Below are 50,406 nucleotides of genomic sequence, written 5' to 3' on the forward strand. Positions count from 1 at the left end.
CAATTACTATGGCTATTAATTCTATTACTGATGAAGATGCTCTTAATTGGTTTCATCATTGTGGTCTCTGCTTCGACCCTTTTAGTTAGCTTCTTTTGTGGCGGGTTTGATCGGTATTTGCTGTAAATTACTGATGCGATTGGCTCTTAGATCCAGATAAACTAGATTAGTCAGGCGCGAGATCGGCTTGATATCTGTGATTTTATTGCTGTCAAGATCCAGCCTTCTCAAGTTGCTTAAACCTGATAAAGCTTGAATATTAGTAACATTGCTGTGGGTTAATTCAAGGACAGTCAAGGATTTTAGGCTAGACAAAGAGCTAATATCAGAAATTTTAGTGTTGAAAAAACTTAACTCATTCAATTGAGTTAGATTCTTCAAACTCTCGATATTTTTGATTGAGCTATACCACAGTGTAAATTTCTTTAACTTGGTCAGACTAGAGAGCGATCGGATATCAGTTATGTTCTTCCCTAGAAGTCTCAGATCCGTTAGATTGTTTAGGCTAGCAAGGGGGCTAATATCGGTAAGACTATCGCTGTAAATAGCAAGGGCTTCAAGTTTTTTGAGATTCACTAGGGGGGTGAGATCGGTGATTTTGTGACTAAAGAAACTGAGCTGACGTAAATTTGTCAAACTGGCGATCGGTCGGAGGTCGCTAATATCAGATGGAGTAGGACTAGAGGTTAGTAGTTCGGTTCGTTCGTTAAGAGCAATATCTGCTAACCGACAATCTTGCGTCCTAGAACCCTCTAATAAATAATCAATAGTTTTCTTTGTTTCTGAAGGCAAAGAGTTCCTCTCTTTACACCAGTCTTCAAATCTCTTCACTTTAGGGAGCTCCGTCGCAAAGCTAGCGGACGAATGAAATAGAGTTAATAAAAAAACTGTAAGAAACAACGATTTCATAAGCAAAAAATTGGTAGAAGCAAAAAACAAAATATCACCTGCCGAAAATGTGGCAATACACCCAATAAGATGACAAGGTCATAATAGTTATGTCTTATATAGCTTTCTCCAAATGTATTAGAAGAGAATGGCAATATTTGATTTTGTGATATTGACGATCGCCCGACGCTCAAACATTGAATGCAATCGCTTAGAAAATGCCATACTCCCTTCTCCATCAAGAAATAGCGGTGCGGGGCATAGCCCCGCACCGCTATTTCTTGATTTTATATATCTATTTCTTTAGTGGGAACGGAGTAGTATATCCTAAGGAGTAGTTTTAGCCGAAAAAAATGAGTATCTTTCTGCAAACCCTTGCCCAAGCCAATGCAATTTATGTCAAACAAAAATTTGAACTAGCAGAAATATTTGGCTTTGAAACTCGCAACCGTTATCAAATCCAAACCGATGATGGTCAACAATTTGGGTATTGCTCTGAGCCAAAACTTGGCTTCTTAGATGCGATCATGCGACAGTTTCTAGGACATTGGCGAGTTTTTAATATCGTGGGAACTGATATGGCTAATCAGCAAGTTTTTCGCGCTCATCATCCTTTTCGCTGTTTTTTTCAGCGCCTTGATATTTTTGGGGCAGGCGATCGCCCTGTGGGAAGTTTGCAACAGAGATTTGCATGGTTTAACAAAAAATTTGAATTTTTGGATACTAGGGGGCGAGTGGTCATGAGTATGACTTCGCCATTATGGAAAATTTGGACATTCCCCATCAAAAAAGCTGAAAGGGAAGTATCGGTAATTGAAAAGAAATGGACAGGGCTATCTAAAGAACTATTCACTGATGCTGATAACTTTAGAGTCCGCTTCACCGATGCGAAATTAACAGCAGATGAAAAGTTGCTGTTACTCGCTGGTGCAGTGTTTGTTGATCTTTTATACTTTGAGACTAAAGCTTCTTAATAGTCAGGAATTACCTTGAGCTTTCAGATTATTCGTTACGAAGAAATTGATTCAACTAATAGTGAAGCTTGGCGACTAATTGATCGTCTCGAAGCGCTATCAAACACGGTGCTCATTGCCAAACGCCAAACTAAAGGCAGAGGTCAACGCGGTAATAGTTGGCAGTCAGACTTGGGGGGATTATTTATGTCAGTGATTTTGCAGCCAAATTTGACAGCAGCAAATGCTCATCAAATTACACTCTGGTCAGCTTGGGGCATAGCTAAGGTACTGAATGAAACAGGGGCAAATGTAAAGCTGAAATGGTTAAACGATCTATTAATCGATCGCCGTAAATTGGGAGGAATTCTCACTGAAACGCGAATCGAGGCTGGTAAAGTTCTTTACGCAGTAGTGGGGATCGGGATTAATTGGACAAACGAGGTTCCTGAAGGCGCGATCGCACTGGGCGAATTACCAACAACTTTATCAAGTATGGATGAACTGATCGAAGTGGTACTAAAAGGCATACAGCTAGGTCAGACTCGCAGCGAAAATGAAGGCATGATGAGCATTTTGGCGGAATATTTAGAGCTACTTAGCGACAAAAAAGTACGTCAAACAGTTAATGGGCGGGAACTTCAAGGCAAAATAATCGACATTAGACCAACGGGCGAACTGGTAGTAAGATGGGAGGGCAATTCCCAAGAAGCGATCTATCAGCCTCAAAACTTCTCTGTCGGCTATCAGTAGAATCAAATTATGCGAAAATCAACAATTTCAACGATTACGTTAGCAACCCTGCTCTGCCTCTCCACAAATAACTACTTTTTAGTTGGCTCAGCATATGCCGCAACGAAATCTGCTATTTCCCCTGAAGCAGTATCAAAACCTTCGACACCAGCTACGCAGGTTCAAACTCAACCTGCGATCGCACCTGCACCCACTGTAGAGATCAAAAGTGAAAGTAACTTTAACTCTGCTTCAGATGTTAAGCCTATAAATAATGCAGGGAATCGCGAATCTGTCTTAATCAATATTGAGACTGCATCGAATCCATCACCAAAAGCCTCTGCCAAGCGATCTCAGCCCGTTGGGCAACCTGTCGAAATTGTCCTAGAGAACCGATCTACTGGTTGTAAATTCAAGGCTAGTAGCCTCTTGGAACGCAATGGCGATCTTTGTAATCCTGAAGTAGCGATCGCCGCTAGAAATGCATCGAATAGATCACAAAACTATTACCAAAATGGCAATGTTCTCTATACCGCCGCATCGGGAGAAACTGCCGTCCAAGTGCGTCGCCTCACTTCTCAAGAAATTGCCGCGATGAGCTTGCCTAGCAATGGTGACAAGCAAATGCTGTTTCCATTAATTTCTCCATCGGTGATTAGTTCGCTATTTGGCGCTCGTGTCCATCCTGTCACAGGTCAAGTGCGCTTTCATCAAGGGACAGACTTAGCTGCCCCCGAAGGTACACCTGTGGTCGCCGCCTTTAGTGGTCGTGTAGAAATTGCGGGTTGGCTCGGTGGCTATGGCTTAATTGTCGTCATTTCTCACGGAGACACCCATGAGACTCGTTATGCGCACTTGTCTGAGGTCTTAGTCAAGCCAGGGCAAGAGGTCAAGCAGGGCAATGTGATTGGTTTGGTCGGTAGTACGGGTATGGCGACTGGACCACATCTACATTTCGAGATTTGGCAAAAAATGCGAGAGGGACTGGTAGCGATCGATCCCACACCGCAGTTAATGCTTGCCATGGAGCAATTGCAAAAATATCTCGCACAATCAACTAAATCAGCAAATAAAGCTTAAGTAGTAAAAGCCTCGCATTGCGAGGCTTTTACTGATTTTACTTATGAACTTTTCCATCGGGAAGCGTTGCACCTTTGAGAATTGCTCCGACAAGATTGGCACTACTTAACTCAGCACGGTTGAGAATTGCATCAGTCAAATCTGCCTTGGCTAGGTTAGTCCGAGCAAGATATGCTTCGATGAGATTAGCCCTGATCATAATTGCCCCACTGAGATTAGCTCGACTGAGATCAGCACGAGTCAATTTGACATCCGTGAGATCTGTACCTTGCATCTGCACCCGACTCGCCTTAACATCTGCCATAATCGCGTTTCGCAGTGAAACTCCATTAAGATCTGCATCGATTAAAATTGCTCTTTCCAATTTGGCATTATTTAAAATTGCTCCTGTGAGGATCGCACAACTGAGATTAGCTTCAGAGAGAAATACGCCTTGCATATTGGCATTATTTAACTTTGCCTCACTAAGGTTTGCACCACTAAGAGTTGCTTCTTGGAGATTTGCACCGCGTAGGTCGGCTTTATGGAGATCTGCACCAGATAGATTTGCCCCACGCAGGTCAGCACCAGATAGATTTGCGCCTGTTAGACTAGCTGTGCTGCGTTTCTTTTTGCCAGCATCAATTTCATGTTGATCGCCGATCGCTCTTTCTTGTCTGAGATTTGCTCCCTTCATGCAGGCTCCGACAAGGTTCGCGCCACTCAAGTTAACCGTTCGCATATCTGCGTCAATTAAGTTAGTATCCATCAAATTGGCAAGACTGAGATTTGCGCCAAAAAGTGTTGCTCCTTGCAGACTAGCTCCATGCAAATCAGCATTGGATAGATTGACATTACTCATGCTCGCTTGATTGAGATTCGCACCACAAAGATTTGCACCAACCATTAAGGCTCCGCGCATATTTGCCCTTGTCAAACAAGAAAAAGTCAAAACCGTACTATTGAGGTAGGCTTTTGAGAGATTAACATCCAGCCAATCCGTGCGACTAAGGTTCGCCCCACTGAGTTTGATGCCATTGAGATTAAGCCCACTAAAGTCGCGATCGCCTTTTGCATAGCGGCGCAAAATATCTTGAGAAGTAAGTGCTGCATCCATATTGAAGATCCTCAAAATAAAAAACTAAGAGGTAATTTCATTACTGAGAATAGCCTGAAGATATTCCCGTAAGACAAAATCCCTGTAGGAGCAGGTTTTGGAATAAATCTATGGCTAAACCATTGACTTGTAGCTAAACCTGCCCCTACGCCAGCAATTGAATTCAACCAAAAAATTGATTAAACAGAGGTCGCAGAAGCGAACTCTTGTTGTTGCTCATTAAGTTGTTCAAGAATTGCGGAACTCTCTAGCTCAGTCCCATTAGCAAGACGCTGTTGTTGTAAATCCAAGGCTGCCTTAATTAAACCTTGGAAAAGTGGATGTGGTCTACTAGGACGAGATTGGAACTCAGGATGGAATTGAGTGGCAATAAAATAAGGATGGCTCGGAAGTTCGATCGCTTCTACTAGTCGCCCATCGGGAGAAGTACCGCTAATCACATAGCCAGAGTCAATAAACTGCGATCGATAGGCATTATTAAATTCATAGCGATGACGATGGCGCTCGTAAATCACTGACTCATTATAAAGCTCATGAACTAGGCTATTTGGAGCAAGACGGCAAGCATATAGCCCCAAACGCATTGTGCCGCCAAGGTTAACGACATCCTGCTGTTCAGGCAAGAGGTGAATAACAGGATTTGTGGAGTCTGGCGCAAACTCGGCGCTATTTGCATCGCTAAGTTTACCAACATTTCTAGCCCAGTCAATAACTGCGCATTGCATTCCTAAACATAAACCTAAAAATGGAATTTGGCGATCGCGTGCATATTGTACGGCAGCAACTTTCCCATCGACACCACGGTGACCAAATCCACCAGGGACAACGATCGCATGGACATCTTTTAGGAATTTCTCTGCGCCGTATGCCTCAATGTCTTCAGAGTTGATCCAGCGCAAATTTACATTGCTATTAACGGCGATCGCACCATGTTTTAGGGCTTCGATCACCGAAAGATAGGCATCGGTCAGTCTTACATATTTACCAACGATTGCCACCTCTACTTGATGCTCTGAGCGATAGAGACGCTCTACAAGGGTTTGCCAGCTACGAAGATCAGGTTGACGTTGTTGCATACCTAGCAGGCGCAGCACTTGCTCAGCAAGCCCTTCACGCTCCATCGCTAATGGCACTTCATAGATGCTTTTCACATCTTGCCCTGTCATTACGCATTCGGGTAGCACGTTGCAAAATTCTGAGACTTTGTCTTTGATGTTTTGCGGTAAAGGGCGATCGCTACGACAGACTAAAATGTCTGGCTGAATCCCCACGGATTGTAATTCCTTAACCGAGTGCTGAGTGGGCTTAGTTTTCATCTCTCCAGCGGAGGCGATCCAAGGCATCAGGGTAACGTGCATATAGACAACATTTTGCCGTCCCACATCCTTACGAAACTGACGAATTGCTTCGATAAATGGGAGTGATTCGATATCGCCTACCGTCCCGCCAATTTCTACGATGACAACGTCAGGATTACCATTTTTTGCAACGCGATGAATTCGTTCTTTAATTTCATTAGTAATATGTGGGATCACCTGCACCGTGCCGCCTTGATAGTCGCCGCGCCGTTCTTTATTGATCACACCTTGATAAATTGCGCCTGTGGTGACATTACTTAGCTTTGACATCGAGGTATCAGTAAAGCGCTCATAATGCCCCAAGTCTAGATCTGTCTCTGCGCCATCTTCGGTGACAAAAACTTCTCCATGCTGAAACGGACTCATCGTTCCTGGGTCAACATTGATATAGGGATCGAGTTTTAGAATTGCGATCGAATAATCCCTAGATTTAAGTAATCGTCCCAAACTTGCGGCAACGATGCCCTTCCCGATACTAGAGACAACACCGCCAGTCACAAAGATATACTTAGCCATAAAAATTTCGTTATAGGGTGCATTGTTTTATTGTTTCGTAAACAATGCTTAACAAAGTGATTATATAGCAGGTGATTGCTCTGCAAGATCTGAGCATAGATATTACAGCCGTGCTTATGCTTTAAGCGCGTTATTTTTACTCAAAATATAGCCAATCAAGTCATGACATAAAACCCATTCATAAAATTGCGGCGCAAAGCGCCGCAATTTTATGAATGGGTTTTGGCTTTGTCTTAATATCGCTGATTAAAGCTACCGACAATTCATGCGATCTCTAAATTGCTGTAATCGATTTGTTCATAAATCCTAGCAATAATCGACAAGTCTCGATTTAAAAGATAGCTATTATTTCCTTGGAAAATCATATGGAGCCATTGGTTTTAGGCGTTTAGTGACAATTTCCCAGTCAATTTTTGATGGTGGATTGAGAAAATTTGAGTAGGCAAAAGCCATTTGTTTAGCAGCTTCTTCAAAAGACATTTTCCCTGTCGCTGTTCCTAACCCAGGACAAGCAACAACTTCTATTGGTGTAGAGTGGTGTCGATTATGCTTTCTTACTGCTAGCAACATTGCCCACATTGCTACATAGACATTGTCTGTATGAGATATTGGCATTGGTAGCCGCATGGTAGGGGTATGCGCGATAAATGGATGCTTTGGGTGTTGTGTCTCAACAATCAGCGAAGTTCCAACAGGTTGTTCTCCCAAGTATTCTTGAATAATGCAGTGCTGCACTTGCCCCATTAATTTTTGTCCAAAGAAATCAATGATGGCTAGATCTACTCCTCCATCCATCAATCCAAAAGAATTGGCTGCACTTACCATGCAATCAAATTCTGGTAGGTTTTGAAAATAACCTTGAACAATTTCTATGTTTGGTAAGTTTTGAAAATAAATTTCCCAGTTTTTACATAATTCTGCATTAGGAGCCACTAAGATTAGTTTTTTTAACGTATCTTTGCCAAACATATCAGTAGTCATAAAGTTCTACCTGAAATTATTTGTGAGGAATCGTTTCAGCAAGGGTTTTTGCGTTAACAGGCGATCGCACAGCTTTAAACATGCCAAAACGACAAAGTCCTGCCCCAAAAGCTAGACGCATTAATAAAATCGTGGGTATTTCCCTTACAGATTTAATAAATCCTGATACGCCAAAACTTATCAATCCTTTAGGACGCGCTACACCTTGCCAGATTGAATCTAGCCATGAAGGAAGAGTTTCTGCTGTCCAATCAGAAGTTGTTACCTTGCCATCGACGAAACCTGTCGCCTCCAAAAGCTCAGAGAAGCCTTCAATGCTTGAGAACTCAGGATGTGACCATTGATCGAGGAGTTGCTTCATTACAGGCTTCTCCCAAATATTTAGAGGCACTTGGCGATCGTCTCGCTGATTCCAATCTGCAAGTACTAGCAACCCATTGGGCTTGAGTACGCGCATCAACTCCTTTGCAAAAATAGCTTTGTCGGGCATATGTGGTCCCGCTTCAACTGACCAAACCACATCAAAGCTTGCATCAGGGAATGACATCGCCATCGCATCATCGACCTGAAATTGCAGATCAAGATCCTTTGGAGTTAGCTCTTGAGCACGTTTGACCTGCTCAGGGCTAATCGTAATTCCTGTAACGGAGAAGCCATAGTCCTTTGCCAAAATACGGCTACTGCCACCAATACCACAGCCGACATCCAGAACAGTCGTTCCAGCAGGCAGCTTATCTAAGCCACCCCAACGCACCATCTCATGAACAAAATCAGATTTAGCAGTCAAGAAGTCTTTAGAACGCGGCGGCGAACCATAATGACCTAGATGAATATGTTCGCCCCAGTAGAACTCTAAAATGCCATCTTCTGTCCATTGATCATAGGAATTAGCAACAGAATCAGCAGATTGATAGCGACGTGCTGTAGCTAGATAAATGCCGATTCCTGCGATCGCAACTACTGAGATAGCTTCCAACGTAGTAATAAATAAATTCATCAAGATTAAGTCTTACCATTTTTGACAAGTAATTCTTCCAGCTTATTTTGATTTAGATGACTTTGCTCTATATCCAGAGCTGTAGATTTTGCCTTGTGAAATTCAGCGATCGAGATGAGTTTACCTGCTTCAGAATCCCACAACACAAACTTGGCGCAACCAAGCATATCTCCAAGCCTTAGAGTTCTGACCTTGGAGAGAAGGTGAATATTTTCGTTATGACAAGCTTCGAGATTATAGTTAGGGATTCTCTCAGAAAGGTGATGGATATTATGAAAACCGATGTCTGCGGAAAACCACTTCAAAATTGTTGGCAATTCTAAATAACTGCTACCATCAAGTGCTCCAAGGAGATAGTCCCAACCTTCTGTTTTGTGAGCATAGGAGTCTTCAAAGTTGTGCTGCACAAAAAACACGCAGATAAAGATTGCTGCTGAAAAAGTCAAACTGATTGAGTAAATGCTGAAAAAGAATCCTGCTCCGAGCAAATGGCTAAGGAAAATCCAACTACCGATAACGCAAATATTATTGAGTAGCAAATCTATAAATTCCGCCCCCGTATACCAATTTCTAGATTTGTGAGAAGAGATAATCGCGGCTAAACCCATGCGAGGGTCTTTCCTTAAACTGGAAAATATATGACCAATAAAATCATAGCTTCCTGCAATTAGTGCATATCTTGGTCTGATGGCAAGGTAGAAAAAGCCTCCCAAAAAAGACATTAATGGATGTCTCATTACGGCATAAAGCTTTTGATCGGAATCATTAAGCTTAGAGAATTCTTCAGTAGAGAGAAATGCTGCGACACCACGGTATCGTTCCCAATCCCCATTGGTTTTGTGGTGATAAGCATGACCTCTTGACCATGGATATTGGGGTATAGCATTAATCACGCCCAAAAAGAAACCAACAACTCTATTCACTTTTTTGGAAGTAAAGAGTGAATAATGTCCACAATCATGCATTAACGAGAAGCATCGCAATGAAAAGAGAGTCATCAAAATGATGATTGGTGGCAGAAACCAAAAAGATACTGCTGCTGCTTTAACTGCTAAAAACCATAGAGCAATATAGGGAACAACGGTATTCAGGATTTGATAGGTTGCCCATAGATCATTGCTCTTCATGTAAGGAGCAAGAACAAAGTCTGATTTTTTAATTATATTTTCCACTCAATAAAATACTCTTGTAAATAACTCTAGCTGCATGGCTAGGACGGGCAGCACGTTGCGCCGCCCATTCTAGGTTCTAATAAACCGATGTGATGATTCGGGCGGTGACCCTGTTGGCATAAATTCATCCCAGCGATCGCATACTTGTTTGTAGCATTCTGAGGGAGAAATCTTCAGGTTTTGGAGACAGTAAATTTCGATATGTTGATCGATATTCATTGCCAGAATGATCTCTTGTTGAGCATCATAGTTGGCGATCGCCTGCATTAATGACGGAATCTGTCTTGAACTGATACCCATTTCCAGTAAATAGGGTGCAGCAAATTCTGCTGCTATAAACTGAGTTCTAAATTGCCAAAGGTGAAAACTCGGCTTAAAATCAGCAGCAGGTTGACCGACAATACAAACTGTAATCCCTTTCCCTGATGTTACAACACCCCTCAGGGCATGATATCCAATTAGTAAAAAATTATCTCGAATAAACTGAGGTTGCCAAGAATGGCAGATGTCCTGACGTTCTTTATGATCTCGCAGCATTGGACTTCCTATTTGTCTGCTTGATGCGATCGCCTTGGCACAGTTTTTGTGAAAGCTGGAGCAATTGTAAAACTTCTAAAAATTGCAAACTAAACATCATCTATACCTCGCAGATGAAAAAGTGTAGGTTTGTGAATCTTAAAAAGAGCCACTTTACGATCGGCGGGCATCCTGACTTAGAGATTGATGCATCTCATCACAGTTGCGGGACAGCGCTGGGTTTACACCAAACTTTCCCCGTTTCCTCCAACGGCTGTTACCCGTTGGAACCGAACGATAGTCTCTTCATTGTAGGACATAAACTCAAAAAAGAGAAAGGCAGCGCAAAGCGCCGCCTTTCTCTTTTTTTGGTTTACTGTACAACTAAAATTGTTTTGAGGCTGTCATCGCTTGCCCCATTAATAACACCGCCCGATCGCAAAATAGCTTGCAACATTTCCACGACCTCGAACGTGATTTCTTCACCAATACAAACTAGAGGAATCCCTGGAGGATAAGGACAAAGAGATTCAGCACTAACTCTCCCGATCGAATTATCAATAGAAATGCGATCGCATTTCCCCAAATACACCTCACGCGGAGTCAAACCAGATTGATAATTCGTAATTCGTAATTCATAATTCGTAATTAATTCTTCCTTTTTCCCTTTTCCTTTTTCCTTAACAAGCCGTTGGAATCCATTCACTAGCCGATCAATATCATCGTGGGTATTGCCAAAACTGAGACTAAATACTAATTGCGATCTGGTGGGCATTTCTGCCATTACATCTAATTGGGAATACAAATATTCATCAGCTTCAAAGCCTGTAATACTTATGCAATCAGTCATTACTGTAAGGCGAGTATCGTCAAGTGTGGGAACTTCTATTTGACTAAAGGTTCGTAAATTAGGAATTTGATTTAATTGCGATCGCGCTGATTTAGCTAAGCCCAATGTGTAAGCTAAGAGTTCTTTGCCATTTACTGCCAGTTGTCGCCGCGCCACATCCAGAGAAATCATAAGCAATAGACTAGGGCTGCTCGATCGCAATATTTGCAAAGCGCTATCTACCTGTTCGGCTGCGATGCGATCGCCTTGCAGATGCAAAATTGAAGACTGGGTGAGACTACCTGCGACTTTGTGTGTGGACTGTACAACTAGGTCGGCTCCTGCTTGCAATGCCGAATTTGGTAGATCAGGATGAAAACCTAAATGCGCTCCGTGAGCAGCATCAACTAATAAGGGAACATTAAAAGAATGGGCGATCGTTACCATTTTTTGCAATTCGCCACAAACTCCAAAATAATTGGGGCTAACTAGCATCACTGCTTTCGCATCAGAATGCAGGTTCAGGAATAATTCTAAGGTTGTAGGACTCACACCCAAGTCCAAATCAAATTCTGGCAGATAGTCAGTGGGCAAATATACAGGAGTAGCGCCATTAATAACTAGTCCTGCGATCGCCGCTTTGTGACAGTTTCGCCCAATTAAAATCTTGTCTCCCTGCTGACAAGTTGCCAATAGCATTGCTTGTACACCACAAGTAGAGCCATTGGTTAGGAACCATACGCGATCGCTACCATAAGCATCAGCAGCCAGTGCTTCGGCTTCTGCGATCGGTTTTGCGAGATCAGGCAATTCTGGCAAATCTAGGCGAAAAATATTTTCACCCATGATTGACATAAATTCGCGATCAATCCCTTGACCGCGTTTATGTCCTGGCATATAAAACGGCGCATGATCAATATCTAGATATCGCTGCGCCGCTTCTAATAATGGAACTGAATTTTGATTCAAGGTCTACTTAGGTGATTTAAAATTTACCCCACCCTAGCCCTCCCCTTGCAAAGGGGAGGGAACAAGATTTCTAGTTTTCCCCCTTTGCAAGGGGGAATTAAAGGGGGTAAGTCCGACTTATTTCTAGAAGAAGGGAGATTTTTTACAAGAAACCTTCTTATTCCAAATACTTTTCCAAAGCGGTTTCGACAAGATCCTTCATCGAAGCGCCCTTTTCTTCAACAGCCTTTTTGAGCATCTCATAGGACTTCGCCGAAAGAGTGACGCGATGACGGACATCTTTGCGCTTGCCTTTAGATTCGTTTTCGTCAAGTTCTGACACATAGGATTCTGCAAACTTTCGCAAATCTTCATTGCCCTTACGATCGCAAAAATCACCAAACCCTTCGCCATCTGTGCGTTCATTTTTGAAATAAACAAATAGCGGCTCTAAACCTTTCTCCAGATTATTAATATGCAAGCGTTGTACATAGGGCTGGGCTAAGCGTGTTGAGTCAAAGCTACCACCCAACCAAACTTGGTATTCATCAACAGCGCTACCAACAAAGGCAAGTTCAGCCATGTATGGGCGAGCACAACCATTGGGGCAACCTGTCATGCGGGTGACAAAGGTTTCTTGATCTAATCCCAAACGTACTAATAGCTTACGAATTCTCGCTAATACACTTGGCAAGGCACGTTCTGACTCAGCGATCGCTAGTCCGCAAGTGGGAAATGCGGGACAAGCCATGGAGTAACGCACTAGCGAATCAATTTTGTCAGGAGCCAGCACATGACAGCGATCGAGAATCTTTTGAATCTCCTCTTTTTCATCAGCGGCGATTTCGGTAATCAGCAAATTGTGGTTGGGAGTCAACACAAAATCATGGTGAAACTTTTCGCAGATCTCGCTTAGAGCCGTTTTTAGCTGCAAATCTTCGCGATCGCTTACCCGACCATTTTCAATTGAGACTCCTACAAAATACTTACCATCACCTTGCTCATGCCAGCCAAGATAATCCTGATATTTAAAATCTGGTAAAGATCGCGCAGGTGCTAGTTCCGTGGGGTAATATTCTCGCAAAACATGCTTGAATTTTTCCACTCCCCACTCATGCAAAATATGCTTGAAGCGAGAATGACGACGATTGTGGCGATCGCCAAAGTCACGTTGTAAGGAAACGATCGCCTTAATCACATCATAAATCTTGGCGACAGGGACAAAGCCAATGCTGTCAGCCATTCTAACAATGGTGGCATCGTTATTGTGGGCGCGTCCTAAACCACCACCGACATAGACATTAAAGCCTTCTAGCTCTTTTTGATCATTAGTAATCACCACTAATGCCAGATCGTTGGTATAGAGATCGACTGAGTTATCACCAGCCACAGCGATCGCAATCTTAAACTTGCGTGGTAGATACTGCACACCATAAATAGGCTCAATATCACTGATATTAGTTTTAGCAGTCCCCGCGCCCTGACGATTTCTCGCTTCGGTTACTTCTGGAGATTCGGAAGAAGTAACCGCTACTTCACCATCAAGCCAAATATCGTAATAGGCTCCAGCTTGTGGAGCAAGTAAATCCGCAATTTTAAAAGCGTATTCGCGAGCATAGGCATACTCAGGTTTATTTTTAAAAGGAGCGGATGGAGCCATCACGTTACGATTGATGTCGCCACAAGCGCCTACAGTGGAGCCCATATTTCTAGTGATATCAGCAATCACCGTTTTTAGATTTTCTTTGAGAATGCCGTGAATCTGAAAGCCTTGGCGTGTTGTAGCCCTCAAAGTATGGTTGCCATACTTATCACAGAGTTTATCTAAAGCAGAATACAACTGCCAAGGAATTATCCCGCCTGGGCTACGGGTACGCAACATCATGCTGTATTGAGCTTCTTCGCCTTTAGTCTTGTTCTTTTCAAAATCGCGTTCTTTTTGTTGATAGGAACCATGAAATTTCAGGATTTGTATACCATCCTGGCTGAAAAAAGGATTGCCATCATTTAGCTCAGTGTTGATAGGACCTCGCAAAAAGTTGCTTTTTTGCTTAAGGACTTCAACCTTTGATACTTTTACAGGATTTGTCAAAGTGTTTGTCATGGTTCAACTATCGAAACTTCGTATATTTTTAGTTTTTGCGCCCCACCATTATACCCCGATAACCCTATCGGAATTAGGATGAACTTTACAAAAAGAAAAGGCGGCACAATGTGCCGCCTTTTCTTTTGGGGTCGGAATTAAGATGAGTTTTACCTAAAAAAGCAAAAGGCTAGAAAATAATATGCCGCCTTTTCTTTTGGGTTCGGAATTAAGATGAGCTTTACTTAAAGCAAAAGGCTAGAAAATAATATGCTGCCTTTTGTTTGAGATTTAGCAAAGCTTATTCGCTTTCTTTACTAAAACCAGAATATGCTTCCATACCATGTTCAGATATATCGAGACCCTTGAACTCTTCTTCAGCCTCGACACGAATACCACCAGTAATCAGGGAAATTGCGTACCAAGCGATAAAGCTAAAAGCAACAGTAAAACCACCAACAGCAGCAACACCAATCAATTGATAAAGGAGCTGGTCAAAGCCACCGCCAAACAATAGACCAGCTTTGGGCCCAGCACCAGCTTGTAGAATGTAACCACCGCCAATGTCTGTTTTTTGTCCAACGGCAAATAAACCAACTGCTAGAGTGCCCCAAATACCGCAGCATAGGTGAACTGAAGTAGCACCTACTGGATCGTCAATTTTTAGACCATCAAAGAATCCAACTGCGAATACAACAATTACGCCACCGATCGCACCAATGATAATTGAGCTAGGTAGGGTGATCCAAGCACAAGAAGCAGTTACAGAGACTAATCCAGCCAAAATACCGTTAACAATCATCGATAGGTCAGGCTTACCAAGATACAGCCAAGCCACAATAGTTGCAGCAATGCCACCTGCGGAAGCACCCATGTTAGTCGTCAAGGCAATGTGAGAAATCAAACGACCGTCAGCTGACATGGTAGAACCTGGGTTGAATCCGAACCAGCCTAACCATAGAATCAAACAACCCAAAGTCGCAAGACCCATATTATGTCCAGGGATGGCACGATTTTTGCCATCTTCGCCGTATCGCCCAATGCGTGGACCAAGGACGGCTGCGCCAATAAGCGCTGCCCAGCCACCTACAGAGTGAACGACTGTAGAACCAGCAAAATCAAAGAAGCTACCTGTGGTTGCACCTGAAGCATCCTTGGCTATGTTGGCTAACCAGCCACCACCCCAGATCCAATGACCTGTGATCGCATAGGCGACACCAACCAAAACAAAGCTAAACAGCAAGAACGAAACAAACTTAATACGCTCAGCGACTGCACCTGAAACAATCGTTGCAGCTGTTCCAGCAAATACTAACTGGAACAAGAACTTAGCTTCTAGTGGTACTCCTGTCCAGCTAAGCCCAGGGAAGTCACCCTTATAATCCGCAAGCGTAGCAGGACTATTGTCTGTACCATTTAGGAAAAATCCTTTGGAGCCAATAAAGGCATTACCACCATTGTCACCGTACATGAAGGCAAAACCGATCGCCCAGTAAGCAATGGTAGCGATCGCAAATACGATTAAGTTCTTGGTGAGAATGTTAACCGCATTTTTGCGGCGACAAAAGCCAGACTCCACCAGAGCGAAGCCTGCATTCATAAAAAATACTAGAAATGCCGCTATAACTACCCAAAGAGTATCTAAACCAACTTTGAGAGCAGCAACGTTTGCCTGAACTTTATCAGCAGTTAGAGGTTCAGGAGTAGGCGCAGCAGTTTGAGCAGTGGCTGCATACACCCAAAAAACACCGATTATTGCAGCTAGAGGTACACAAGCAGTCCAATTCACTGAACTTTTGAGCCTCTTTCTGTGATTTGACTTATAAACCAACACCTTAGAGTTCTCCTCGTTGAAGTAATGCACCCATGCAAACGCAAAGATCTATTACATTCATGACATCAGATTCAAGTAGGTAGACTTTGTATAAACCTATACATTTCGACCTATAACCATCATTTCAAGGCAAAAAACAACAACGAAAAAAACTAATGCAAATCATAGAGGTGTTGCAGAGATATCGATTATCGATGAATCGACAGCTTTTTTTATGATATTCAAGAAAAAAGGCGACGCATAGCGCCGCCTTTTTTCTTGAGATTAGTTTACCTTTAAAGATAAAAGATTTTATCCTTCGGAAGAACTTTGACCGAAGAACACACTAGAGCCGAAGTCGCTACCATAACCCTCTTCACCATGAACAGGTAAGTCAATACCTTGCTCTTCGATAGAAGGGGCAACTCTCAAGTCCATAAATAGTTTTAAGACTTGCAGAATGATGAATGTGGCTATGGCTGCAAACACGTAGGTAGTAGCAACACCAGCTAACTGAATTAATATTTGGTTAGCGTTGCCATCTAAAAGACCAAGGTTGATATCAGCACCCTTAGCATCTTTCATTAGATTTGCCGTTTTGGTTGCAAATACACCAGTTAGAATGGCTCCAACAGTTCCGCCAACACCGTGCACTGAGAAAGTATCGAGAGAGTCATCAAACTTGAACTTAGCACGCAAACTCACAGCGGTAAAACAGCATACTGCTGTAATTGATCCAATCAAAATCGCACCAATGGGAGTGACAAAACCCGCCGCAGGTGTGATACCAACCAGTCCAGCTAGAAATCCGCTAGCAATACCAACCGCAGTTGGCTTACCACGCAACACCCATTCAACCAATAGCCACGTCAAGCCACCAGACGAAGTTGCAACTGTAGTAGCTACAAAAGCAACAGACGCGATCGGTCCGGCACTAAGAGCGCTACCTGCGTTAAAGCCAAACCATCCAAACCAGAGCAGTCCAATACCTAGTAGCACATAGGGGACGTTGTGGGGAGTATGTGGTTTAGTGGCAAAATCCTTACGAGAACCAACCACCAAAACGGCTACAACCGCAGCAACACCAGAGCTAATATGCACAACCGTGCCACCAGCAAAGTCTAATGCACCCATTTCGCCTAAGAACCCACGTCCCCAGACCATATGGGCGAGAGGTGAGTAAACAAAGGTAGACCAAAGGAGAATGAACCAGAAATAAGCTTTGAAGCTCATGCGCTCAACGATCGCACCAGAAATCAAAGCTGGTGTGATGATCGCAAACATCATCTGGTAAACCATGAATACGGCATGGGGAATTGTACCAGCGTAACCAATAGGATCAGGTGCATCAAACTTGACTCCATTGAGAAATAACCAATCAAATCCACCAATAAACTTTTCTAGCCCCTGCCCAAAAGTACCCTTAGCTACTTCAGCAGTTACATCAAAGGCTAGACTATATCCCCAGAGTACCCAAGTGACACCGACTACAGCCATGAGTAACAAGCTCATCATCATCGTGTTTAGTACGTTGCGTGTACGGACTAAACCGCCGTAGAAAAAGGCAAGCCCAGGAGTCATCAGCAATACGAGAGCCGCCGCTACCAACATAAATGCAGTATCACCTGAGTTAATTGGCGAAGCCGCTGGAGCTGGTGCGAGAAGCTTGTCAAGTGCTTCCTTTTGCTCTTTGGTTAGAGTTACAACGTCACCACTTGCTGGAGCGGATGTCGGGGACGGAGCAACACTGGGAGAAGGACTCGCTGTAGCCGCAGGGGAGGTTGTTGTTGGGCTAGCTGTAGGAGAAGGAGAAGTAGTTGCTTGCGCCCAAGTCTGACCTGTAAAAGGAAAACTCACCAACCACAGGACTAGCAACGAACTTAGAAGAAATTTTTTGATCACAGACTCTATCCTTTCACAAATTTTTCTTGTCTTCACAATAAGGCGACATGAGTTTAGGTAAGCACCTTTTAAATAGCTCTAAAAGACCAATCTCTTATAGCGCTCACTAACTCATTTTTATAGTTACCATAGAGAAATTATTCAAGAATGATTTCATCAAGTTATAAGTCTTCAATCTGTATTAGAAATCACATTTTTGATTATGGAGGCAAGAAGATTATCAATAATGATAAGTAACTATGCGCAATTAATTATGAAAATCAAAAACCTGTAGCACCTACTAAGTAGACATCACAGGCTACGGGGCTGGACTTTAAATTACGCCAAGATACCTACTAAAATCATGAACGCAAGATAAAAACTGAAATTTAGCAGCAAAAATTAGAATATTCTGTACCTTTAAGCATTAATGCTGAACCCGAAAGGGTTACTTCGGTGCTCATTTTGCTAATTTGATCACACGCTTAAAATCTCCTGTGCTAGAGTTGGTGTACTTTTAGATATATTCCTCACACACCTCACTTTTCAGGAAGTTGACATGGCAAAAGGCGGATTTGTACTTGGTACAACAGCAGCATTAGCTGCGGCTGTGGCAGTTGTTGGTTTTCAGCTAGCAAACCCTAGCATCGCCGCATTTCGAGATAGCCCCAAAGAAATAGTTGATGAAGCTTGGCAGCTTATCAATCGCGAATATGTTGATGGGGCGTTCAACAAAGTTGACTGGCGGCAAGTCAGACGACAATATGTCGAAAATCGCGATTATTCTTCTAAGGCTGAAGCCTATCGCTCAGTTCGAGAAATGCTTAAACTTCTTGACGATCCATATACTCGCTTTATGGACCCTGAGCAGTTTAAGAGTATGCAAATTGATACTTCGGGAGAGCTCACAGGGGTTGGGATCCAGCTTGGGATGGATGACGCAACTAAGCAACTAACGGTTGTTGCCCCTATCGAAGATTCTCCTGCATCCCGTGCTGGAGTTTTGACAAAAGACATCATTACTTCGATCGCGAATAAATCGACCGATGGCATGGATATCAACCAAGCCGTTGCCTTAATCCGTGGGCCTGCTGGTACAAAGGTTAAATTGGGGATCAAGCGTGGCGATAAGCAGTTTGACATTGAGCTAGAACGCGCCAAGATTGAGATCCATCCAGTCAAGGCTGAGCTTCGTGATACCAATATCGGCAAGGTTGGCTACATCAGCTTGCGTCAGTTCAATGCCAATGCAGCAAGTGACATGCGTAAAGCAATCCAAGATCACGTAAGTAAAGGCGCGGTTGGATTTGTATTAGATTTGCGATCTAACCCTGGTGGATTGCTATATTCCAGTGCCGAAATCGCACGGATGTGGCTCGACAACGCCACCATTGTTTCCACAATTGATCGTAAGGGCGAAAGCGAACGCCTAACTGCTAATCGTCAAGCTATTACCAATAAGCCACTTGTGGTTTTAGTTGATGGTGGATCGGCTAGTGCTAGTGAGATCCTATCTGGTGCTTTGCAAGATAATAAACGAGCTGTGATTGTCGGTACTAAAACCTTTGGCAAGGGACTAGTCCAGTCAGTGCATTCCCTGAGTGATGGTTCGGGCATGGCGGTAACGATCGCTAAGTACTACACCCCCAGTGGACGTGATATCAATCATTTGGGTATCATTCCTGACCGTATAGTCGAACTAACCAAAGAAGATCTCGAAAAGCTGAATAAAAACCGTGATCTTGTCGGCACAAGCTCTGATCCACAGTTTGCCAAAGCGATCGATATTTTATCGACTGAGCTTAAAAGTGTAAGCTCTCGCTAAATTCAAAACAAAAACGAAAAGGGATGTGGCGCAAAGCGCCGCATCCCTTTTCGTTTTTAAGATATAAATCAAAAAGGTGTACTTTGTCTGCCTTTTTGATTTTTTTTGATTAGGAATCCATATGACGAGTTAGTACTGCTTCCATAGTGCTTTCAAGATTTTGTCCCGCAATAATGCCACTAGTTAGAGAGTAAATATTATTATCTCGACGGTAAAGCGTTTGAAAACCTGTTCGCATCTTTTTGTCACCCATTACCCAGTAACGTTGAATAATGGAATCTGGTCCAATTATACCTTCCCCTTCAACTTTACCCAGAGAGCTATCATCAACAACAAACGTAAAACGTCGCTCATCTGAATCAATTCTGCCTTTGTAAGCCATGGTTAGTTCTTCGCGATCTGAGTTGGGGAAAGTCAGCTTCGTAACCATTGTGAACCAAAAGTTATCCCTTGACCAACCTACCAAAGTTCTACCCTTGACTTGAATTGGCATCGAATCTCTATCTACCCAATTGCCTTCGATAGTCCATTTACCAGGTTGCACTAAAAAGGTATGCGCCACAATTTTTGTTGCTCTGTTTTGTTGCTCGGCATGTTTAATCTTAATTATATAGCGTTATTACCAATCGACATATGATCCCTCAAGCAAGGTCAGATGCAAAGCGCTGACCTTGCTCAATTTACTAAACCCGATCGCAGAGCTACAACTGCTGCTTGTACGCGATCGTCAACAGATAATTTGTTCATGATGCCCCGCACATGAGTTTTAATCGTATTAGGGCTGAGGTATAGCACTTTTGCAATTTCGGGATTACTTTTGCCTTCAACAATTAATCTCAGCACCTCTAATTCTCGTTGCGATAGATGTGAAGTATTTTCAGGTTGTGTTGGTGGCTTGAGATGATCCATTACTTTGCGAGCAACTTGAGGATCGAGATAAGTAGCGCCATCCATAGCAGCCGCAAAAGCTGCTAAAAGGCTTTCGGTAGAAGTGCCTTTGACACAGTAGGCATCGGCTCCACTTGATAGTGCCGCAATAATTTCTGTATCATCAGTATGGGAGCTAAGCATCACAATATGAACATTAGGTGATGCTGCCTTGATTTTTTGGGTTGCCGAAATTCCATCCAATCTTGGCATTCCAATGTCCATTACGATAATGTCAGGGCTTAATTCCTGAGCCATTTTCACACCGATATAGCCATCTTCTGCGATGCCTATTACAGTAATGTTTGGCTGTTGGGAAAGAGATTGCTCTAATCCGAGTTGGATAAGTGGATCGTCTTCAACAATTAGGACTTTTAAAGGTTTCGATGTTGTGGCAACAGTCATAATTCTAAATTTCTCTAAATTTAGTTTGATTGACTTGATTATATACTGATGTTACGTGGGACGTAGATGATTAATCTCTTGCTGCTAGCGTGGTAAGGCAACCACGGGGGGATTGCCTCTACCTAAACAATATAGATGCTGTAGGGGCTGCGCCCCCGTGCCAGCCCTAAACTTCCGCTATCACAGGAATTTCTTCCGCGTAACATCGAAATGATTGCGATAATTTAAAATTAGCAAGGAAAATAGAATGAGTGCTATCAATTTGGAGAAAATCGATCAATTAATTAATGAAGGATACATCACCAAACGCCCTCATTCTAGTGGCGATTTGTTTATTTACAACTACACGGCCAAGGCTCAATATGATCGCTTATGGAATCCCGAAACCATTCAATGTCGTGGCTTAATCCTCGATCGCAGTGGTAATATTGCATCTCGACCTTTAGCAAAATTCTTTAATCTTCAAGAACATAAGGAAGCAATTCCTTCAGAACCTTTTGATGTTTATGAGAAGTTGGATGGTTCTCTAGGGATTTTGTATTGGTATCAAGATCAGCCTTATATAGCTTCTAGAGGCAGCTTTAACTCTGATCAAGCAATTAAAGCTAATCAAATCTTGATGTCGATGTATCAAAAAGCAATTCCATTGCTAGATCGATCGCTAACCTATTTATTTGAAATTGTCTATCCTGCAAATCGCATTGTTGTTGATTATGGAGAGTTTGAAGGCTTAGTATTATTGGCAGTAATTGAAACAGAATCGGGAATAGAACATACAATTGAATCCTTCACACATTTGGGGTTCCCGATCGCTAAAAAATATGATGGATTAAAAGATCTAGAAGCAATTAGCAATCTTAATGAGCAGAATCAAGAGGGCTTTGTAATTCGCTTTGAAAGTGGATTGAGACTTAAATTTAAGTTTGCTGATTATGTAAAATTACATCGTGTACTTACTCAAGTTACTAGCAAAGTGATTTGGGAGATGTTGCGTGATCAAACTCCCTTTGAGGATATCTTAGAGCGGGTTCCAGATGAGTTTTACAATTGGGTAAAAGAGACTAAGGCTAATCTGATTGCGCAATATCAACAAATTGAAGAGACCGCTAAGGCTGACTTTGAGAGGATTATCGCTGTTGTCGATCGCAGCGATCGTAAAGAAATGGCAAAACATATTTTAACTTGCCAAAATCACACGATTTTATTCTCTCTTCTAGATGGGAAAGATTACAGTGACTATATTTGGCGAAGTATTAAACCTGCCCATGAAAAACCTTTTATGGATAATGACGAAACTTAAAATCGTGGTGGTGGGCTTCGCCCACCACCACGATTGTTTATTTTACAACTTGGAGTTTGTTGACTCTCAGCGTAAATTTACCGCCACTACTACCGCCAAATGATGAAACTCTCACAATATAATTTCCTGATTGACGCACTTTAAAAAAGATGAGGGAATTGGTATTGTCACCAACAGAATCATCATTTTCGGCGACAACTTCGCCAGCACTATCTAACAGGCTCAAGACTGTATCAAAGCCCCCAGAATTTACCGAAATTTCCAAACGCTCATCTTTTTGGACAGTGATTGCATAGTCACGCGCAAACCCTTTCTGCCCTGTCGGAATATCTTTGTCGGTGAGAATATCGTTAACATCTACACCACTGGTGATCGCGGTTGGCTTATAGATGGAGGTACGTACCTGAGCTAACGACATAGGCGAAAAACTCGCTAAACCGATCGCGATCGCACCTACACCTAAAGCAAATTTCGATAAAATCAAAGCTAAACTTTTTATAAGAGACTCGCTTTGCGAGGTTCCTACAGAAAGTTTTGTGCTTCGATTGTTCATGGCTTGCTGTATGTGTTCAGGAGGATGATAGTCAAACAAAATTAGATGCTTCACGAAACTTCTTTTAATTCAGCGAATTTCAATTGTAACTGAGTAGATTCTATTGTGGGATTAGCTGAACTATTAGGAAATGGGATCTCTTTGATTGATGGAGTTTTGATAGTTGGCACAATTTGGATTTTGCCATAAAACTCAGCTTGAAACAATTCCACTTTTGATTGTGAAGACATTAGTAATAAGCCCCAAAATACGCCTACACGATCGTTAAATACGGCCGCTAGGTCAGATATCTCAATCTCTTCGTCGGGATGGAGTAAGAAGTAACGCTCAATTTCTTCTACCATTTCCGATAAATTTTCTTTGTGAGCTAGTTGGGCGATCGCTTTCATGGCTGCCTTGCGGGCAACTTTGCCTTGGCTAGGACGCTTGGCTGGCTTACTAGTCTTTCGATCAACTACCTCTGCGATCGCCTCAATCTGGGCAATTAACTCTTCTAGGGTGATCCGTCTTGCTTTTGGAGGCAAAGCTACAGGCAAGCGGCGCAACCTTTTATCAAAGTCCGTTGGTAACCGCATCGCATCGGCGACTACCTCAGATTCTTCTCCCATTTCATCGTCGTCGGCTTCTTGGTCGTAGACAGCTTGACTGTCCGATAGTGAGTTGGCTTTGAGCAGTACCAGCATTGATGCATAGAGCATCGCTTGACCCGAATCATATAAATCTCGACGATCGCTAACAATTAACCGCGACAAAAAGCGATCAACGACATCGATCACCTGCACATCCCAAGGATCAATCTCGCCTCGTTCTGCAAGATCGATCAGGAGGGCTATGGCATCTTTGGTAACTGATTCTGCGATCGATAGAGTCATGGAGCTTACGAGAAGCGGATGTTTAAAAATATCATCGATTGCGGTGAAATGGTCAGAAAATCTGATTTTGTATAAAATAAAAGGCGCTAATGCGCCCCATGTTTTAGTTTTTAGACTTGTCTTCGTCGATCTCAACATCGATCGCTGAGGCTGAAACTAGGCGCTTACGCTCTTCAATCTCAACGCTTAAGTTCTGAACAGTTTCCTGCAAATTCTGGATCTGGACATTTTTATTACGCATGTCAATGGATTTTTGTAATCCAGACCAGACGCTAAATATCCAAGCTAAAACTGCGCCTAGTCCCATCGCCAAGATCAGTTCAACAGAGATTGGTGCGGCAACTTTAAGCTGAGGGATGATTTGGATGGGCGCTGGGGAGGTGTTTTGTAAGGAAAACAATACTAATGCAAGAGCAACGATAAAAAAGACAACAAAATTAAGCTGGCGCACAGTAGTTAGACCTCGTTTCTAAATTCTTAGCTAATGGTTTATCAAAAAATGCTCATAATGTCTACAAATAAAAGAGAGAGTGGACGCAACGCGTCCACTCTCTCTTTTATTTTTGTAAATTAAGCTTTGACAGCAGTTTTACGAACACCTGATATCTTGGAATTATTGTGCTTAATCTCTTCTTCAGTCAGAGGCACAATATCAATGTGATTAAATAAGGTTGTTACAAAGGTGAATAGTAAGAAAGGCAGGGAAGTTACCACGATTAAACCCACCGCACCAAAGGAGTAAATCGGCTTACTCATTAGCGAAAGCGCCGATGCTAGAGCCAGAAAAATTACCCCTAACCAGACAATTACCTGACCCAAAATATCGCTGAGGGTAAGGGTACAAACAAAGCGGTATTTACCAATGTCATTCATCATAATTAGACCTATCAGGATATTTTTTAAAGTTTTTTAATTAATTAATTTATTTTGTTAGGGTTCTGGAATTTAATAAAGAACCAGTTTTTTTATGGCACAGCTTCGCCGCGCCATAAAAAAACTGGTTCTTTATTTGAATGTTAGATCCTTAGCTCTCAGTATACGAACCGTACTTAAATTTTAGGGTTACGTTTTATTGAGAAAGCTAACTGAATTCGTTATCAATTAACCAAAATTGAAAAGGTTTGCTTAGCAAACTTTCTCAATTTTGGTTAAAAAATTATGTGGGATGAAATTGCGATCGCTATTTCACAAGCAACGGGAGAGAAATTTATCTGCGATCGCCGCCAAGCACAGTCTGGCGGCTGTATCAATCAAACAACTCGAATATCCGATGGTCAGCGCCAATTTTTTGTGAAATCGAATACCGCTAACTGTTTCGATATGTTTGTTGCCGAAGCGATCGCACTAAAGCAAATGTATGCTACCAATACAATCCGCGTACCACAGCCGATCTGTTGGGGTGTTGCTAGTGAGGCGGCTTACTTGGTGATGGAGAATCTCGAATTGGGGGGTAAGCAAGACTGGGAAGCGATGGGACGAAATCTAGCGGCGATGCATCGGGTCAATAGCGATCGCGGATTTGGTTGGGAGCAAAATAATGTGATCGGCTCAACGCCACAAATTAATAATTGGACAAATAGTTGGCTTGATTTTTGGATTGAATATCGGCTTGCTTTTCAAATTAGTTTGGCAAGGCGCAAAGGTTGGCAATCCAATATTCCTGAAGCAAAAATCTATAAGTCCTTGTCAAGATTTTTTGATAATTACCAGCCACAGCCTTCAATGGTACATGGAGATCTCTGGGGCGGTAATGCTGCATTTGTGGATGGCGAACCTGTAATTTTTGATCCTGCTCTGTATTTTGGCGATCGCGAAGTCGATCTTGCTATGACCGAATTGTTTGGTGGATTTCCATCGCAGTTTTATCGCGCTTATCAAGCTGCATATCCGCTAGATTCAGGCTATGAACAACGTAAAACTCTTTACAATCTCTATCACAATCTCAATCATTTCAATCTCTTTGGCGGTGGCTATGGCTCTCAAGCCAATCGTATGATCGAGACTATTTGCAAATAAAAAAGGGCACTTGAAGGAAATGTGCAATAAAAAATCCATGTAGGGGCAGGTTTAGCAGTAAGTCAATGGTTTACCCATAGATTTATTCCAAAACCTGCCCCTACGCATAGGGTTTCTCTTGAAAATTGCCTAAGCTGTTGTTACCTCTTGCTCGCTTTCGATAAGAGGCGATCGCAAGCATAGATAAATTAAAGCTCCAACTAGTGGGATGAGAGCAATAAATGAAAAAAAGCGATCGTCAGTCATGCCGCGTCTATCCATATCGTCACTGAGCAACCAAGGGAACATCAGCGACAACATACAAAAATCTAAACTCATCACATGGATAAATCGGCTGGTTTGCCATTGCTGGATAAAATCAGCCCAATTACCATTAGCGTAACCGTACAGCAAAAAATAAATAGCGATCGCGCTAATCCCAATCCCCGCAAAGCGTGAATCCAAAATCTTCACACTCCAGTTTTTTTTACCGACAAATGTGGGATTTGGCTCTCGCAAAGCAAAATAAGGCAAAAGTGCAAATGCACCTAAAAAGAATGAAAGTCCTGCAAACTGCCAAGCTGGTATTTTTTGTCCTTGTCCATCGCTAGCCAGCATACAAGCATAAATGCAAGGAAAAACACCCATCAAATTAAAAAGCGCCACAATATAAGCATTAGTACCTTGCCAATCACCTGCAATTAGTTTTTGGATCAGGGTTATGGTGTCAGGGCGATCGGGTGGAGCAAAGATGAATGCATAAACCACAAATAAAATCCAAATTAACCAGAATCCAAGATTATTAGGCATAGATAATTATTCAAAAAGCTAAGAAAACGATGATAGTACAATAGTCAGCATAGATCTGCGATGCTGAGAACAAGCATCTTCATTACTAATTTATCAAATCAGGCTATGGACGATCGCACTGAAATATTACGGCTGCTCATGAAGCAAGTTGGTATATCTAGTTTTCAAATACTAAGTGAGCGTACAGGTATATCACGGCGTGCGATCGATACGCTGCGCAAGAGAAATGCGGCGACTTTAAGATATGCCGATTTAGCGAAGTTAGCGGAAGTACTCCAAATTGAAGTAACAGAAGTGATTGCTAAGTTTATCCGCAATTCAAATAATCCAGAGTCTCCAATTTCAGAGATTGCTGCCTTGCGCGAAGAATATCAACGTTTGCAGCAAAAACTTGAGTTGCAAAAATTTGAGTTGCGATCGCAGTTTGAACGAGACGCTATTCAACAATTGGAATCTCTAATTTTGCAATTACCATCGGCGGCATATGCTGCTCAGCAAAACCCAAATATGCTAGCGAAAAATATTTTGCCTCTATTACGTCCTATAGATGCACTTTTGCAAAAATGGGGGATTACTACGATCGGTGCAGTAGGGAAAGAAGTTAATTTTGATTCTCAGAAGCATCAATTAATGGAAGGAAGTGATGAGATCAAAGAAGGGGATATTGCGATCGTGCGGTATGTTGGCTATATGCAAGGCGAAAAGTTGCTATATCGGGCGAGAGTTTCTATCGCAATTTAAATAATCGCCTTTTGACATTATCAAGCGCGATCAAGAAACTTCTACTAACTTACCTTCAATAAATTTATGTAGAATACTGGAGACAAATAATGGATAGGGAATACCTTCTGCTAAAGCACGTTTTTGTAGCGATCGCAGGTCTTTCTCAGAAACAAAGATGTTGATTGTACTGTTTTGGGCAAAGGTTGCAGATGCGATTTGTTTATGCTGTTCTAGTTCTTGCTGCCAGTTTGATGTTCTAGTTAGGCGATCGCTTTCAAAGGCTTCTAAAATTTCTTGTTCTTCTAGATCGAGATTAATCATTGGTTTCACCTAGATATTTTTTGGTAGCTTTGCGACTGGGGATAATTGTTTTTAAGAAGATGCCTTCTTCAGTTTCAACGAAAGGAACTAAATAAACATATCCTTCAACAACAACGGCAGATATTTTTTGATTAGGATAGCGCTCTTGGTTGGGATGGTCAAAAATTTCAATTTCATCACCAGATTGAATATGAAATACGATTTCCTCAAAGCTAATGCCACGCTCTTGTTGAAGTAGTTTGTTCTTGTCGGGATTCCAAGAGTAAAATTTCATTTTGGGATATACGAGTGTGTTCAAGTAGCTTTTGATAAGTTACTACAGGCTATGCGATCGCCTTGAGCATTAGCAATATATTGTTCTTGGAGTTGCAGCATAGGTTTGAGTGTTGATGAATTATCTATGAGTTGTACTTATTATAAGCTTTACTCGTTTGGGGGCGATCGCCTTTTGTCATCATCAAGTGCGATCGCTAGCATGGTCTTATAGACAAAAATAATCGCCTCACAAGTCAGAATATGAGTTAGGTAGAAATAGGCGATCTCACTAACAATCTCTACAAATGGCGATCGCTAATTTTGCAATGTGATCGCACTAAATATTTTCTATAAACTGCGATCTCTATTTCAGCATGGCGATCGCACCAATAATCTCTACAAAAGGCGATCAATAATTTCAGTAAGATGGCTTCACTTGAAAAAATCAGTTAAAAATATTTTTTGTGATTTGACACTCTCGTTTACAATAAAATTTAAGTTCATATATAAATCATGTACGGAGTTACGACATTTGATTTTGGACAAAGACCTGAAACTTATATCTCCAAAGCCTGCAATAGATTACCCATCAGCAGAACATATCCATGCTGGCATTCCAATTCCCAAGGTTAGTCGAGTAAATCTCTTCTCTCCGTCAGAATGGGAATCGTTTACAGAAGAATGGGTAAGCTCATTGGAAGACTCATATTTTAAGGTTAGACGCTACTCTGGATCGGGGGATCAGGGAGTAGATGTTGCTGGTTTTATTAATGAAAAGGGCTTAGAGGGTGGATGGGACAATTATCAATGTAAACATTACGAAAAGCCCCTCACTCCAACTGATATTTGGGTCGAGATCGGAAAAATTATTTATTACTCTTACAAACAAGAGTATCCACCTCCACGCAAATACTACTTTGTTTCATCTCGTGATATAGGAACTAAACTTGGTAAGCTACTTAATAAGCCAGAAGAATTAAAAGAAGAAACGAGAAATAATTGGCAAAAATATTGTCAAGAAAAAATAACAGAAACTGCAACCATTGAATTATCAGGTGAATTACTTATCTGGTTTGAAAATTTTGATTTTTCAATTTTCTCATCAAAATCAGTTTTAGAGCTAATAAATGGACATGCAAAAACACACTTCCACTCAGTCAGATTTGGTGGAGGTTTACGACCTAGACCAACAGTTACGCCTCCTCCAAGAGAACATGAGGAAACAGAAAGTCGCTATATTAAGCAATTATTCAGTGCCTATAGTGATAAACTCAAAACGCCTGTGAATGATGTTTCAGATCTTTCCTTACAACTAAGTAAAGATTTTTTAAGGCAACGAGAGCGTTTTTACCATGCAGAATCTCTTCGTAATTTTGCTCGTGATAATGTCCCTGATGGCACATTCGACAGATTACAAAAAGAAATCCTATATGGTGTAATCGATGTTTGCGAAAGTAGTTATGAAGATGGTTTAGATCGGATGAAAGCAACAGTCACCCAAGCTGCAAATATTTCAACATCATCAAATCCACTTACAATTGTTGTTCAGGTACAAGATAAACAAGGTATTTGCCATCAACTTGCTAACGAAGATCAACTATTTTGGGTTCCCATAAGCGCGGAGGTCTGAGATGTCATCACCATTTAATAGTCCACTTGAGACAGGAATCAGATCTCTGGCTATCTTAACAGCAATGTTTCCTAAATCTCTTGACCTCCAATTCCTAGTCTTTTTTGACTACCTATCTGTACACTCAGGTGATGTTGAAAATGGACCAAAAAGCTTACATGCTCCACTTCCATTGCGATCAGGTGAACTAACTATAAGACGAGACTTAATTGAGCGAGGACTTTTATTGATGATGAGCCGTGGACTTATACAGAAGCTATCTACATCAAGTGGCTTTCAGTATGTTGTTACTGACAATGCTGGAGCTTTCCTTTCAATGCTAAGTTCTCAATATATTACAAAACTTAAAGAGCGTGCAGAGTGGGTAGTAGAGAGATTTGGTGAGTCAACGCATGAAGAGTTAAAATTAGTAGAGCGTCAATTCTTTGAGGAGTGGTCTACTCAGTTCCAGTCGTTTGAGAGGGCGGGGAGTCGTAGATTATGACTTGGAATCCCCTTCAATTGAGAGGTCTCTCATTTAATAGTTCAGGTAGATCTCCAGCTTCTTTAGAGTTTCAAGGTGGTTTAAATGTTATATGTGGGGCTTCAGATACTGGGAAATCATTCATTGTAGATGCTATCGATTTTCTTCTTGGGGCAAAAGGACCTCTGAGAGATATTCCTGAACGAGCTGGGTATGATCAGGTGAAACTCGTATTGCAAACTGCAAGCAATGAAATCTTTACTCTTTTAAGAAGTACTGGTGGCGCTGATTTTCGCCGATTTGAAGGGGATTGGCTATCAGATACACCTAATATTGAAGTAAGCACTATTCTACGTCAGCAACATGCACATGGAAAGTTAGATACACTTTCAACCTACTTGTTGTCTATCATCAATCTTGCAGAAAAGTACGTCCGAACAAACCAGCAGGGAAATACAATTAGTCTTAGCTTTCGGAAACTTGCGAGACTAATTTTAGTTAGAGAAAGCGATATAACGAAAGAAATATCACCTATATTGTCTGGACAATACGCAGACAGGACTAAAGATTATTCGGTATTTAAGTTGCTGCTCACTGGTGTAGATGATAGTGCCTTGGTAACTCTAGCAGAAACACGTAATGAGATGGCAGTTACTAGGCAGAACAATAATGCTAAGATTGAATTTATTGATGAGATGGTTGAAGAATTACAAACCGAAATCAATAACCTTGGAATTAATCGCACTGCGGCTGAAGATCGACTATCGCAACTACAAGAATATTCTGACACACAACAAGAAATCCTCGATCAAACACAACGCGAATTAGATATCAAGCAAGATCATCGATATGAAATTAGAAGACAGCTAGACAGATTATCTGCTCGAATCAATGAAATTTATGGACTTTTATCACGTTTTGAGCTTCTCAAGGAACATTATCAAATAGATATTGAACGTCTTAGTGCAATTGAAGAATCTGGTTCTCTTTTTGTCTATTTAGAACAAACTCCCTGCCCTCTTTGTGGGGTGATGCCTGATGAGCAACATCAAGTCGAAGCTTGTGATGGTGATGTCGAGAGCGTAATCCGTGCTGCAATTGCTGAGATTGCTAAGGTGGAAAAACTGGCAGTTGAACTCGATCAAACGACATCCGATCTGAGTATTGAGTCTGAGTCACTTATCACACAAGAAGAACAGCTTGAGACTGACTTGCAATTGCTCAATCAGGAAATACAAGAAATTACTGCACCTCTAAAAGATGCTCAAAATACCTTTAGTGAGATTGTCAAACAGTCTAGTGAAATGGAGCGTATTATTGGTTTATTCGACAGAATCAAGCAGCTACAAGATAAGAAGGCTACACTTTGTGTAGAGACAGAGGAGTCAACTATTGTTGTGAGTTCGCATGTAGATCTTTCAAAATCCTTGCTTGATGCTTTTGCCGAAAAAGTACAGAATATACTTCAAGCTTGGAATTTTCCTAATCCTAATAGAGTATATTTCGACGATTCTAGTAAAGATCTTGTTATAAATGGACAACCTCGTACAAGTAGAGGAAAAGGATTAAGAGCTATTACTCACGCAGCTATGACTATAGGTCTTATGGAATTTTGTAAAGAGAAAAATTTATCACATCCAGGCTTTGTAGTTCTAGATTCGCCTCTTTTAGCATATTACAAACCAGAAAGCTCAGAGGATAGCCTACAAGGGTCAGATCTCAAAGTTCGATTCTATGAGTACTTAGCGACAAATCACAGCGATAGTCAAATAATAATTCTTGAGAATGAACATCCTCCATCTGATGTCATAGAAAGGATTACTTTAACTGTATTTACCAAGAATCCTAACGAGGGACGCTATGGCTTTTTTCCTCTTTAAATTCAGTGACACATTGTAAGTCTATATGAACGAAGCCGAGCGCAACTCACCACAAACTACACCAAACATCCAAGAAATAGCGTTTGTGCTATTTATCGAAATTCGTCAGCTTATTGATGCCGCCAAACAACGCGCTGCCGTTGCCATCAATTCTGAAATAACCCTTCTCTATTGGCAAGTCGGTGAACATATCCAGACTGAAATACTACAAGGTCAACGCGCTCAGTATGGCAAACAGATTATCGTATCTTTATCAAAACTGCTAACTCAAGCCTACGGTAAAGGCTGGGGCGAAAAACAACTAAGGCATTGTCTTCGTCTTGCACAAACTTTTCCTAACGATCAGATTGTCTACACACTGTGTAGACAATTTAGTTGGTCACATCTACGCTTATTGATTTACATTGACGATCCGCTTAAACGCGAGTTTTATATCGAGATTGGGAAATTAGAAAATTGGAGTGTGCGCCAACTACAAGAACGCATCAACTCCATGCTATTCGAGCGCACCGCCATCTCTCGAAAGCCTGAAGAAACCATTAACCATGATTTAGAACAATTACGCCAAAACAAGCAAATATCCCCCGATCTACTGCTAAAAGATCCCTACATCCTAGACTTTTTAGATATAAGCGATCGCTACCATGAAAAAGACCTCGAAGATGCCATCCTGCGAGATATCGAGAAATTTTTACTAGAACTTGGCGCAGGATTTACCTTTATCGCGAGGCAAAAACGTATCCAAATTGATAACGACGACTTTTATATTGACTTGCTGTTCTATAACCGCAAACTCAAACGCCTTGTCGCGATCGACCTCAAACTCGGCAACTTTCGCCACGAATATAAAAGCCAAATGGAACTTTATTTACGTTGGCTTGCTAAATATGACCAAGAGAGCGATGAACAATCACCATTAGGAATCATTTTATGTGCAGGTAAAAAACAAGAACAAATTGAATTACTCGAACTAGACAAAAGCGGTATCCATGTCGCCGAATACCTCACTGTATTACCATCCAAAGAATTGCTTCAAGCAAAACTCCAACAAGCGATCACCTCAGCACGTCGGCGATTACCTTCATCAGAACAAGATTGATCGAGTTTTTGACGACACCCTACGCGAGCTAAAAAAATATTTCCACTAGTGTTTCCCATGAATAAGAAAAAAATTATCACTTTTTTCTCTCTGATCTTTGTCACGCTTTGCGCGATCGCGGGATGTAGCTTCCTCTCACCAACGATTGAACAGGGAAATACACCCGCAAGTTTACCAAATCTTAAACAAGAGAACGTTCAATTAACAGTTTCAGCAGCAGCAAGTCTCAAGGAAGCATTAGGAGAAATCACACCTCTCTATAGCAAAGCTAAATCTAATGTCGCCATTCGCAATAACTTTGGAAGTTCAGGCAACTTACAACAACAAATCATTAACGGCGCTCCCGTTGATGTCTTTATTTCTGCGGCATCTAAGCAAATGGATGAATTGCAAAAAAAAGACTTCATCATTGCTGATACCCGCCGCGATTTATTGAGCAATCGGTTAGTGCTAATCGTTCCTGCGGATAAAGGCGATGCTAAAGAATTAAAAGATTTAAGCAGCGCTAATATCGAACGAATTGCGATCGGCGATCCTCGGAGTGTTCCTGTAGGTCAATATGCCGAACAAGCTTTGACTAAATTAGAACTATTACAAGATGTTCAGTCAAAATTTGTCTTAGGGAATAACGTGCGGCAAGTGCTGCAATTTGTGGAATCTGGCAATGCTCAAGCAGGAATTGTCTACGTAACCGATGCGAAAACTTCCACTAAAGTTAAAGTAGTCCAAGTCATTGATGCTAAACTTCATAAACCGATTGTCTATCCGATCGCCGTTATCCAAAAAAGCACCAACCAACCAAGCGCCAAATCCTATCTAGAATTTCTATCCAGCGAACCAGCCAAGACTATTTTTGAGAAATATGGATTCAGTACCCTTTGATTTCTCTCCATTTTGGATCTCCCTAAAGGTGGCAACTACCGCCATCTTTTTTACATTTTTTTTAGGGGTTACCGCAGCTTATCGCCTTCTTGAATATCGCGGTAAATGGAAAACAGTACTTGACAGCATTTTTCTTGCCCCACTGGTGTTACCGCCCACTGTCGTTGGTTTTCTGCTACTGCAATTATTTGGACAATATGGCTGGATGGGAAAGTTTTTACAACTCTTCCGTTTCAATATTATTTTCACTTGGTATGCAGGGGTAATCGCGGCAGTAGTAGTTACTTTCCCTCTAATGTATAAAACTGCTCAAGGTGCATTCGAGCAAGTGGATGAAAATTTATTGCGAGCCGCGAAAACCCTTGGCGCTTCTGAATTGCGAGTCTTTTGGCAAATAGCATTACCTCTTGCCTTTCCTGGAGTTTTAGCAGGAGCAATGCTTGCCTTTGCCAGAGGTTTAGGTGAATTTGGCGCAACCTTAATGCTGGCGGGTAATATTCCTAAGCAAACCACCACGATTCCCCTTGCCATTTATGCTGCTGTAGAAGCGGGAGCAAACCAAGAAGCTTGGCTATGGACGGGGATCATTTTGTCGATGTCTTTTTCGGCGATCGCTATTGCTCATCTCTGGTCAAATAAGAGAGAACTGAAAAAGGAAAAAGGAAAAAGGAAAAAGGAAAAAGTTCAGTCGAATTACGAATTACGAATTACGAATTATCAAGAGGGTTTGGTAATCGATATTGAGAAGCAATTACCTGAGTTTGATTTGCAAATTGCTTTGCACTGTGTTGATCAATCCATCGGTATCTTGGGAGCTTCGGGTACAGGCAAAAGTATGCTGCTCAAGTGTATTGCGGGGATGGAACCTCCATCAAGTGGGCGAATTGCCATCAATGGTAAGGTTTTATTTGATAGTGAGCAGAAAATCAATTTACCTAGTCGCGATCGCCATATTGGTTTCCTATTTCAAAATTACGCACTCTTTCCGCATCTGACTGTCGCGCAAAATATTGCTTTTGGCTTGTCTAAAGGATTAACTGCCTTACAAATTAAGCAAAAAGTTGCTGCACAATTACATAGCATTGAGCTACAGGGATTTGGCGATCGCTATCCGCATCAACTCTCAGGGGGGCAGCAGCAAAGGGTAGCCCTCGCCAGAGCGCTCGTCAGTCAGCCCGATATTCTCCTGCTCGACGAACCATTTTCGGCGTTGGATACCCACCTTCGTAGTCAAATGGAACGGGAGCTAATTTCGGTGCTTAGCAACTATAAAGGGATGACACTATTTGTCACCCACAACATTGAGGAAGCCTATCGCATCTGCACAAATCTGTTGATTTTAGATCACGGTCATGTCATGAGATATGGCGAGAAGTCCGATGTCCTCGAAAATCCCTCTAATCTGGAAACAGCAAGGCTTACAGGTTGTAAAAACTTTTCACGGATTGAGGCGATCTCGCCAAATATCGTTAATGCTCTAGACTGGCAATGTAAACTGCAAGTCAACTACACAGGTTCAAACTTACTAACTCATATAGGAATTCGCGCTCACCATATCGCATTTTTAGACAAGTCAGTTAAAAACTCTTTATCAAATACGATTCCCTGCTGGTTAGTTCGTACTACGGAAACACCGCACCGAATGACTTTATACATCAAGTTAAATGCTCCACCTGAACATGATTGGGACTACCATCTACAAGCAGAAGTGTTTAAAGAGAAGTGGTTTGTTATTAAGCAATATTCTCAACCATGGCAAGTTTATCTCGATCCCGAACAACTATTTTTGGTCTGAAAATTCATATATAGAAATGTAAGGTTTGCTTAGGACATAAAACCCAAGTAAGTGAAGGCGGCACTTCGTGCCGCCTTCACTTACTTGGGTTTTGATTTGTCCTAGCTATCTCTTACATTGCTACGTATAAAAAACTGACACCATTATGGGGCTGAGAACCTTTATACACAGGAATGAGTAATTCAAGCGGTTAGTAAAGGTAATTCTGATGGTACTGTTGCTTTTCTGAAATATTTACAGAGTCAGAATAAAAGCAAGCTGATTGCCTTAATCTGGGACGGCGCTATTTATCATCATAATTTAGCGATCGCTTAACTTCAAAATATGAGCACGAGATCTTTGATCTTGAAATTTTGGTTTTAGGGTTAAAGAGCTAATTTGTTGCAACCTTGTTAAAATGTGCATGAGCCAATACTGAAAGCCATGAATTGGCGAACAATAACATGTCAATCTCGATTGCTTTCATCGCCCATGACTCTCAAAAATCTGACATAGTTACTTTGGCGCAAAAGCACCAAGCCACATTATCTCGCTATCATTGCATTGCAACAGCCAATACGGGGAAACAGATTCAAGCCTCAACTGGTCTTCAGATCGAGCTAGTGCGATCGCAGCATGACGGTGGGGATATTGAAATTGCTGCTCGTGTGATTGCGGGAGAAGTTGCTGCGGTCATTTGGCTCTTCGATCCCGATCATATTCAATTGCTTGGTTCTAATCTTCTCCCTTTATTAAGGGTATGCAAAATCTATAACGTTCCCCTAGCAACTAACCTAGCAACGGCAGATGCTGTGCTGCAATCGCTAGGCAAACGCCTTGTTGCCCATCTGATTTTTAATCCTGTGGCAGGACAAGGAAATCCCGATTGGGATCTTGCCATGATTCGTCAAATTTTAGAGCCTCAGATTCAACTGAAGGTTATTTTTACAAAGCCCGATGTTAATCCTGCTGACCAAGCTAAAGCTGCGATCGCGGCAATTCAGAAGCGTAAATCGACATCCCCAGACACTGATTTCATTATCGCGTCTGGTGGTGATGGCACAATTTCCGCAGTTGCAAATGCGTTGATTGGCACGGATATTCCCCTTGGTGTTATTCCCAGAGGCACTGCCAATGCCTTCTCTGTAGCATTGGGAATTCCGACGGGACTTAAGCCAGCTTGTGAGAACATTCTCACGGGTAATACTTGCATTGTCGATGCCGCTCGCTGTAATGATTCCCCGATGATTTTGCTTGCTGGCATTGGGTTTGAAGCTGAAACTGTCCAACGCGCAGATCGAGAGATGAAGAATCTTTTGGGAGCTTTTGCTTATCTGCTCGCAGGTGCACAGCAACTATTAGAACAGAAACTTTTTGCTGTCGAAGTTGAGATTGATGGCTCAGTTACTCAATTTCAATGTGGGGCGATGACTATTGCTAATGCAGCCCCTCCGACTTCAGTTCTAGCTCAAGGATTTGGGGAGGTAATTCCCAACGATGGTTTACTTGATGTGACGATCGCTATTTCCAAAAATGAGAGTCTCAACCTTTCCGATCGCCTATTAGCGATCGATGTAATCGGCAAGCTGTTTACTTCTGCATTAGTCAAAACTCCGATCGAGAACGAAGTCTTGGTCTGCTTCAGAACGAATAAAATCAAGGTTACGGCAACTCCGCCCCAAAAAGTAGTAGTGGATGGCGAGATTATCGGGACAACTCCAGTAGAAATAGTATGCATCCCAGACGGATTGACACTTTTTGCTCCATTAGTTAATAGTTTGATTCCAGTAAGAAAAGCAGTTGAATTAAGTAGTTAGGCAAATCAAAACCCAAAAGAGAATGGTGCGAAGCACCACCATTCTCTTTTGGGTTTTAAAGTAGTGTTCGAGCACACCCCCCAAGAATGGGCGCAGGGCGAAGCTCCGCAATGGTTTGTATATTCTTATTTGTGGCGGGGCTGAAAGCAAATTGCGGTAAGTCAAACTTGCATTGTCATACAATTCTAAATATTTTGTAAGCAATTGCGAAAATTAACTTGCTAGGACGTTAAGGAAATGCCAAAATATTCAAGTTAGTAATAGCTGAAATGACTATGCTCGGTAAAACCCTGACTGGGCGCTATAAAATCGTCAAGCAACTTGGCGGCGGCGGCTTTAGCCACACCTTTATTGCCGAAGATGGATATCTGCCCGATCGCCCTACCTGTGTGATCAAGCAGCTTAAGCCTGCGTCATCGCAAGCAGAAATTTTAAAAATCTCCCGTGAACTATTCGATAACGAGGCAAAGGTACTGTATCGATTAGGACGACATGAATGTATTCCCAGTTTGTTGGCTCACTTTGAAGAAGACGAAGAATTTTTTCTGGCTCAGGAATTGATTGAAGGTAATGTATTAACTCAAGAAATTAAGCGTGGTGAATGTCTGGGAGAGCAATACACGATTGATTTTCTCACCGATATTTTGCACACCCTCGATTTTGTGCATCGCCAACAGGTCATTCACCGCGATATTAAGCCTAGTAATTTGATCCGTCGTGCTAGTGACAAAAAAATTGTCTTGATTGATTTTGGAGCAGTCAAAGAAGTTAGCACTCAGCCAATTAGTCAGTTAGGACATACTTCAAGTTTAGTAATTGGCTCACCTGGGTATATGCCCAACGAGCAATATAGCGGCAAGACCATGTTTGCTAGTGATATCTATGCGATCGGGGTGATTTCCATTCAAGCACTAACAGGACTATTACCAAACCAAATTCCCGAAGATCCAATTACCAGTGAGTTTTGCTGGCGCGATCGCGCTAAAGTCACGCCAACATTGGCAGATGTGATTGATAAAATGGTGCGCTTTGATTTTCGTCAACGCTATCAATCAGCAAATGAAGTATTGGAAGCACTGCAACCTCTACTAATGCAATCTCAAGCGCAGACTATTTTTAGCGAACTTAAAACACTAGACCTTGGTGAGTTGCCAGCGATCGCAAATTCTCCTCAAGAGACTACTAAGAGTCCTCAAGCAAAGCTGATCGATGAAGTGTCCGATGACCTTGAGATGAGTGAAGACCCTGTTCGGGCAAAGAAATTAATATGTCTGGTATGTACTGGCATTTTAGAAAATGATCTTAACCGCTTAAACAACTTCAGTTTTGTAGAGCTTCTAGAAGATTTATATCAACAATATCCAACTATTGAAGCTTTGAAGGAGAACTTAGTAAAGGCTGTCAAAACTATCGCTGTTCAAAAACAGCGCCAATATTTGATTGTTGCCAAAATAGTTTTTAATGTAGCTTCCAAATTTTATCAACAATTACCATTATCAATCATTGCTGAGCCGACAAGTTCTTCTCAGTTCAATCCAAACCCTCAAAAATATAGTCAGTCACTTGCTTATTCAGTAAGTCATCTAGTAATTAATGCAGATTCGGCACAACTAATTGCTCCACTTAACACCTCTCAAAATAGATTGGTAGAAGAGTCTCTAAACGAATCGTTGGTTGCAGAATTTCCATCGGAGACTCAGTCTGGTTTTACTGAAGCTGAATTATCACTGCTCAACGACCCCTATCTAGATGACAACTCTGACATTTATGCATTGGTAGCGCATAACATTGATATAGATGCACAGCAAATGCGACTCAAAAAGCTTTTGTTGTATACCTATCAAGATGTTTGGGAAAGCGATTTGCGTCAATTAAATAGTATTGACTGGGCAAGTCTCTTAAGAGAACTAGTCTCATTTATGCCCACTTTTCTACAATTACAGGCTTTGCTCCAAGAGGCAGTTCAAAGGGTTTCCAAACCTGCGGAATATATCGTAATCGGTAATCTGTTACTTACTAAATTGGAACTGCTCTATCCCGATCTCAATGAGGCGAATAATCTTGAGGCGATCGCTCCTCCGATCGCGCCAATTATCAATCAATATAGCTTTCCCTTAAACAATCAAAGTCACAATAAAATTCCATTTGATCCACGCATAGCCTTAGACTTATTTGATTTGCGATTAGAACTAATGCGATTTACGAGTTCTATGCGTGCAAAAATTCTACTATTTTCGGTACTTTACTATCCCTTTGATCCCGATCGCGATAATTGGCATGACTTGGGATCTCATCGTCTAGATGGATTGCTAAGACAATTATTTTATGCCTATCCTTCCTTTGAGAAAGCTGAAAGATCGATTTGGCAAATAGCGCGATCGCTAAGTGAACCCAGCGCCTACGATCAGTCGGCTAGTTATATTCTCCAAGTAGTCAAGACTCTATACGATCAGCTTGAAGCTAAATCAATGCTACATCCAGCGGAAGGTAAGCAAGCCCCATCGGAAGATACTGACTTTACACAACCAAGTACGCTCTCTCGCAACAATGATGACGATACTTGTCAGTTTGCTTGACATTGGGATAATGTGCGAACGCCTTTTATCCTCAGAATTTGCTGGATAACTAATTGCGATCGCTACATTTACCACCTTATATTCATCGGCTATTCGATAGGATATAAGATGGTAAATGTAGCCTACTAAAAAACGTGAGTTCGGGATAAGGATTTAACTCAATATCACGCTCTATAGTAGTCCCTGCAAGGAGAAAAGACATCTATAAAACCAGTGCTTTTTACTTGGCAACAAAGAGTTTAAAGTGAAAGCCACGATTTTTGACTGCTTCAGCATCGCTCTAGAGAATATCACTTGATAGATATAGGATTCAGCCTTTCTTATCCCGAACTGACGTTAAAAACATTGTTATGAATGAACTGCTATCAGTTACTTTCGATGGGTCGGTGCTTACACCAGATAAGCCGCTTAAACTTGAGCGAAATAAGCGCTATTTAATTACGATTGTTCCAGAAGAAGTTGCTCCTGTTCAAAATGCTTAGAATTTATTAGAGAATTTGACGGGAACGGTTGAGGCTCCTGAAGATTGGTCGGCGGAACATGATCATTATTTGTACGGGACTTCTAAACGTCAGACTGAGAATGCGTTATGCGAGAGCGATTATTGCTAGACACGTCATTTATTAAGGCGTTGCTCAATTCTTAGGATCGGCATCATCAAAGAGCAGCGGACAATCACCCTACAAATTGATGATAGCGCTAGCTACAAATTTCTATGGTTACTCGATCGCTTCTCTAGAGACGAAATTAAAATTTTAGACCAATCCGATTACATCAGTGATGATGAATATCTTAGAGGAATTGAAGGAATGGTTCAAAGTATCAATTCAGCTCGTACTGAAACCATTGAACAATGCATAACTCTAGATAAACTGGATTGGTAATATACGAAATAGTTTCCTTGATGCAAGCTCAAAAGGATGTCAAAAAGCTTGCTTCCATTGGATTGAAGCCCAAAGTTCTGCAACTCATCAAAATAATTGAAGAAGACCCATTACAATATCCGCCAGATTATGAATTTTGAAAAGGAGGCATGAAAGGGCTAATCAGTCGCCGAATCAACAAACAGTATCGGATAGTTTTCGAAATCTTTGAATCAGAAAAATTGATCAAAATCTATCGGATGTGGAGTCATTATGAATAGCTGAACGCTGTTTGATTTGAGATGAGTTGCGATCGTTGGTTTGTGGAATGAGGGGGCGATCGCTTTGAATATTTAGCGTGTCTGAGGAAATAGGCGATCGCTGTTTGATTTGAGATGAGATCCGATCATTGGCTTGTGGAATTAAGAGGGCGATCGCCTTAAACATTTAGCGTATCTGACAAAAATAGGCGATCGTTGTTTGGTTTGAGGTGAGTTGCGATCGTTGGTTTGTGGAATGAGGGGGTGATCGCTTTAAACATTTAGTGTGTCAGAGGAAATAGGTGAGCGTTAGTTTGTGGTTTGTGGAATTAGTGGGCGATCGCGCTAAAATGATTAAATCGGTATCTTGTAAGGTAGCCAACTATATGCCATTAAAAGAACTCTTAAACGAAGCTAAAAATTTAGACATTCAGGAGCAAATTCAACTAGCCACACAACTATTGCAATGGGTAGAAATAAAGATTAATCAAAAGCCTCAAAACTCTTCAGCTAAACAGCTACGCCAAGCAGGACTTGGCTTAGGATCTTGTATATTTACTGCTGATTTTGACGATCCATTACCCGATGAATTTTGGCTTGGGGAATCATGAAACTATTGTTGGATAACCACGCCTTCATGTGGTGGCATAGCGAACCAGAGTACATTACCAAAAGCACCCTGACCTTACTTCAAGATCCCGATAATGAAGTAATTCTTAGCGTGGTCAGTCTATGGGAAATGCAAATCAAAATTCAGTTAGGCAAACTTACTCTCAGAGATAGAACTTATGCTAAAGATTCAGCAGGAGCGAAATAATATCAGTTTAATATCTGTAGCACTTCCTCATATTCTGGAATTAAAAACTATACCACTGCAACATAAAGATACCTTTGATAGAATGCTCATAGCTCAATCTAAAGTTGAAAATGCAACGTTAGTTAGCCGAGATTCAGTTTTTAAAAGTTACGAATGTTCAGTCATTTGGTGATTATCGCGTTGTGAAATTAGCGATCGCTGTTTTATTTGAGGGGAGTTGCGATCGCTGGTTTGTGGAATGAGGGGGCGATCGCTCTGAACATTTAGCGTATATATCTGACAAAATAGGCGATCGTTGTTTGATTTGAGGTGAGTTGCGATCTCATATTAAAAAACATCAGTATATAAACGCTATAATCGAAAAATAATCCTCACCTGTAAACTGTAATGACACTTAAAGAATTACTATTACAAGAAATTAATAGCACACCAAACGAACAGATAGAAGACCTATTTGGCTTTGTCAAATCCCTCAAATCGCCGACAAAAATGCCATTAGCAACATACCGCGAACTTTTAGAACGGATTGATTATCTAGAAGCGATAGTAGGAATTCGCAAAGGGCTAGACGAATTTGACCAAGGGAAGGGAATTCCTGCCGAACAAGCATTGGCAAGTTTACAGCAAAAACTAAGCATTCCCCCTCGTCCATGAGTTGCCAAATCCTCATTCAACCTACTGCTTTTCAAGAAATTGAAACATCCTATCGCTGGATGTGCGACAACCTAAGCGCTGATATAGCCAACAATTGGTATTACGAACTTCAAGACGCGATCACTTCACTACAAACATTCCCAAAGCGATGTCCTATCGCACCAGAAGCCTCAATAGTTGGTCGTGAAATTCGTCAGCTTTTGATTGGTAAACGAAAGAAGTATCGAGTTTTGTTTGTCGTTGAGAAAGAAGTTATAGCAATTATTCATGTTCGCCATAGCCACCAATCCTATGTAGGTGAGAGTTTTGAATGATAGTTATTGTTGAAGGCGATCGTTGTTTGATTTTTGAGATGATTTGAGATCGCTGGTTTGTGGAATGAGAGGGCGATCGCTTTGAACATTTAGCGTATCTGAGAAAATAGGTGATCGCTGTTTGATTGGAGGTGAGTTGCGATCTTCGTTTTAACAGAAAGATTGGGACGATCTCTGTTTGATTTGAAAAGTTTAATATTAATCAACCTAGCAAGGTTTTTGAGATTTGGGATAAAGAGTTTTTTGGGGATCAAAAGGCTGGAATCAGTAAATATGATTATGTACCTTGCCCTACTATTAGGCTTAATATTAAAAACACACTTTAAAATTTTTATCCAATCTTGTGAATTACTACTTTCCTACTGATCCTCCATATTTTTTGTTTGCTATTTCCCTCGTTGCTGGACTCGCCTGTGGGCGATCGTTTGAAGTAACTTTGCGCAATCTTGTTAATGCTTGGTCAAGCAGTAAGTCTTCTCGCACTATGCTAGAACTAAAAAGTGCCAGCATCAAAGTCCCCTATCTCGGCATGACAATCAGCATTGCAGTCTTCATGTCAACAGGATTAGAGGTATTTGGTTTCCCGACTCTATTTGGCTATATCGTCGCGATTCCGGTCACCATCGGTATAGCGCTCCTTGTTTGGCGGCAACTAGGGCAAATGTTGGTTGAACTAGAACGGGGTGGCTCCGCAGCATTAGATCTTGATTCATTTGAAGGTTGATTTACATAAATCCCTAAAAACCCAGCTAAGCAAGGCTTTTAGGGATTTGTTTGTGCAATAACTAATGGGCTTTTGCCAAGGCTAATCAATTAAATGGACGCTAAAGAATTTTTGCAAAAATATCGAACGGGGCAAAAAGTATTTTCTAACGTTGTTCTCGTGGGAGTAGATTTACAAGCGATCGATCTTCACAAGATTGACTTTAGCCATGCCCTTATGAGCAAAGCTAACTTGGCTAGCGCAAAACTTTGTCGAGCTAATCTCACTGGCGCAGATCTGAGCTATGCCAATTTGACTAATGCTGATCTACATCGGGCAAATTTGCGCCATACGAATTTCAAGGGGGCTGATTTACGCAAAGCTGATTTACGTGGGGCAGATTTACGTGGGGCAAATTTAAGTTGGGCTAATTTACAGGAGGCACTTTTTGAGGGTGCTCAAATGGGAAATGCCAATTTATACAACGCGAAAACATAGAAAAGGGACGCAAAGCGTCAAAAAGTGTGAGTCAGCGCGAAGCACCGACTCACACTTTTTGGTTTTTAAGCTTCGCCTGTAATTGATAGCCCCTCTACCCAAATCTGTGGCGCTACACCTGAAGGTGTAATTTTTACTTCTGGTTCGATATAAACGATCGCCTTTAGCAGTTCTAAAATATCACCTGCTACAGTTGCCGATTCGACACTGATGCGATCGCCTTTATTGACTAGCCAGCCATCGAATGGCAAGGAGAATGAACCTTGAGATGCTTGCACACCTGCATGAAGCGCTTGTAAATCGTCGATTAAAATTACGTTCTCAGCAGTTGCCAAATCATAAACTGTCTGATTGGATGCATTCGCCTCGCTACTACGTTCAATATGGAAAAAATTAGGACTAACGGAAACCTTTGCGCCAACGCTACCATTACCTGTGGGCTTGGCATTTAAGCGTTTCGCTGTCACAGAACTGTGCAAGAAGTTAGTTAACACTCCATTCATAATTAAAGGAGTGCGACGAGTAGGAGTTCCTTCACCATCAAATGTTGATGCTCCCACATTCCCGATATGCAGCTCATCATCGCTTACATTTAGAAGGGGTGAAGCAATTTGTGTGCCAATGGATTCTGGATTGGAGAGACTATTTTTGTCAAGAATGCTCTGAGCATTGAAGAGACTTGAGAAAGCACTAACTAAGCTCAAAAATGCTTCAGGAGAGAATACAACTAAATATTTACCAGATTTGATTTTGTCGTAATTCAAGTGGCTAATCGTTTTTTCTGCTGTTTCCTCAACGCAACCCTTGACATCTAGATTTTCAAAACTACGGCTTACGCGATATGCACCGCCGCTGCGAGGTTTTCTACCTTCTTCTTCAGTTTTGGTATAGAGATAAATAGAACTAAGTGAACTACTCTCATTTCGCATTGCGCCAGCGCTGTTCAAATAGAAGCGACTGATATCACGCTGAGATAAGCCGTTGTAGGGAACACCTGCGATCGCAGTATGTTTTGCCAATAATTCCTTTTCGGCAACCAAAAGGGTTTCGACTAGTTTTTCGATCGCTGTTTGTGGTGAAGTTTGTGATGCGCGGGGAGGGATATCTGTGATCGCTTCGGGACTAAAATCAGGGATATTTTCTTTAGCGCCAAAGAAACTTGCTTCGTGGGCACTTTGGAGAGCAAGTTCTAGTCCGATGCGATCGATATTGGTGGTAGAGGTAACGCCCACAGTGCCGTGATCGTTCCAAACTCGCACGGTGATGCTAGCGCGGTTGGAGGCTGACACCTGTTTGGGTGCGCCGCTATCGACTTCGGCGCTGGTTTCATCGACGATCGCGCCATAAATATCAAATTTGTTAATCTTTAGCTTGTTTGCTGTCTCTTTAGCATCTGAGACTAACTGTTCTACACTGAGCGCTGATGACATAAACCTTTTAATCTTTTTTCTTTTTTAGTTGATTGTTACATTCTAGCAACTATAGCTATAGGCACTTATCCCAAAGCACAAAATGGCAAAGCCATTTTGTGCTTTTTAATGATAGGCGGCGCAAAGCGCCGCCTATTTTCTTTTTATAGCCCATTGCCGATCAGAAAGAATGCAGACCAAAAATAAGGATGATCAAATGGTTCGCCGCCTCGGATTAATGATATTTGGGCTAAACGTAATGACTCCGTAGGGGAAACACCCTTCTTAAGATTGGCATAAAAGGCATCCATCAGCTTCTGCGTTCCGCCATCACTAACTGTCCATAGTGACGCAATCACTGCCCTCGCCCCGACATGCTGAAATTGATAGCCTAAGCCAAGTACTTCTGTCCCATCGCCATACTTACCGCCGATTCCTGTTTCGCAAGCACTCAAAACTACCAAGTCCACACCCTTGAGTACCCAAGTATCAATCTCTTTCAATGTCAAGCGATCGCTATCGCCAAAGATCAGAAAAGACTCATCTGGAGTACCTGTATTAAATGACCCATGAGTTGCTAAGTGAATGATGGTATGAGAATCAGTTCCTGTCTTAGTTGTAGGTTTTGTAAAGTTAGAGTCAACTAGCTCCGTCACAGATGGGAATATTTTGGCAATGTTTTTAACTTCTTGTTTGGTGGCTGGAATAGCACCAAAGGAAATAGGTTTACCCAGCACAGTGACACTATGGGCGATTGTTGAAGCACCCGCTAGAACTTTAGGCTGATTGACTCCACGGCGATTAAAATTTGTCAGTGAACTTGCCGTAATGTTATTGATGCTATATTTCTCAACTAGAAACTGCTTGCCATCATAGAGTGTTGCGATGGGGATATATCGCAATCGACTATCAGGGGCATAAATGATTGTCTGCACATTTGCTTGTTGCAATTCAGCTGCGATCGGTTCAATTAGCCATTTATAAAACTGTTGGGAAGAATCTTTGAAATCGAAATTACTACTATCTATTAAATTTGCCCGAAATTTCTCAACAGCAGCACTGAGATCTCTTTGTCTAACCTGAACTGTGCGATGTATTGGTGGAGCCGAAGGCGTGACTAATACAATCTCCAGACGGCTTTCAAGCACAAGTGGATAGATAATTGCTGCATTTAACTGCTTGAGTTCTTTTTGCAAACCAACTATAGCCTTAAGATCAACATTTTGCTGCTGGATGTCTTTATTCAACTCAGTTGTTAGCTTTTGGACTTCCGCACTATTCAAAAAAGCACTGAATTGACGATTAGCTTCTTTCTCTTGATTGACTAAAGTAGTTAATCGTTCCTTTTGTGGAAGAGTCAGCTTTCCTTGGCTTTCCAGTACTTGCAAATCTGAAAGTTCGATATTCAGAGCCATCATTTGCCTCTCTACAGGCTGATACTCTACTCCCTTGGCGGTTTGTTCATTACCACGCACATTTTTGAGGTAGTCATCCATTTCTTGCACTTTTAATAGATCAAGTACCTGCTGCGCTTCGATTACTCGATCCTGTTGCAAAAGCAGATCCGCAAGGCGACGGTATACTGGTGCGATCGTGTCGGCATAGAGTTTTTGCTCTTGCCGCGCTAGAGAGTTAAGATCCTTGCGAATCTCTTCATAAATATTGACCGATTGCTTGAGATAGGCGATCGCTAAAATATTTTGCTTCCGTTCTTTGAGGAGCGTACCAATGTGTTGATAGAGTTTTGCCTCACCAGCGCGATCGCCTGTTTGGCGACTAATAGCTAGAGCCTGTTGGTAATAACCTAAAGCTACGTCAAATTGCCCTTGACTAATGTAGAGAAGCCCGATATTTCCGAGGGTGACACTTTCATTGACGCGATCGGCAAGCTTCTGACTAATTTCTAGGGATTGTTGATAGCTTTTGAATGCCTCAGCATTAAGCCCACGCTCATTCAGAAGAAATCCAATGTTGTTGTGGATAACAGCCTCGCCTGCGGGATTTTTGCCCGATTCCTTGGTCAGTGCTAAAGCCTGTCGATAGTAGTCTAGAGAGCTAGCGTATTCCTTGTTGTTGCGATAGACCAGTCCTAGGTTATTGATTGTTCTGGCAATACCAAAGCGATCGCCAAGTTTCTGTTGAATCTTGAGAGCTTCTTGATAGAGTTTGATCGCTCGATCAAATTGCCCTAAATTGCGATAGACAATGCCCATATTGTTGAGAATGCCACTCTCGCCCAATGCATCTTTGCTTTCCTTGCTAATTTTTAGGGCGCGTTCATAGGACTCGATCGCCCTCACAAACTGTCCCAGTTCATTGTAGACAGAAGCAATACTATTCAGGGCTTGGGCTTGTCCATCGCGATCGTTTTGTTCTTGGTTAATCTTCAATGATCGTTGAAAAGCTTGTAACGCGGAGTTGAGTTCTCCTTTCTTCTGGAGATCATTTCCATTCTTTTGAAAAATGTCAGCATCTGATGACTTTGCCTTTACATTATTTTCTGAACTGTCTTGTAAGCCAATTTGCGCAGTTGCCGCTGATATGAAGCTCGGAGTGGAACAAGTTCCAGTATAAATACCAATAGCAATGGGGAGGAAACCGAGAGATGAGCAGAAACCTTTGTGTAAAGCCTTAAAGATCATATTGCTGTATTTATGCGCAGGTTACTCAATAATGTAGTACATTTATATGAAATTGAGAATTGTTTACAATTTGATAAGTTTTAGCTCTCGTAGGGTGTGTTAGCGTCAGTGTAACGCACTCAATAAACGCAGTTGGTGCGTTACGCTATCGCTAACACACCCTACAGTTGATGGTTCTCCGACAGGCTGCTAGCTACTTACTTATTTGTAAAACTCTGTAATTTAATAAGTTTAAGGATTTTATTGTGTCAATATTCTCCATCTATCGCCGAGTAATCTTGAGATGGATGTCACTATTCTGTGTTGGTTTAGTGCTCTCATTTCTCTTTGTTGGTCAAGCTGAAACTCAAAATCAAAGCAATTGCATCAAAATCCCCGAAATCTCTCAGGGCAATGCTGAAGCGATCGAAAGAAATAGACGGATTGCTGTGCTAATTCAGGCTGATCGATTGATTCAGAGCAACAATCTCGCTGAAGCAATCAAATTACAACAATCTGTGAAAAAGCCTCTTCCGAATGTGGCTGCGCCCAATCCACCTACAAGAAATGTGGAGAATTTGGCGAGTGGTGCTAAGGTGTATTGGCAAAATGCTGAAGAAGGACTAGAGAATGGACTGCCAACCAAAGCATTAATTTCTCTAGAGAAGCTATCTGACAATTATCCTGAATTTATTCCTGGGCATATTAAGTTTGCGGAAGCCGCTATTCGCTGGAATCAGCCAGAAAAAGCAATCCCAACCTTAGATCGAGCCTATGGCATTTATCCAGACCGTGTGGATTTATTAGAGCCATTATTAAAACTACTCATCTCCAAAAAAATGGAGGTAGAAGCTTCCATTGCTGCTCGTCAGTTTGCGCTTAACTATCCAGAACATCCTGACGCTCCTAAATATAAGAAGCTAGCTGATGATTACATGAATCAGTTCATCAATGACTTCAAAAATGAGTCATTTGTCACAGCACTAATTTCTGGCGATCGCAAAATTATGGAGCAGATTTTTAAAGGAGAGTCAGGATTTGGTGAAGAAAGTGCCAAAGAGATTAAAGAGAATGCAGTATTGGTCACCGATCCCAAGCTGACAGAGTACATTAATAATCTTGGGCAGAAGCTGGCTAAGCTATCAGGTCGAGATGACTTTAAGTATGAATTCACTGTCTTACAGGATAATTCTCTAAATGCTTTTGCCTTGCCAGGTGGCAAGATTTTCATCAATACAGGTGCGATCGCTGACATGGAATCGGAAGCAGAACTTGCGGGTATTCTCAGTCATGAAATTGCTCACGCTGTCTTTTCGCATTCCTATCAAAAAATTGTCACCGAAACCAAAGCTAGAGCTTTAAGAAAAGTTGGGTTGATCAATACATTTTTTGAGTATCTCAAACCAGAACTCGCATTTGGGCGATCGCTGGAACAACAAGCCGATTTCTTAGGCACTCGCATTCTCTCCTCGGCTGGCTATTCTGCTGATGGACTATATCGTGTGTTTGATCGCTGGCGTAATTATGAGAAAAACAAACAAACAGGTTGGCTAGATAGCCATCCAGCTTCTTCGGAGCGAGCGAGATATTTGCAGGCAGTTGTTCAAAATCGCAACTACAATCGCTACTCATTGGAGAACATCGAAGCTCTAATTACGGCGCGTGGAGCATTTTGTAAGGCTGAGGTAAAAGATCAACCTACAGAGACTCCAACTACTACAAAGCCCAGTAACAAGCCAACTCTAGGCAAAGTGTCTGTGACTGCTGGGCAAACCAACGACAATGTGAGCATTAACATTGATGGCGGTAAGGTTGAGTCGAGCGGGAGATACATACTGAATGTAGAAATCGTCAACAAGAGTGGTCAGTCCTTTGGATTTGTACCTATATTTGCGAAAACAACTAATGCTGAAGGAAAGACGGTCTCGTCACAGTTCATCAGTGCGTCTGGCAAAAATGTTGTGAATGCAGGAGAAACGGCTAAAGGCACTCTTTCTGTGTTCCAACAACCTTGGCGAGATACTGGCGATCAAGGGCTAGTCTGGCAAGTAACAGAAAGTACTGGCGGCGGTCGAGTATTTCGGATTCCATTCTAATTTGCTTTAAAAAAGCCTTGCAACGCAAGGCTTTTTTTAATTATTTATATGGTCGCTTTGATACTTGCGATCGCCTTGAGGAGATGGATGTTAATTACAGCAAATTCCGATCAAACACGCCACAAGTCTAGTAATCTAAAGCATCACTAAAGTTAAACAAAATATGTCAGCATATTCGCTTGATTTACGGCACAAGATATTAAATGCATGGCAAAATAAAG

General features: G+C 41.7%; 47 protein-coding genes and 1 riboswitch. Of the genes, 24 read left to right on the plus strand and 23 right to left on the minus strand.

Annotation, left to right across the window (positions count from 1 at the left end):
- Nucleotides 1–81 precede the first annotated feature (81 nt).
- Nucleotides 82–792 carry a leucine-rich repeat domain-containing protein gene (locus PseudUWO311_RS21100; RefSeq protein ID WP_223807670.1) on the minus strand — a complete coding sequence of 237 codons (711 nt, stop codon included), beginning with the start codon at nt 790–792 and terminating at the stop codon, nt 82–84.
- A 449-nt stretch (nt 793–1,241) separates the two neighbouring features.
- On the opposite strand from PseudUWO311_RS21100, the gene PseudUWO311_RS21105 reads away from it, so the two are divergent.
- From PseudUWO311_RS21105 to PseudUWO311_RS21115, 3 genes are read left to right on the plus strand one after another with little or no spacing between them, the layout of a single operon-like run.
- Nucleotides 1,242–1,862 (plus strand): phospholipid scramblase-related protein, encoded by a 621-nt coding sequence (locus PseudUWO311_RS21105; RefSeq protein WP_142657208.1) that lies wholly within the window; start codon nt 1,242–1,244, stop codon nt 1,860–1,862.
- Between the two features lie 15 nt (nt 1,863–1,877).
- Nucleotides 1,878–2,594, plus strand: coding sequence for a biotin--[acetyl-CoA-carboxylase] ligase (locus PseudUWO311_RS21110; protein WP_190303601.1), 717 nt, complete (start codon nt 1,878–1,880; stop codon nt 2,592–2,594).
- A gap of 9 nt (nt 2,595–2,603) precedes the next feature.
- Nucleotides 2,604–3,653: a M23 family metallopeptidase gene (locus tag PseudUWO311_RS21115; protein ID WP_142657210.1), complete on the plus strand. Its 1,050-nt coding sequence runs from the start codon at nt 2,604–2,606 to the stop codon at nt 3,651–3,653.
- Nucleotides 3,654–3,690: 37 nt separating this feature from the next.
- Here PseudUWO311_RS21115 and PseudUWO311_RS21120 read toward each other — a convergent pair whose 3' ends face one another.
- The 10 genes from PseudUWO311_RS21120 to PseudUWO311_RS21165 form a co-directional block, all read right to left on the minus strand.
- Nucleotides 3,691–4,749 (minus strand): pentapeptide repeat-containing protein, encoded by a 1,059-nt coding sequence (locus PseudUWO311_RS21120; RefSeq protein WP_142657211.1) that lies wholly within the window; start codon nt 4,747–4,749, stop codon nt 3,691–3,693.
- Nucleotides 4,750–4,928: 179 nt separating this feature from the next.
- Nucleotides 4,929–6,623, minus strand: coding sequence for a CTP synthase (locus PseudUWO311_RS21125; protein ID WP_142657212.1), 1,695 nt, complete (start codon nt 6,621–6,623; stop codon nt 4,929–4,931).
- Nucleotides 6,624–6,968: 345 nt separating this feature from the next.
- Entirely contained in the window at nt 6,969–7,592 is a 624-nt protein-coding gene (locus tag PseudUWO311_RS21130) for a macro domain-containing protein (RefSeq protein ID WP_142657213.1), read from the minus strand.
- Between the two features lie 28 nt (nt 7,593–7,620).
- Nucleotides 7,621–8,601 carry a methyltransferase domain-containing protein gene (locus tag PseudUWO311_RS21135; RefSeq protein ID WP_142657214.1) on the minus strand — a complete coding sequence of 327 codons (981 nt, stop codon included), beginning with the start codon at nt 8,599–8,601 and terminating at the stop codon, nt 7,621–7,623.
- Between the two features lie 5 nt (nt 8,602–8,606).
- Complete coding sequence (locus PseudUWO311_RS21140) at nt 8,607–9,773, minus strand: fatty acid desaturase (RefSeq protein WP_142657215.1); 1,167 nt, start codon at nt 9,771–9,773, stop codon at nt 8,607–8,609.
- Nucleotides 9,774–9,842: 69 nt separating this feature from the next.
- Complete coding sequence (locus tag PseudUWO311_RS21145; RefSeq protein WP_142657216.1) at nt 9,843–10,310, minus strand: hypothetical protein; 468 nt, start codon at nt 10,308–10,310, stop codon at nt 9,843–9,845.
- 143 nt (nt 10,311–10,453) lie between these two features.
- Nucleotides 10,454–10,599, minus strand: a riboswitch (cobalamin riboswitch).
- A 63-nt stretch (nt 10,600–10,662) separates the two neighbouring features.
- Nucleotides 10,663–12,087 (minus strand): aminotransferase class I/II-fold pyridoxal phosphate-dependent enzyme, encoded by a 1,425-nt coding sequence (locus PseudUWO311_RS21150; protein WP_142657217.1) that lies wholly within the window; start codon nt 12,085–12,087, stop codon nt 10,663–10,665.
- 157 nt (nt 12,088–12,244) lie between these two features.
- On the minus strand, nt 12,245–14,170 hold the full coding sequence (gene sir, locus PseudUWO311_RS21155; protein WP_142657218.1) for a sulfite reductase, ferredoxin dependent: 1,926 nt from the start codon (nt 14,168–14,170) through the stop codon (nt 12,245–12,247).
- Between the two features lie 280 nt (nt 14,171–14,450).
- Nucleotides 14,451–15,983, minus strand: coding sequence for an ammonium transporter (locus PseudUWO311_RS21160; protein ID WP_142657245.1), 1,533 nt, complete (start codon nt 15,981–15,983; stop codon nt 14,451–14,453).
- Between the two features lie 291 nt (nt 15,984–16,274).
- Nucleotides 16,275–17,597, minus strand: coding sequence for an ammonium transporter (locus PseudUWO311_RS21165; protein ID WP_223807677.1), 1,323 nt, complete (start codon nt 17,595–17,597; stop codon nt 16,275–16,277).
- Nucleotides 17,598–18,402: 805 nt separating this feature from the next.
- Between PseudUWO311_RS21165 and ctpC the strand changes: the two genes are divergently transcribed.
- Nucleotides 18,403–19,668, plus strand: a complete 1,266-nt coding sequence (ctpC, locus tag PseudUWO311_RS21170) for a carboxyl-terminal processing protease CtpC (RefSeq protein ID WP_142657219.1) — start codon at nt 18,403–18,405, stop codon at nt 19,666–19,668.
- A 109-nt stretch (nt 19,669–19,777) separates the two neighbouring features.
- Here ctpC and PseudUWO311_RS21175 read toward each other — a convergent pair whose 3' ends face one another.
- Nucleotides 19,778–20,230 carry a hypothetical protein gene (locus tag PseudUWO311_RS21175; RefSeq protein WP_142657220.1) on the minus strand — a complete coding sequence of 151 codons (453 nt, stop codon included), beginning with the start codon at nt 20,228–20,230 and terminating at the stop codon, nt 19,778–19,780.
- A gap of 113 nt (nt 20,231–20,343) precedes the next feature.
- Nucleotides 20,344–21,000, minus strand: a complete 657-nt coding sequence (locus tag PseudUWO311_RS21180; RefSeq protein WP_142657221.1) for a response regulator — start codon at nt 20,998–21,000, stop codon at nt 20,344–20,346.
- 247 nt (nt 21,001–21,247) lie between these two features.
- Here PseudUWO311_RS21180 and PseudUWO311_RS21185 point away from each other — a divergent pair, with 247 nt between their 5' ends.
- Complete coding sequence (locus PseudUWO311_RS21185) at nt 21,248–22,300, plus strand: RNA ligase (protein ID WP_142657222.1); 1,053 nt, start codon at nt 21,248–21,250, stop codon at nt 22,298–22,300.
- A gap of 37 nt (nt 22,301–22,337) precedes the next feature.
- Here the strand turns inward: PseudUWO311_RS21185 and PseudUWO311_RS21190 are convergent, their stop codons facing one another.
- From PseudUWO311_RS21190 to PseudUWO311_RS21205, 4 genes are all read right to left on the minus strand, one after another.
- Nucleotides 22,338–22,907: a PPC domain-containing protein gene (locus PseudUWO311_RS21190; RefSeq protein WP_223807671.1), complete on the minus strand. Its 570-nt coding sequence runs from the start codon at nt 22,905–22,907 to the stop codon at nt 22,338–22,340.
- Nucleotides 22,904–23,725 carry a segregation/condensation protein A gene (locus PseudUWO311_RS21195; protein WP_142657223.1) on the minus strand — a complete coding sequence of 274 codons (822 nt, stop codon included), beginning with the start codon at nt 23,723–23,725 and terminating at the stop codon, nt 22,904–22,906. The genes PseudUWO311_RS21190 and PseudUWO311_RS21195 overlap by 4 nt, the downstream gene beginning before the upstream one ends.
- Before the next feature lie 103 nt (nt 23,726–23,828).
- Complete coding sequence (locus PseudUWO311_RS21200; RefSeq protein WP_142657224.1) at nt 23,829–24,176, minus strand: lipopolysaccharide assembly protein LapA domain-containing protein; 348 nt, start codon at nt 24,174–24,176, stop codon at nt 23,829–23,831.
- 119 nt (nt 24,177–24,295) lie between these two features.
- On the minus strand, nt 24,296–24,598 hold the full coding sequence (locus PseudUWO311_RS21205; RefSeq protein WP_223807678.1) for a hypothetical protein: 303 nt from the start codon (nt 24,596–24,598) through the stop codon (nt 24,296–24,298).
- Between the two features lie 285 nt (nt 24,599–24,883).
- Here PseudUWO311_RS21205 and PseudUWO311_RS21210 point away from each other — a divergent pair, with 285 nt between their 5' ends.
- A complete protein-coding gene (locus PseudUWO311_RS21210; protein ID WP_142657226.1) occupies nt 24,884–25,741 on the plus strand; it encodes a fructosamine kinase family protein in 858 nt (285 codons plus the stop codon).
- Nucleotides 25,742–25,870: 129 nt separating this feature from the next.
- Here PseudUWO311_RS21210 and PseudUWO311_RS21215 read toward each other — a convergent pair whose 3' ends face one another.
- Complete coding sequence (locus PseudUWO311_RS21215) at nt 25,871–26,530, minus strand: DUF2834 domain-containing protein (RefSeq protein ID WP_142657227.1); 660 nt, start codon at nt 26,528–26,530, stop codon at nt 25,871–25,873.
- A gap of 60 nt (nt 26,531–26,590) precedes the next feature.
- Between PseudUWO311_RS21215 and grpE the strand changes: the two genes are divergently transcribed.
- Nucleotides 26,591–27,271, plus strand: a complete 681-nt coding sequence (grpE, locus tag PseudUWO311_RS21220) for a nucleotide exchange factor GrpE (protein ID WP_142657228.1) — start codon at nt 26,591–26,593, stop codon at nt 27,269–27,271.
- Nucleotides 27,272–27,301: 30 nt separating this feature from the next.
- Here grpE and PseudUWO311_RS21225 read toward each other — a convergent pair whose 3' ends face one another.
- Nucleotides 27,302–27,574 (minus strand): antitoxin, encoded by a 273-nt coding sequence (locus tag PseudUWO311_RS21225; RefSeq protein WP_142657229.1) that lies wholly within the window; start codon nt 27,572–27,574, stop codon nt 27,302–27,304.
- On the minus strand, nt 27,567–27,848 hold the full coding sequence (locus PseudUWO311_RS21230; protein ID WP_142657230.1) for a BrnT family toxin: 282 nt from the start codon (nt 27,846–27,848) through the stop codon (nt 27,567–27,569). The genes PseudUWO311_RS21225 and PseudUWO311_RS21230 overlap by 8 nt, the downstream gene beginning before the upstream one ends.
- A 417-nt stretch (nt 27,849–28,265) precedes the next feature.
- On the opposite strand from PseudUWO311_RS21230, the gene PseudUWO311_RS21235 reads away from it, so the two are divergent.
- From PseudUWO311_RS21235 to PseudUWO311_RS24675, 9 genes are all read left to right on the plus strand, one after another.
- Nucleotides 28,266–29,459, plus strand: coding sequence for an ABC-three component system protein (locus PseudUWO311_RS21235; RefSeq protein ID WP_223807672.1), 1,194 nt, complete (start codon nt 28,266–28,268; stop codon nt 29,457–29,459).
- Nucleotide 29,460: 1 nt separating this feature from the next.
- On the plus strand, nt 29,461–29,943 hold the full coding sequence (locus tag PseudUWO311_RS21240) for an ABC-three component system middle component 2 (RefSeq protein WP_142657231.1): 483 nt from the start codon (nt 29,461–29,463) through the stop codon (nt 29,941–29,943).
- The gene (locus PseudUWO311_RS21245; RefSeq protein ID WP_223807673.1) at nt 29,940–31,802 is read left to right on the plus strand and encodes a hypothetical protein; all 1,863 of its coding nucleotides are present in this window, start codon (nt 29,940–29,942) and stop codon (nt 31,800–31,802) included. The genes PseudUWO311_RS21240 and PseudUWO311_RS21245 overlap by 4 nt, the downstream gene beginning before the upstream one ends.
- Nucleotides 31,803–31,827: 25 nt before the next feature.
- Entirely contained in the window at nt 31,828–32,901 is a 1,074-nt protein-coding gene (locus tag PseudUWO311_RS21250; RefSeq protein ID WP_142657232.1) for a YhcG family protein, read from the plus strand.
- 57 nt (nt 32,902–32,958) lie between these two features.
- A complete protein-coding gene (modA, locus tag PseudUWO311_RS21255) occupies nt 32,959–33,783 on the plus strand; it encodes a molybdate ABC transporter substrate-binding protein (RefSeq protein ID WP_142657233.1) in 825 nt (274 codons plus the stop codon).
- A complete protein-coding gene (modB, locus tag PseudUWO311_RS21260; RefSeq protein WP_142657234.1) occupies nt 33,764–35,578 on the plus strand; it encodes a molybdate ABC transporter permease subunit in 1,815 nt (604 codons plus the stop codon). Before modA ends, modB begins: the two co-directional genes overlap by 20 nt.
- A 443-nt stretch (nt 35,579–36,021) precedes the next feature.
- Entirely contained in the window at nt 36,022–37,374 is a 1,353-nt protein-coding gene (locus PseudUWO311_RS21265) for a methylglyoxal synthase (protein ID WP_142657235.1), read from the plus strand.
- 275 nt (nt 37,375–37,649) lie between these two features.
- Entirely contained in the window at nt 37,650–39,950 is a 2,301-nt protein-coding gene (locus tag PseudUWO311_RS21270; protein ID WP_190303602.1) for a serine/threonine-protein kinase, read from the plus strand.
- Between the two features lie 350 nt (nt 39,951–40,300).
- Nucleotides 40,301–40,432, plus strand: coding sequence for a hypothetical protein (locus PseudUWO311_RS24675; RefSeq protein ID WP_263403003.1), 132 nt, complete (start codon nt 40,301–40,303; stop codon nt 40,430–40,432).
- Between the two features lie 627 nt (nt 40,433–41,059).
- Here the strand turns inward: PseudUWO311_RS24675 and PseudUWO311_RS21290 are convergent.
- Nucleotides 41,060–41,260, minus strand: a complete 201-nt coding sequence (locus PseudUWO311_RS21290; protein WP_142657237.1) for a hypothetical protein — start codon at nt 41,258–41,260, stop codon at nt 41,060–41,062.
- 115 nt (nt 41,261–41,375) lie between these two features.
- On the opposite strand from PseudUWO311_RS21290, the gene PseudUWO311_RS21295 reads away from it, so the two are divergent.
- From PseudUWO311_RS21295 to PseudUWO311_RS21320, 7 genes are all read left to right on the plus strand, one after another.
- A complete protein-coding gene (locus tag PseudUWO311_RS21295) occupies nt 41,376–41,684 on the plus strand; it encodes a hypothetical protein (RefSeq protein WP_223807674.1) in 309 nt (102 codons plus the stop codon).
- Nucleotides 41,681–41,890, plus strand: coding sequence for a type II toxin-antitoxin system VapC family toxin (locus PseudUWO311_RS24495; protein WP_223807675.1), 210 nt, complete (start codon nt 41,681–41,683; stop codon nt 41,888–41,890). Before PseudUWO311_RS21295 ends, PseudUWO311_RS24495 begins: the two co-directional genes overlap by 4 nt.
- On the plus strand, nt 41,862–42,062 hold the full coding sequence (locus tag PseudUWO311_RS24500) for a PIN domain-containing protein (protein WP_223807676.1): 201 nt from the start codon (nt 41,862–41,864) through the stop codon (nt 42,060–42,062). Before PseudUWO311_RS24495 ends, PseudUWO311_RS24500 begins: the two co-directional genes overlap by 29 nt.
- 215 nt (nt 42,063–42,277) lie before the next feature.
- Nucleotides 42,278–42,544, plus strand: a complete 267-nt coding sequence (locus tag PseudUWO311_RS21305; protein WP_142657238.1) for a prevent-host-death family protein — start codon at nt 42,278–42,280, stop codon at nt 42,542–42,544.
- The gene (locus PseudUWO311_RS21310; RefSeq protein WP_142657239.1) at nt 42,541–42,858 is read left to right on the plus strand and encodes a type II toxin-antitoxin system RelE/ParE family toxin; all 318 of its coding nucleotides are present in this window, start codon (nt 42,541–42,543) and stop codon (nt 42,856–42,858) included. Before PseudUWO311_RS21305 ends, PseudUWO311_RS21310 begins: the two co-directional genes overlap by 4 nt.
- A 343-nt stretch (nt 42,859–43,201) precedes the next feature.
- Entirely contained in the window at nt 43,202–43,582 is a 381-nt protein-coding gene (locus tag PseudUWO311_RS21315; RefSeq protein ID WP_142657240.1) for a hypothetical protein, read from the plus strand.
- 93 nt (nt 43,583–43,675) lie between these two features.
- Nucleotides 43,676–44,059: a pentapeptide repeat-containing protein gene (locus tag PseudUWO311_RS21320; protein ID WP_142657241.1), complete on the plus strand. Its 384-nt coding sequence runs from the start codon at nt 43,676–43,678 to the stop codon at nt 44,057–44,059.
- Nucleotides 44,060–44,124: 65 nt separating this feature from the next.
- On the opposite strand, the gene PseudUWO311_RS21325 is transcribed toward PseudUWO311_RS21320, so the two are convergent.
- Together PseudUWO311_RS21325 and PseudUWO311_RS21330 are read right to left on the minus strand one after the other, a co-directional pair.
- Entirely contained in the window at nt 44,125–45,489 is a 1,365-nt protein-coding gene (locus PseudUWO311_RS21325) for a TldD/PmbA family protein (protein ID WP_142657242.1), read from the minus strand.
- 143 nt (nt 45,490–45,632) lie between these two features.
- The gene (locus tag PseudUWO311_RS21330; RefSeq protein WP_142657243.1) at nt 45,633–48,110 is read right to left on the minus strand and encodes a CHAT domain-containing protein; all 2,478 of its coding nucleotides are present in this window, start codon (nt 48,108–48,110) and stop codon (nt 45,633–45,635) included.
- Between the two features lie 287 nt (nt 48,111–48,397).
- Between PseudUWO311_RS21330 and PseudUWO311_RS21335 the strand changes: the two genes are divergently transcribed.
- Complete coding sequence (locus PseudUWO311_RS21335) at nt 48,398–50,185, plus strand: M48 family metallopeptidase (RefSeq protein ID WP_190303603.1); 1,788 nt, start codon at nt 48,398–48,400, stop codon at nt 50,183–50,185.
- The last annotated feature ends 221 nt before the right edge of the window (nt 50,186–50,406 follow it).

Source organism: Pseudanabaena sp. UWO311 (assembly GCF_006937785.1).
Classification (GTDB): Bacteria; Cyanobacteriota; Cyanobacteriia; order Pseudanabaenales; family Pseudanabaenaceae; genus Pseudanabaena.

What these genes read in the sequence shown, in the direction of transcription:
- PseudUWO311_RS21120 (WP_142657211.1), bottom strand. Translation starts at nt 4,749, where the DNA reads ATGGATGCAGCACTTACTTCTCAAGATATTTTGCGCCGCTATGCAAAA.
- PseudUWO311_RS21130 (WP_142657213.1), bottom strand. Translation starts at nt 7,592, where the DNA reads ATGTTTGGCAAAGATACGTTAAAAAAACTAATCTTAGTGGCTCCTAAT.
- ctpC (WP_142657219.1), top strand. Translation starts at nt 18,403, where the DNA reads ATGGCAAAAGGCGGATTTGTACTTGGTACAACAGCAGCATTAGCTGCG.
- PseudUWO311_RS21245 (WP_223807673.1), top strand. Translation starts at nt 29,940, where the DNA reads ATGACTTGGAATCCCCTTCAATTGAGAGGTCTCTCATTTAATAGTTCA.
- PseudUWO311_RS21290 (WP_142657237.1), bottom strand. Translation starts at nt 41,260, where the DNA reads ATGTTTAAGGCGATCGCCCTCTTAATTCCACAAGCCAATGATCGGATC.
- PseudUWO311_RS21135 (WP_142657214.1), bottom strand. Translation starts at nt 8,601, where the DNA reads ATGAATTTATTTATTACTACGTTGGAAGCTATCTCAGTAGTTGCGATC.
- PseudUWO311_RS21125 (WP_142657212.1), bottom strand. Translation starts at nt 6,623, where the DNA reads ATGGCTAAGTATATCTTTGTGACTGGCGGTGTTGTCTCTAGTATCGGG.
- PseudUWO311_RS21105 (WP_142657208.1), top strand. Translation starts at nt 1,242, where the DNA reads ATGAGTATCTTTCTGCAAACCCTTGCCCAAGCCAATGCAATTTATGTC.
- PseudUWO311_RS21145 (WP_142657216.1), bottom strand. Translation starts at nt 10,310, where the DNA reads ATGCTGCGAGATCATAAAGAACGTCAGGACATCTGCCATTCTTGGCAA.
- PseudUWO311_RS21305 (WP_142657238.1), top strand. Translation starts at nt 42,278, where the DNA reads ATGACACTTAAAGAATTACTATTACAAGAAATTAATAGCACACCAAAC.
- PseudUWO311_RS21225 (WP_142657229.1), bottom strand. Translation starts at nt 27,574, where the DNA reads ATGATTAATCTCGATCTAGAAGAACAAGAAATTTTAGAAGCCTTTGAA.
- PseudUWO311_RS21115 (WP_142657210.1), top strand. Translation starts at nt 2,604, where the DNA reads ATGCGAAAATCAACAATTTCAACGATTACGTTAGCAACCCTGCTCTGC.
- PseudUWO311_RS21330 (WP_142657243.1), bottom strand. Translation starts at nt 48,110, where the DNA reads ATGATCTTTAAGGCTTTACACAAAGGTTTCTGCTCATCTCTCGGTTTC.
- PseudUWO311_RS21325 (WP_142657242.1), bottom strand. Translation starts at nt 45,489, where the DNA reads ATGTCATCAGCGCTCAGTGTAGAACAGTTAGTCTCAGATGCTAAAGAG.
- PseudUWO311_RS21230 (WP_142657230.1), bottom strand. Translation starts at nt 27,848, where the DNA reads ATGAAATTTTACTCTTGGAATCCCGACAAGAACAAACTACTTCAACAA.
- PseudUWO311_RS21310 (WP_142657239.1), top strand. Translation starts at nt 42,541, where the DNA reads ATGAGTTGCCAAATCCTCATTCAACCTACTGCTTTTCAAGAAATTGAA.
- PseudUWO311_RS21195 (WP_142657223.1), bottom strand. Translation starts at nt 23,725, where the DNA reads ATGACTCTATCGATCGCAGAATCAGTTACCAAAGATGCCATAGCCCTC.
- PseudUWO311_RS21250 (WP_142657232.1), top strand. Translation starts at nt 31,828, where the DNA reads ATGAACGAAGCCGAGCGCAACTCACCACAAACTACACCAAACATCCAA.
- PseudUWO311_RS21210 (WP_142657226.1), top strand. Translation starts at nt 24,884, where the DNA reads ATGTGGGATGAAATTGCGATCGCTATTTCACAAGCAACGGGAGAGAAA.
- PseudUWO311_RS24500 (WP_223807676.1), top strand. Translation starts at nt 41,862, where the DNA reads ATGCTAAAGATTCAGCAGGAGCGAAATAATATCAGTTTAATATCTGTA.
- PseudUWO311_RS24675 (WP_263403003.1), top strand. Translation starts at nt 40,301, where the DNA reads ATGAATGAACTGCTATCAGTTACTTTCGATGGGTCGGTGCTTACACCA.
- PseudUWO311_RS21205 (WP_223807678.1), bottom strand. Translation starts at nt 24,598, where the DNA reads ATGAATGACATTGGTAAATACCGCTTTGTTTGTACCCTTACCCTCAGC.
- grpE (WP_142657228.1), top strand. Translation starts at nt 26,591, where the DNA reads ATGCTGAGAACAAGCATCTTCATTACTAATTTATCAAATCAGGCTATG.
- PseudUWO311_RS21185 (WP_142657222.1), top strand. Translation starts at nt 21,248, where the DNA reads ATGAGTGCTATCAATTTGGAGAAAATCGATCAATTAATTAATGAAGGA.
- PseudUWO311_RS24495 (WP_223807675.1), top strand. Translation starts at nt 41,681, where the DNA reads ATGAAACTATTGTTGGATAACCACGCCTTCATGTGGTGGCATAGCGAA.
- PseudUWO311_RS21320 (WP_142657241.1), top strand. Translation starts at nt 43,676, where the DNA reads ATGGACGCTAAAGAATTTTTGCAAAAATATCGAACGGGGCAAAAAGTA.
- PseudUWO311_RS21180 (WP_142657221.1), bottom strand. Translation starts at nt 21,000, where the DNA reads ATGACTGTTGCCACAACATCGAAACCTTTAAAAGTCCTAATTGTTGAA.
- modB (WP_142657234.1), top strand. Translation starts at nt 33,764, where the DNA reads ATGGATTCAGTACCCTTTGATTTCTCTCCATTTTGGATCTCCCTAAAG.
- PseudUWO311_RS21240 (WP_142657231.1), top strand. Translation starts at nt 29,461, where the DNA reads ATGTCATCACCATTTAATAGTCCACTTGAGACAGGAATCAGATCTCTG.
- modA (WP_142657233.1), top strand. Translation starts at nt 32,959, where the DNA reads ATGAATAAGAAAAAAATTATCACTTTTTTCTCTCTGATCTTTGTCACG.
- sir (WP_142657218.1), bottom strand. Translation starts at nt 14,170, where the DNA reads ATGACAAACACTTTGACAAATCCTGTAAAAGTATCAAAGGTTGAAGTC.
- PseudUWO311_RS21335 (WP_190303603.1), top strand. Translation starts at nt 48,398, where the DNA reads ATGTCACTATTCTGTGTTGGTTTAGTGCTCTCATTTCTCTTTGTTGGT.
- PseudUWO311_RS21265 (WP_142657235.1), top strand. Translation starts at nt 36,022, where the DNA reads ATGTCAATCTCGATTGCTTTCATCGCCCATGACTCTCAAAAATCTGAC.
- PseudUWO311_RS21270 (WP_190303602.1), top strand. Translation starts at nt 37,650, where the DNA reads ATGCTCGGTAAAACCCTGACTGGGCGCTATAAAATCGTCAAGCAACTT.
- PseudUWO311_RS21215 (WP_142657227.1), bottom strand. Translation starts at nt 26,530, where the DNA reads ATGCCTAATAATCTTGGATTCTGGTTAATTTGGATTTTATTTGTGGTT.